We start from the raw sequence: 57671 nt of genomic DNA on the forward strand, positions 1-57671 counted from the left end.
GATCTGGATGACGTTGCCGGACAGGAAGCCCGGGGAGCCGACGGCGACACCCGTGGCGTCCGCGTCCGCGAAGGCCGGGGTGGCGGCACCCAGGGCCAGGATCAGGCCGGCGACTACGGCTGCGCTCTTCTTCATGAACTTTCCCTTCTGAGCGGTCATGTCCGTGATGGACGGCCGAAACCGCGCGAGCACGAATTCGACGGCTCGCACCACGACCGGCAGGCTGCAGAACGAGGAATAGACAGCGGAAGAAACTCCTGAACGCGTGCCGCGGGTCGATTCACTCCAACGCCCCCGGCGAATTGACGCCTATGCCGTAACGGGTCCGGGAAGGCCCGACGCACCGTCCCGCACACTCTTCAACCGGCAGGACGCCGGATGGTTGCGCCACGTCACCCGATCGCATGACGGGCTGTCATGGAATTAACGGGTCCGGCCGGAGGGGTCGGCCGACGGGTCCCGCGGGACCGGCAGAAGGGTCCGGCAGAAAGGTCCGGCGGAGGCGGTTCCGTACCGCACACCTCTTTCGGCCTCTTCCCACAATGGGCCGATCGAGTGAATAACAGCAACCGTAGGCGCGGTCGGCAGTTGAAGCAGGGCACTCCGGTGGACGGGGTGACTTCAGAAGGGAACTACCAAATGATCAAGAAGGTTCTGGCCACCGCCGCGGTCGCCGCCTCCATCGTGGGCGTCTCCGCCGCGGCCGCCGCGCCGGCCCTGGCCATCGGCAACGACAGCGGCACCACGTCCGCCAGCGGCAACGGTGCCTCGCAGTCGTTCGGCAACTCGGCCACGTTCGGCAACATGAGCCCGCAGATGGCGCTCATCCAGGGCTCGTTCAACAAGCCGTGCATCGCCCTGCCCGCGAAGCTCAACCTGCAGAACGTCATCGGCATCGTCAACGTCGGCCTGCAGGACATCCCGATCCTGTCCTCCCCGCAGAACCAGCAGTGCGTGGAGAACTCGACCCAGGCCAAGGGCGACGAGCCGCTCTCGCACATCCTGGACGACATCTCGGCCCTCTCCGGCAACGGCACGGGCAACCGCTGAGACGGACCCGTCGCACGGGTTTCTCGTCTCCCCGCCCGGGGACCGCGTCCCCGGGCATCGGCCGAACGGGTGTCGGCACGTAACGTCGCGCCGCCCCGTCCGGTTGATGATCACGCAGCTCCCCCCGGAGTCCGCATTTCGAAGGGAAAGAAAACATGAAGAAGCTGTGGGCAACGGCGGCTGTCGCCGCGTCCGCCGCCGGTCTCGTCGGCGCGGTCGCCCCCCAGGCCCTGGCGATCGGCGACGACCACGGCACCACGTCCGCGAGCGGCAACGGCGCCTCGTCGTCGTTCGGCAACTCGGCCACGTTCGGTGACATGAGCCCGCAGCTGTCGCTGGTCCAGGGCTCGCTGAACAAGCTCTGTGTCGGCCTGCCCGCGAAGGTCAACGCCCAGAACGTCCTCGCCATCCTGGCCAACGTCGGCCTGCAGGACATCCCCGTCCTGTCCTCCCCGCAGAACCAGCAGTGCGCGGAGAACTCGACCCAGGCCAAGGGCGACGAGCCGCTCTCGCACATCCTGGACGACATCTCGGCCCTGTCCGGCAACGGCGTCGGCAACCGCTGAGTCTGCGCTCCGCCGAACGGCGGGTCACCGGTACTCCGGTGGCCCGCCGTTCGCGTGTCTCCCGGCGCCCCCGGCCGTCCCGGCCGCGGCGCCGTCCGTCACGACACCACGTCCTTGCGGGCGAACCCCCGGAAGGCCAGGGCGAACAGCACCAGGGCGTAGGTGACGGAGATCGCGACGCCCTGGATCATGCCGGACCACTCGGGGTGCGGCTGGACCGCGTCGGCCCAGGCGTACTGCCAGTGCGCGGGCAGGAAGTCGCGCCAGTGACCGAGGGCGGTGACGGCGTCGAGGACATTGCCGACGATGGTCAGGCCGACCGCCCCGCCGACCGCGCCGAGCGCGGCGTCCGTCTTCGTGGACAGCCAGAACGCCAGCCCGGCGGTGACCAGCTGGGACACGAAGATGTACGCCACGACGACCAGCAGGCGTCCCGCCGCCGTGCCGGAGCCGAGCTGGCCGCCCGTGGGTATCTCCAGCGGGGCCCAGCCGTAGGCGGCGGTGCCGACGGCGAGGGCGACGACGGGCAGCAGCACCATCGCGGCCAGACTGAGGCCGAGCCCGACGACCAGCTTGGACCACAGCAGCCGGGCGCGCGGCACGGGTGCCGCCAGCAGATAGCGCAGCGAGGACCAGCCGGCCTCGGAGGCGACGGTGTCGCCGCAGAACAGGGCGACCGGGATGACGAGCAGGAAGCCCGCCGACACGAAGAGGTTGACGGCGGCGAAGTTGGCGCCGGACGCGGTGGCCGTGTCCATCAGGGTGACCTGGGTGTTCCGGCCGCCGGGCGCACCGCCGACGGCGAAGGCGACGAGCAGCACGAAGGGCAGCGCGGCGAGGATGCCGCCCATGACCAGGGTGCGGCGGCGCCTGAGCTGCCGGACCAGCTCGACCCGCAGGGGCAGGGTGCGGCCCGCGCGGTAGCCGGCGGCGGGCTCGGCGAGGGCGGAAGCCGGCTGCGCGCTCACGCGGAACCTCCGATCAGGGTGAGGAAGGCGTCCTCGAGACGGCGGTGCGGACCGACGGACGAGACGGGCACGTCGAGCCGCACCAGCTCGGCAACCAGGCGGACGGCGCTGCCGTCGGCGTCGAGCCGGACGAGGAGTCCGGTGTCGGCCCGCACGGCGGAGGCGACGCCGGGCAGCGCGGCCACCTTCTCGACGACCGGGTCCGCCACGGGTTCGGCGGTGCCGACGAGCAGGGTGTGCCCGGAGCCGGTGATCTCGGCGACCGGGCCCGCCTGGACGAGCCGGCCGCGGTCCATGACGACGAGGTGCGTGCAGGACTGCTCGACCTCGGCGAGCAGATGGCTGGAGACGATCACGGTACGGCCGGCCGCCGCGTAGCGGATCATCACCTCGCGCATCTCGCGGATCTGCGGCGGGTCGAGGCCGTTGGTGGGCTCGTCGAGGATGAGCAGGTCGGGCAGGCCGAGCATGGCCTGGGCGAGGGCGAGGCGCTGGCGCATGCCCTGGGAGTAGGTGCGCACCGCGCGGGCGAGCGCCTCGCCGAGGCCCGCGATCTCCAGGGCCTCGGCCAGCTGGGCGTCCTCGGCGGGGCGGCCGGTGGCCCGCCAGTACAGCTCGAGGTTCTCCAGGCCGGAGAGGTGGGGCAGGAAGCCCGCGCCCTCGACGAAGGCGCCGACCCGGGACAGCACGGGCGCGCCGGGGCGGACGGCGTGACCGAAGACGCGGATCTCGCCCGCGTCGGGGGTGATGAGACCCATCAGCATGCGCAGGGTGGTGGTCTTCCCCGCGCCGTTGGGGCCGAGCAGTCCGAGGACCTGGCCCTTCTCGACACGGAACGACACGTCCCGTACCGCGTACCGGTCCGAGGAGCGGGCGTAGCGCTTGCTGAGGCCGGTGATCTGGAGGGGGACCTCGGCGAGGTCCGGGTCGGGGGCGGGCGCGGTGGTGCGTACGCGGGCGGTGAGGAGGAGGACCAGGGCGGCCAGGGCGCCGGCCAGGGGCAGCCACCACACCCAGGAGGGCAGCGCGGCGGCGGCCGTGGTGACGCCGGGGGCGGTGGGCACCGTCAGATCACCCTTGAGGGTGACGGTGTACGTCGCCGGGGCGGCCGGTGAGGCGTAGCCGAGGTCGGTGGAGGCGAGGACCAGGCGGAGCCGGTGGCCCTTCTGGACCTGGTGGTCGATCGCCGGGAGGGTGACGGTGACGTCCTTGCCGGTGCGGGTGCCCTGGACGCGCAGCGGGGTGACGAGCTGGGCGGGCAGCACCTGCTGGGTGCCACCGGGGCCGACGTCGTAGACCTTGGCGAACAGGACGGTGTCGGCGCTGGTGGAGGTGAGGTGGACGGTGGCCGTCGGCGATCCGGTGATCTGGAGGTCGTTCGCGACCGGGGCCGAGTCGAATCTCGCGTACTGGCCGGGGAAGTCGAGGGAGACGCCGACGCCGAGGGAGGACAGCTGGGCGAGGCCGCCGGTGCCGCCGAGGCCGGGCAGGGCGGAGACGGCGGGCGGGGACGCCCCGGCGGGGTTGTCGATGTGCTGGGTGGTGCCGGTGAGGGCGATGGTGCGCCGTCCGCCGGAGCCGCCGGACAGGCCCGGGTAGGTGCCGGAGCTCGCGCCTCTCAGCTGGGCCGCGCCGTCGGTGGAGTCGATGCCTCCGGTGCGGGTGACGCGGAAGGCGGGGCCGGTGTCGGTGCCGCGGTCGTTCTTCAGGTAGCGGTCGAACCAGGTGCGCACGCGGCTCTCGACGCGGCTGTTCTCCAGGTCGCCGCCGTCGTGTCCGCCGGAGATCCAGTCGACGTCGACGGGGGCGCCGTTGGCCTTGATCGCCTTCTCGGCGGCGTCGGCCTGACCGAGCGGGAAGAGGGAGTCGGTCTGGCCCTGGACGAGGAGGGCGGGCACCTTGATGCGGCTCGCGACGGCGGACGGGGAGCGCGCCTCCAGCAGGGCGCGGGCCCGGGTGTCGGGGGTGCCGGACTCGGCGACCCGCTGGTACATGCGGCACAGCTCGGCCGTGAAGCGGTCGCAGCCGCCGCCGGAGTTGACGAAGATCCCGGCCCACAGCTTCTTGAAGACGCCGTTCGGGAACAGGGCGTCGGCGAGGTTCCAGTAGGTGATCGCCGGGGCGATGGCGTCGACCCGGTCGTCGTGGCCCGCGGCGAGCAGGGCGATCGCGCCGCCGTAGGAGGCTCCGGCGACGCCGACGCGCGGGTCGCCGGGCTTGTCGAGCCGGACCTCGGGGCGCCGGGCGAGCCAGTCGATGAGGCGGGAGACGTCGGCGACCTCGGCCGTGGGGTCGTTGAGGCCGATCTTCCCGGTGGATCCGCCGAAGCCGCGGGCCGACCAGGTCAGCACCGCGTATCCGTCGCGTGCGAGGTCCTCGGCCTGCTGCCGCACGTCGGCCTTGCTGCCGCCGAAGCCGTGCGCGAGCAGGACGGCGGGGCGGCGGCCGGTGGCGGCGGAGGTGAAGTACGAGGTGTCCAGACGCACTCCGTCGACGGCCATGACCCGGTCGGTGCGGTGCACCGCGGGTGCGGTGCCGGAGGCGGCGGCCGTCCAGGTGCCGGCCCCGGCGAGCACCGCGACGGCGGCCACGGCCGCGAACATCCGCCGGGGACCGCGCAGCAGCCCGCGCAGCGCGCGCGAACCGCGCGGGGCGCCCGGGGCGGGCGTCCTCATCGGTCCCTCCGGGACGGTCGAAGATCCATGCGTCAACGGTACGGCCCGCCACCGACAACGGCGGCAGCCCCTGGGCCGACCCCCGCCCCTCCCCGGGGAGTACGGCACCGCCGCGGCATACCGCGGCCGTGGTACGCGGGCCGTGGTAGGCGGGTCGTGGTGGACACCTTGTGATGGACACCTTGTGGTGAGCGGGCGGTGACGCGCGCGGACCGCGGACGGTGATCCGCGGGCCACGGCCGAGGGTGCCCGTCAGACGTGGATGTCCTCCTCCGGGACGGAGACCGGCCGGCGGGTGTCGCGGCGGGGACGCAGGCAGGACAACCGGTGAAGGACGGTGACGGCGGTGATGCCGCCGTCACCGGCAGGTGACCGGTCTCCTGCCGGCCGGGGACGTGGGCGAGGACGGCGATCGGGAAGACGGGCACCGCGTGGATCGGGCGGACGGGCGCCGCGTGCCCCGTGCCGCGGCGGCAGGGCCGCCCGCCCGGCGGACGGCCCTGTCCGGCGCTTGCGGGCGGTGCGGATCGTGCCCTGCGCCGGCCCGGTGTGCGCTCAGTGGTTGCGGGGGAAGCCCAGGTCCACCCCGGAGGGGGCGTCGGCGGGGTCGGGCCAGCGGGTGGTGACGACCTTGCCGCGGGTGTAGAAGTGCGTGCCGTCGTTGCCGTAGATGTGGTGGTCGCCGAAGAGGGAGTCCTTCCAGCCGCCGAAGGAGTGGTAGCCGACGGGGACGGGGATCGGCACGTTCACCCCGACCATGCCCGCCTCGATCTCCAGCTGGAAGCGGCGCGCCGCGCCGCCGTCCCGGGTGAAGATCGCGGTGCCGTTGCCGAACGGCGAGGCGTTGATGAGGGCGACGCCCTCGTCGTACGTGTCCGCGCGCAGCACGCACAGCACCGGGCCGAAGATCTCGTCCTGGTACGCCTTCGCGGTGACCGGCACCTTGTCGAGCAGCGAGATGCCGATCCAGTGGCCGTTCTCGAAGCCGTCCACGGTGAAGCCGGTGCCGTCCAGGACGACCTCGGCCCCCTCGGCGGCGGCGCCGGTGACGTAGGAGGCCACCTTGTCGCGGTGCACCCTGGTGATCAGGGGGCCCATCTCGGACGCGGGGTCGACGCCCGGACCGATCCTGATCTTCTCGGCGCGCTCGCGGATCTTCTCCACCAGCGTGTCCCCGATCGCGCCGACGGCGACGACCGCGGAGACGGCCATGCAGCGCTCGCCCGCGGAGCCGTAGGCGGCCGACACGGCGGCGTCGGCGGCGGCGTCCAGGTCGGCGTCGGGGAGGACCAGCATGTGGTTCTTGGCACCGCCCAGGGCCTGCACCCGCTTGCCGTGGGCGGAGGCCGTGGCGTGGATGTGGCGGGCGATCGGGGTCGAGCCGACGAAGGAGACGGCCTTGACGTCCGGGTGCTCCAGCAGCCGGTCGACGGCCGCCTTGTCGCCGTGCACGACGTTGAACACGCCGTCCGGCAGCCCGGCCTCCGCCAGCAGCTCGGCGAGCTTCATCGCCGCCGACGGGTCCTTCTCGCTCGGCTTGAGCACGAAGGTGTTGCCGCAGGCGATGGCCAGCGGGAACATCCACATCGGCACCATGGCGGGGAAGTTGAAGGGCGTGATGCCCGCGACGACACCGAGCGGCTGGCGGATCGAGGCCACGTCCACCCGGCTGGCGACCTGCGTCGACAGCTCGCCCTTCAGCTGCACGGTGATCCCGCAGGCCAGCTCGACGATCTCCAGACCGCGTGCCACCTCGCCGAGCGCGTCGGAGTGCACCTTGCCGTGCTCCGCGGTGATCAGCTCCGCGACGGCGTCCCGGTTGGCGTCCAGCAGCGCCCGGAACCGGAAGAGGATCTCGGTGCGCCGGGCCAGCGAGGTCTGGCCCCAGCTCGCGAAGGCATCCTTGGCCACCGCGACCGCCGCGTCCACCTCGGCCGCCGTCGCGAAGGCGACCTTCGTGGTCACCTCGCCGGTCGCCGGGTCGGTCACCGGCCCGTAGGTGCCGGAGGCGCCTTCGGCGGCCTTGCCGCCGATCCAGTGATGGACGATCTTCGTCATGCCCGGTAACTCCTTCACAGATGGCGGCGTCGGGTCGAGGCGTGCCGTTCGTACAGCTCGCGTGCCTTGACCGCGGACGCGCGGGTCGCGGTCGCGGCCACGGGAACATCCCACCAGGCCTGCGCCGGCGGCGCGCCCGACACTCTGTCTGCGGTTTCGGTCTCCACATAGACACATGTGGGCGTGTCGGCGGCCCGTGCCTCGGCGAGCGCCGTACGCAGCTCCCCGACCGTCGTGGCGCGCAGCACCCTCATCCCCAGGCTCGCCGCGTTGGCCGCCAGGTCCACGGGCAGCGGGGCGCCCGTGTACGTGCCGTCCGGGGCCGGGAAGCGGTACGCGGTGCCGAACCCCTCGCCGCCGACCGACTCCGACAGACCGCCGATCGAGGCGTACCCGTGGTTCTGGACCAGCAGCACCTTGATCGCGAGGCCCTCCTGCACGGCGGTCACCAGCTCCCCCGGCATCATCAGATACGTGCCGTCGCCCACCAGCGCCCACACCGGCCGGCCGGGCGCGGCGAGCTGCACGCCGAGGGCGGCGGGGATCTCGTAGCCCATGCAGGAGTAGCCGTACTCGACGTGGTACTGGTCGCGGGACCGGGTCCGCCACAGCTGGTGCAGATCGCCGGGGAGGGAGCCGGCCGCGTTGATCACGATGTCGCTCTCGTCGACCACCGCGTCCAGCGCGCCGAGCACCTGGGGCTGTCTCGGCGGCACGTCCTGCTCGTCCGCCTCGTAGCAGGCGTCGACGCGCTGTTCCCAGCGTTCCTTGTCCTCCGTGTACTCCGCGACGTACGGGGCGGTGACCCGGTGGCCGTGCAGTTCCAGTGCCTCGGTCAGCTCCTCCAGACCGCTGCGGGCGTCCGCGACCAGCGGGGTCCCGGCGAGCTTGTGGCCGTCGAAGGGGGCGATGTTGAGGTTGAGGAAGCGGACGTCCGGGTTCTCGAAGAGGGTGCCGGAGGCAGTGGTGAAGTCGGTGTAGCGGGTGCCCACACCGATCACCAGGTCGGCGGTGCGGGCGAGTTCGTCGGCGGTGGCGGTGCCGGTGTGGCCGACGCCGCCGACGTCCTGGGGGTGGTCCCAGCGCAGGGCGCCCTTGCCGGCCTGGGTGGCGGCGACCGGGATGCCGGTCGCCGCGGCGAACTCGGCGAGGGCGTCCTCGGCGCGGCTGTGGCGCACTCCGCCGCCCGCGATCACCAGCGGCCTGCGGGCGTCACGGACCGTTCTCACGGCCTCGGCGAGTTCGACCGGGTCGGCGCCGGGGCGGCGCACCGCCCAGACCCGGTCGGCGAAGAACTCCTCCGGCCAGTCGTACGCCTCCGCCTGCACGTCCTGCGGCAGCGCGAGCGTGACGGCGCCGGTCTCCACCGGGTCCGTGAGCACCCGTACGGCCTGCAACGCGGCCGGGATCAGCTGCTCGGGCCGGGTGACGCGGTCGAAGTACCGGGAGACGGGGCGCAGACAGTCGTTGACCGACACATCGCCCGCGTACGGCACCTCCAGCTGTTGCAGGACGGGGTCGGCGGGGCGGGTGGCGAAGACGTCGCCGGGCAGCAGGAGGACCGGGAGATGGCTGATCGTGGCGAGGGCGGCACCGGTGACGAGGTTGGTGGCGCCCGGGCCGACGGAGGTGGTGACCGCGTGCGCGGACAGCCGGTTGCACTGGCGGGCGTAGCCGACCGCCGCGTGCACCATCGCCTGCTCGTTGCGCCCCTGGTGATACGGCATCACGTCGGCGTGCTCCAGGAGCGCCTGGCCGACGCCCGCGACATTGCCATGGCCGAAAATGCCCCAGGTCGCGCCGATCAGCCGGCGCCGCACGCCGTCCCGTTCGGTGTACTGGGCGGCCAGGAACCGCACCAGCGCCTGCGCGACCGTGAGCCGCGGATTCACGGGTGTCCCCCGGTGTCCCGATGGACGTCCCGGCGGACGTTCCGGCGCGGGTGCCGGCCGGGCGCGGGGCCGGTGCGGGGGCCGGGGACCTCCGGCGCGGGGCCGTAGCGGGCGGGGAGTTGTCGCTCGCACTTCGCTCCTGCCAGGGCGAAGCGGCCTCCCGCGCCGGAGGCGTTCGGTGCCCGCAGCGCACGGAAGGCCTCTTCGCGGTCCACCTCGGACGCGAACATGACTTCCCTGGCCGGGAGTCGGGACTGTGCGCAGGCCACGGACCGGTCTGTGTGCACCGTACATTCACCGCGCGGCGGACGCGACGGTGACGGTACGCCGCCCCGGATCTCTCTCATGCGGCCCTCTCAGCAGTCCTGCGGGGCGTACTCCGCTCTCCCGGTGTTCTAGCCCCGACACGCGGCCCTGTCAATGTTTTGTCTGGACATATGGACGAGATCTTGACATCCGCTGTCCCGCTCCGGCCCCCACTCTTCCGCATCCGCCCCGGCGCGGCACCCGGCCCCGGCGGCCGGTGCCGCTGTCAACGCGCCACTCCCGGGAACCGTGCGGACCCATGTGCCACTCTTGTCACAAAAGCTACGCCTGTGTCACACCTGTCACATATACACGGGTCTGCGTCACACCCGCCCGACAGCCCCTTTCCAGGACGGGGACCCTCTCGTTCACCGGTCACAGGCCTGTGATGGCCGGCGCAGCGTCCGGTTCCCCACGACGACCCCCAGGTCGCCGCCGCGGCGCGCGCGGGGAGGTGTGTGCACCATGACGGACCAAAGGCTCTGGTCGTACAAGGAGATCGCCGCGCACATCCGGGTCCAGCCGGACACGGTCCGCTCCTACCGCAAACACGGTCTGCTCCCGCCGCCCGACCACGTCGAGGGCGGCAAGCCCTTCTGGTACGCCGACACCGTCCGGGCGTGGGTGGCCGCCCGGCCGGGGAACCGGGGGCGGAGGACGGGCTGACGCGCGCCCTGCCCCCGGGCTGCACGAGTCGGGGGCCACCGGGCGGGCCGGGACGGGAGCCGCCGGCCCCGGCCCCGGCCCCGGCTCGGGGCCGGGGCGGGGCCGGGGTTGTGGTCACCCCCGGGTCGCCGCCTTGTCCCGCTCCCGGTCGGGTTCCGGTGTGCGGGGCGGGGCGGCCTCGGTCAGGCCGAAGCGGGTGTGGAAGCGGCGCAGCGGGGCCGGGGCCCACCAGGTGGCCCGGCCGGTCAGGCGCATGATGGCGGGAACCAGGAGACTGCGGACCACCATGGCGTCCATCAGGACGGCCAGCGCGATGCCCAGGCCGAGCATCTTGGTGTTCGTGACCCGGGAGGTGCCGATCGCGACCATGACCACCGCCAGGATGACCGCCGCCGCGGTGATCAGGCCGCCCGTGCGTTGCAGTCCGTGCCGTACCGATCCGCGGTGGTCGCCGGTGTGGTCGTACTCCTCCTTGATACGGGAGAGCAGGAACACGCCGTAGTCCATGGAGAGGCCGAAGGCCACGCAGAACATGATGACCGGCAGGGTCGTCTCGATGGAGCCGGGGCTGGTGAAGCCCAGGAGGCCGGAGAGATGGCCGTCCTGGAAGACCCAGACGACCGCTCCGAACATCGCCGTCAGGCTGAGCGCGTTCAGCAGGACCGCCTGGAGGGGGATCACCACGCTTCCGGTGAGCAGGAAGACCAGCAGAAGGGTGACGATCGCGATGAAGGCCGCGGCCCAGGGCAGGTGCTCGGCTATCGCGTGCTTGGAGTCGACCAGGACCGCCGCCGTGCCGGTCACCTTCGTGTCGAAGGGGGTCCGCACGGCGCGCAGGTCGCCCACCAGGCGCTGGGCGGAGTCGCCGACCGCCTCGCCCTTGGGCAGCACCGAGAAGTAGGCCAGGTCGCCCTTCACCAGCGGGCCGTCGACCCGCGCCACCTCGGGCAGCGCGGCGATCCGCGTCCGGTAGTCGGCGTACTGGGCCGCTGTCGCCCTGCCTTCCGCGAGCACCTCGAGACCGCCGCCGGGGCTGCCGGGGAAGCCGTCCCTGATGTGCTGCTGCACGACATGGGACTCGGACGTGGACGGCAGCTGACGGTCGTCGGCGGTGCCGAACTTCACGCCCAGGAAGGGCAGGCCGAGCAGGATCAGCACGGCGGTGGTCGCCACGGCGAAGAACGGGGCCCGGCGCATCACGAGGTTCGCGGTGCGGGCCCAGGCCGTGCCCTCCTCGCCGGAGACGCGCCGTGGACGGCCCCTGCGCAGCAGCCGGCGCAGGTCGAGGGCGTCGACACGGTGGCCGAGCAGCACCAGGGCGGCCGGGAGCAGGATCAGCGCGGCCGCGGCGGCCAGCAGCACCACCGCTATGCCGGCGTAGGCGAAGGACCGCAGGAAGTACTGCGGGAAGAGCAGCATCGCGGCCAGTGACACGGCGACCGTGAGGGCGGAGAACAGGACCGTGCGTCCGGCGGTGCGCAAGGTCGTGCCGACGGCCGTGAGCGGGTCCGCGCCCGTGGCGAGTTCCTCGCGGAAGCGGCGGACGATGAACAGGGCGTAGTCGATGGAGAGGCCGAGGCCGAGGGCGGTGGTGAGGTTCAGCGCGAAGACTGAGACGTCGGTGAGTTCCGTGAGGCCGCGCAGGACGGCGTTCGTCCCGAGGATCGAGACGATGCCGATGCCGAGCGGCAGCAGGGCCGCGACCGCGCTGCCGAAGACCATCACCAGCAGCAGGAGGGTGACCGGCAGGGCGATCAGTTCGGCGCGGGTCAGGTCCTCCTTGATGATCGTCTGCATCTCGTACCGCACGGCGACCGGGCCGCCGAGCGTCACCTTCACCGGACCGTGCGCGCCCCGGTAGGAGGGCGCGAGACGCTGGAGCGTGTCGTCCGCCGCCTTCTCGTCGCCCGTGATGCGGGCGGCTATCAGCGCCTCGTGGCCGTCCTCGGCGCGCAGGGTGGGCGCGCCCGACCGCCAGTAGGAGCCGACGCCCTCGACGCCTTTCTCCGCCGCCAGCCGGGCGGTGATCCGCCGGGCCTCGGCGGCGACCGCCGGGGAGTCCACCGAGGCCCGGCCCGCGTCGACGAGGAGCAGCAGATTGGGCTGCGAGTCGGGGAACTCCCGCTCCAGTGCCCGGGTCGCGTAGGTGGAGTCGGCGGCCGGATCCTGCCAGCCGCCGCTGCCCATGCGGTCCGCGACACCGCTGCCCGCCAGTACGGCGAGGGCGGTGAGCACCAGGGCCACCAGCAGCGACAGCCGCGGGCGGGCGGTCACGAAGCGGGTCCAGCCCCCGGTCCGCGGCGGGCCGCCCGCCGGTCGCGGTGGCGTGTTGACTTCGGTCATCGTGCGGTGTCCCCTTCAGAGGTCATTGTCCTAGACTGACGAACACGAGTCGTCACTCGCGTTTTGCCCCGCCATCAGAATGCGAGCGACCACTCGCGTTTGTCAATCGCGTTCGGAGAGCTGGGGATAACGCGTGCCCGACACGACCGGGACCACCGGGAAAGCACAGGGGAAAGAGGAGCAGCCGCGCCGCCGGCAGGCACGCGGCGAACGGCGCATCGCCCAGCTGCTGGAGGCCGCCGCTGCGGTCTTCTGCACGAGCGGCTACACGGCGGCCAGCACCAACGCCATCGCCCGCGAGGCCGGGGTCTCACCGGGCACGCTGTACCAGTTCTTCCCGAACAAGGAGGCCATCGCGATCGAGCTGAGCGACCGGCTGCTGCACGAGATGCGGGAGACCTACAGCGAGGCCCTCGCCCCGATCGCCCCCGGGACCCCGGTGGAGGAGGCCGTCGCCGCCGCCGTCGACCGGTTCACGGCCTTCAACCGCCGCCACCCGGTGCTCTTCGCCCTGATGCACAGCCCCGAGATCCCGGGCCGGATGGCCCAGGACCACGACGCCCTGCACGCCGCGATGCTGGTACGGATCGAGGAGCTGCTGTCCTCACTGCTGGCGCCCGGCACGCCGCCCGCCGCCGTGGCCCGTACCGCCCACATGGTCCTCGGCTTCTACAAGGCCGGCCTCGAGCTCGTCCTCGCGCACGAAGGTGCCGAACAGGAGGCGTACGTCCAGGAGCTGAAGGACGCGCTCACCCGCTACCTGGACCCCCTCGTCACCTCCTGCGGACAGCCGGCCCACAGTTGAGGGAATACCCCCTAGGGGTATAGTGTTCGGTGAAGTGAGGTGAGGTCCGTCCGGCCGCACCCGCACCGCACGCACCGCACGCCTCGAAGAGGAGCACGACATGACCACGCAGACCGGCACCACCGGGGCCGTCACCACCGTCTACAAGGTGACCGGCATGAGCTGCGGGCACTGCGAGGGATCCGTCTCGGCGGAGATCTCCGCGCTCGACGGCGTCAGCTCGGTGAAGGCCGTCGCCTCGACCGGTGAGGTCACCGTCGTCTCCGCCGCCCCGCTCGACCTGGCCGCGGTGCGCGACGCCGTCGACGAGGCCGGCTTCGAACTCGCCGGCACCGTCTGACCCGCCGGGCACCCCGCGCCGGGCCGGCCCCTTCCGCGCCCGCCGTTCCTTCCTGCGTCCGGCGGGTGCCTCACCCCTGTTCCTCCGACCGGGCGGTCCCGACCGCGCCGGTCCGACCGGGCGGCATCCACCGCGTCGGTTTTCCGACCGGGCCGCACCGACCAGCTCATACTGGATCCGTACGGCCCGGTCCGTCGTTTGGAGTACGGACATGACGAGCACCAGTACGGACACCGCTCCGGGCCGCGCGGCCGGCGTCCCGCCGGGCACCCCCGACGGCGCGGCCGACGGCGCGGCCCCGGCTGCCGGCACGTCCGATGTGGAACTGCTCATCGGCGGGATGACCTGCGCGTCCTGCGCGGCCCGCGTCGAGAAGAAGCTCAACCGGATGGACGGCGTCACCGCCACGGTGAACTACGCCACCGAGAAGGCGAAGGTCACCTATCCGGCCGGTGTCCGGGTCGCCGATCTGATCGCCACCGTCGTGCGGACGGGGTACACCGCGGAGGAGCCCCCGCCGCCCGCGCCCCCGGAGCCCGCGGCGGGCGCACAGAGCGCGTCGGTCGCGGACCGGGAGGACGACCGCGACGCCGAGACGGCCGGTCTGCGGCAGCGGCTGACCGTCTCCGCCCTCCTCGCCCTGCCCGTCGTGCTGCTGGCGATGGTCCCCTCCCTCCAGTTCGACAACTGGCAGTGGCTCTCCCTGACCCTGGCCGCGCCCGTCGTCGTCTGGGGCGGCTGGCCCTTCCACCGCGCGGCGGCCGTCAACGCACGGCACGGCGCGGCCACCATGGACACCCTCGTGTCGGTCGGCACGCTCGCGGCGTTCACCTGGTCGCTGTGGGCGCTGTTCTTCGGTGACGCGGGCATGCCGGGCATGCGGCACGGCTTCGACCTCACCGTCTCCCGTACGGACGGCGCCTCGACGATCTATCTGGAGGTCGCCTCCGGCGTCGTCGCCTTCATCCTCCTCGGCCGCTGGCTGGAGGCCCGCTCCAAGCGCCGGGCGGGCGCGGCCCTGCGGGCGCTGCTGGAGCTGGGCGCGAAGGACGTGGCGGTGCTGCGCGACGGCCGTGAGGTGCGTGTCCCGGTGTCCGCGCTGGCGGTCGGCGACCGGTTCGTCGTACGGCCCGGCGAGAAGATCGCGACCGACGGCACCGTGACCGAGGGCACCTCGGCCGTCGACGCGTCGATGCTGACCGGCGAGTCGGTACCGGTCGACGTCACCGTCGGCGACTCCGTCACCGGCGCGACCGTCAACGCCGGGGGACGGCTGGTCGTCGAGGCCGGGCGGGTCGGCGCGGACACCCAGCTGGCGCGGATGGCACGGCTGGTGGAGGACGCGCAGAACGGCAAGGCGGAGGTGCAGCGGCTGGCCGACCGGGTCTCGGCGGTGTTCGTTCCGGTGGTCGTCCTGATCGCGCTCGGCACGTTCGGGGTGTGGCTGGGGGTCACCGGCGACACGGTCGCCGCGTTCACCGCCGCCGTCGCCGTCCTGATCATCGCCTGCCCCTGCGCGCTGGGCCTGGCCACACCGACGGCGCTGCTGGTCGGGACCGGCCGCGGGGCGCAGCTCGGCGTGCTGATCAAGGGCCCCGAGGTGCTGGAGTCCACGCGGCGGGTCGACACGGTCGTGCTGGACAAGACGGGCACGGTCACCACCGGCCGGATGGCCCTCCAGGAGGTGTACGCCGCCGACGGCACCGACGAGAAGGAGGTGCTGCGGTTGGCGGGCGCCCTGGAACACGCCTCGGAGCACCCCGTCGCGCGCGCGGTCGCCGCGGGCGCGCAGGAGCGGGTCGGGGACCTGCCGGCCGTCGAGGACTTCCAGAACGTCCCCGGGCGGGGCGTACGCGGGCGCGTGGCGGGCCGCGAGGTGGCCGTGGGGCGCCTCTACGACACCCTGCCGCCCGAGCTGGCCCTGGCCAGGGACGAGGCCGAGCAAAACGGCCGTACGGCCGTGACGGTCGGCTGGGACGGTACGGCGCGGGGTGTGGTCACGGTGGCCGACGCGGTCCGGGAGACCAGCGCCGAGGCGGTACGCGGGCTGCGGGCCCTCGGCCTCACACCGGTGCTGCTGACCGGCGACAACCGGACCGTGGCCGAGGCGGTGGCCCGCTCGGTCGGGATCGACCGGGCGGACGTGATCGCCGAGGTGCTGCCCGAGGACAAGGTCGCCGTCGTACGGCGGCTGCAGGGCGAGGGCCGTACGGTCGCCATGGTCGGCGACGGCGTGAACGACGCGGCCGCCCTCGCCACGGCCGACCTGGGTCTCGCCATGGGCACCGGTACGGACGCGGCGATCGAGGCGAGCGACCTGACCCTGGTGCGCGGCGATCTGCGGGCGGCGGCGGACGCCATCCGGCTGTCCCGGCGCACCCTGGCCGTCATCAAGGGCAATCTGGTGTGGGCCTTCGGCTACAACGTGGCGGCGCTCCCGCTGGCCGCGGCGGGGCTGCTCAACCCGATGATCGCCGGAGCGGCCATGGCCTTCTCGTCGGTGTTCGTGGTGACCAACAGCCTGCGGTTGCGACGTTTCCGCTGAGCTACTGACGGGTACGCACAGAATTCGCGAGGTTACCGGCAGTTACTGCGATTTTCGGCATCTCAGATATATGAGTCCCCCTAGAGTCCGGCGCACACCTCACATAAGCTCTTCACAAGGCTCGCGCATCATCCATAGGCTTGGGCCACGCTCGCTGCATCCGGTCTCCCGCGCATCTGACGGGGATGTCTCAGGAGACCCGGATCACAGTGATGTGAACGTAACCACCGAAGGGGTTCGAAGGTCTAAGTTGGCGATGTCAGGAAGCGTCTTGGGGGGCGCCGACTGGCATCTGGGGATGTCTTGGGGGACCTCCTCAGAGATGCGTTGCCGGGGCACGTACTTCGGGAAGCTTTGAGCGGCCCTCCCGAGCGTGCGGTGTCCCGGCAGATCGCAGCCGTGCCGCGTCATGCGGTACCGCACCACCGAGGGACGGAGCAGGCCCAGGTCTGCTCCGCTCGTACAGCGAATTCAGGCGCTGTCCTCACCAAGCGCCCGGCCGGATCCCGTGGGGGGAATCCGCACCGGGACATGGGAAGGCGCCCTGGACGTCGGCCCGTGGGGGGACCGCCGCCAGGGCGCCTTCTGCTTTGCTCTTTCCGGAGCCCGGTTCGCCGCCTGGGCCCTGCCGCCCCGGAGCCCGGTTCGCCTCGGGGCCCGGGGACCGGTGAGACGGTTCGGACCGGCCCGCGGAGCGGTGCTCCGGGCCGGTCCGTCAGTCGGTGCCGGAGGTCTAACGCTCCTCGACCGGGATGAAGTCGCGCTCCACGACGCCCGTGTAGATCTGGCGCGGGCGGCCGATGCGGGAGCCCGGCTCCTTGATCATCTCGTGCCACTGGGCGATCCAGCCCGGCAGCCGGCCGAGGGCGAACAGGACCGTGAACATCTCGGTCGGGAAGCCCATGGCCCGGTAGATCAGACCGGTGTAGAAGTCGACGTTCGGGTAGAGGCTGCGCGCGACGAAGTACTCGTCGTTGAGCGCGTACTCCTCCAGCTTGAGCGCGATGTCCAGCAGCTCGTCGCTCTTGCCCAGGGCCGACAGGACATCGTGCGCGGCGGCCTTGATGATCTTGGCGCGGGGGTCGAAGTTCTTGTAGACCCGGTGGCCGAAGCCCATCAGGCGGACGCCGTCCTCCTTGTTCTTCACCTTGCGGATGAAGGACTCCACGTCGCCGCCGGACGCCTGGATGCCCTCGAGCATCTCCAGGACGGACTGGTTGGCGCCGCCGTGCAGAGGACCCCAGAGGGCGGAGATGCCGGCCGAGATCGAGGCGAACATGTTGGCCTGCGAGGAGCCGACCAGCCGGACCGTGGAGGTGGAACAGTTCTGCTCGTGGTCCGCGTGCAGGATGAGCAGCTTCTCCAGCGCGGAGACGACGACCGGGTCGAGCACGAACTCCTGGGCGGGGACCGAGAAGGTCATGCGCAGGAAGTTCTCGACGTAGCCGAGGTCGTTGTGCGGGTAGACGAACGGGTGACCGACCGACTTCTTGTACGCGTACGCCGCGATCGTCGGCAGCTTCGCGAGCAGCCGGATCGTGGAGAGGTTGCGCTGCTTCTCGTCGAACGGGTTGTGGCTGTCCTGGTAGAACGTCGAGAGCGCCGAGACCACCGACGACAGCATGGCCATCGGGTGCGCGTCGCGCGGGAAGCCCCGGTAGAAGTTCTTGACGTCCTCGTGCAGCATCGTGTGCTGCGTGATCTCGTTCTTGAAGGTGGTGAGCTCGTCGACGGTGGGCAGCTCACCGTTGATCAGCAGGTAGGCCACCTCCAGGAACGAGGAGTGCTCGGCCAGCTGTTCGATCGGGTAGCCCCGGTACCGGAGGATGCCCCCCTCGCCGTCGAGGTAGGTGATCGCCGATTTGTACGCGGCCGTGTTGCCGTAGCCGCTGTCCAGCGTCACCAGACCGGTCTGTGCGCGGAGCTTGCCGATGTCCAAGCCCTTGTCGCCGACGGTGGAGCCGATCACCGGGTAGGTGTACTCGCCGTCGCCGTACCGCACTACTACAGAGTTGTCGCTCACGTCTTCCCTCACCGACGTAGTCCCTCATCTTCGAGGTGCCCTGACTGTCTCTACCATCCCCCAGTTGGCTCAGGAGAGTGCACTCGGGGTCGGCCATTGGACCTGTAGACGGCACTCAGTGCCGCTAACCTGCTCATCCTGCCCGGTCGGCAGCTTGTCGGGAAGAGCACTGTGACGTTCGCGACTCATTTGATCGATCATTTGTTACGTTGCGACTTGACGTGGGACCCGTCCGAGGTGCTGAGCCTGAAGTCCAGTGCCGTACAACGCCGTCCGGCCGACACCGTGCGTACCGCCTGTCCGATCGCCTTGCGTGATCCGACGAGGACGACCAGGCGCTTGGCCCGCGTGACGGCCGTATACAACAGGTTCCGCTGGAGCATCATCCATGCCCCGGTGGTGACGGGGATCACCACGGCGGGATATTCACTGCCCTGGGAGCGGTGAATGGTGACCGCGTAGGCGTGCGCCAGTTCGTCCAGTTCGTCGAAGTCGTACGGAACCTCCTCGTCCTCGTCCGTCAGCACCGTCAGACGCTGGTCCACCGGGTCGAGCGAGGTGACCACGCCCACCGTGCCGTTGAATACTCCGTTCTCCCCTTTCTCGTAATTGTTGCGAATCTGGGTGACCTTGTCTCCGACCCGGAAGACCCGTCCTCCGAACCGCTTCTCCGGAAGGTCCGGCCGGCCGGGTGTGATGGCCTGCTGGAGCAGCCCGTTGAGGGTGCCCGCGCCCGCCGGACCGCGGTGCATCGGCGCCAGCACCTGGACGTCCCGGCGCGGATCGAGCCCGAACCTCTGCGGGATGCGCCGCGCCGCCACGTCCACGGTGAGCCGCCCCGCCTCGTCCGTGTCGTCCTCGACGAACAGGAAGAAGTCCTTCATGCCGTCGGTGACGGGGTGCTGACCTGCGTTGATGCGGTGGGCGTTGGTGACCACCCCGGACTGCTGCGCCTGCCGGAACACCCGGGTGAGCCGCACGGCCGGGACGGGACCGCCGTCGGCCAGCAGATCCCGCAGCACCTCGCCCGCGCCGACGCTGGGCAGCTGGTCCACGTCCCCGACGAACAGCAGATGGGCGCCCGGCGGAACGGCCTTCACCAGTTTGTTCGCCAGCAGCAGATCCAGCATGGACGCCTCGTCCACGACCACCAGGTCCGCGTCCAGCGGCCGGTCCCGGTCGTAGGCCGCGTCCCCGCCCGGCCTCAGTTCCAGCAGCCGGTGCACGGTGGACGCCTCCGCCCCGGTCAGCTCGGCCAGCCGCTTGGCGGCGCGGCCGGTCGGCGCGGCGAGCACCACCTTGGCCTTCTTCGCACGCGCCAGCTCCACGATCGAGCGCACGGTGAACGACTTGCCGCAGCCCGGACCGCCGGTCAGCACGGCGACCTTCCGGCTCAGCGCCAGCCGCACGGCCGCCTCCTGCTCCGGCGCGAGCTCCACCCCCGTACGCTCCTTCAGCCACGCCAGCGCCTTGTCCCACGCCACGTCCCGGAACGCCGGCATCCGGTCCTCGTCGGTTCCCAGCAGCCGCAGCAGCTGCGCGGACAGGGACAGTTCGGCCCGGTGGAACGGCACCAGGTACACCGCCGTGACCGGCTCCCCGCCGTCCTGCCCCGGCACCTTCTCCCGTACGACACCGGGGTCCTCGCCGTCCTGAGGGGGCGCCGCCAGCTCGGCGAGGCACTCGATGACAAGACCGGTGTCGACCTGGAGCAGCTTGACCGCGTCCGCGATCAGCCGTTCCTCGGGGAGGAAGCAGTTGCCCTGGTCGGCGGACTGCGACAGCGCGTACTGCAGGCCCGCCTTGACGCGCTCCGGGCTGTCGTGCGGGATGCCCACCGACTGCGCGATGCGGTCGGCGGTGAGGAACCCGATGCCCCACACGTCGGAGGCGAGCCGGTAGGGCTGGTTCTTCACCACCGAGATCGACGCGTCGCCGTACTTCTTGTAGATCCGCACCGCGATCGACGTGGACACCTCGACCGTCTGGAGGAAGAGCATGACCTCCTTGATCGCCTTCTGTTCCTCCCAGGCGTCGGCGATCTTCCTGGTGCGCTTGGGGCCGAGCCCCGGCACCTCGATCAGGCGCTTCGGCTCCTCCTCGATGATCCGCAGGGTGTCCACCCCGAAGTGCTGCGTGATGCGGTCGGCGAAGACCGGGCCGATGCCCTTGACCAGGCCGGAGCCCAGATAGCGGCGCATGCCCTGGACGGTGGCGGGCAGCACGGTGGTGTAGTTCTCGCAGTGGAACTGCTTGCCGTACTGCGGGTGCGAGCCCCAGCGGCCCTCCATCCGCAGCGACTCGCCGACCTGCGCGCCGAGCAGCGCGCCGACCACGGTGAGCAGATCGCCGGCGCCCCGGCCGGTGTCGACCCGGGCGACCGTGTAGCCGTTGTCCTCGTTGGCGTAGGTGATGCGTTCGAGGACGCCTTCGAGGACGGCCGCCCGCGGCCCGTCGCCGCCGGTGCCTCCGGCCTGCCCGCCTCCCCGCCGCCCCGTGCCACCGGTCTCCGCACTCCCCGCCCCGCCCGTGCCACCGGTCTCCGCGTTCCCCGCCCGGCCGGTGCCGTCGGTGCGCCTGCTCCCCGCCTGATTGGACATGGTCCGACGCTACCGCCGAGGTACGACATCACGATCCGGTCTCAGGGTCTTGCCGACCGCGGCCCGGCTGCCGACCCACAGGGGCAGAATCGCGGGATCCGTCGCGCAGCGCGCGCGGCGGGCGCCGCGGTCCGTCCGGGAAGCCGGGACGTCCGGGCGCGGGTGCGCCGGGGGCCGGGGATCCGGGAGAGTCCGGGGAGTGCGGGAAGTCAGGGGAGTCCATTGATGTACGACTACGACCTCCTGGTCGTGGGATCGGCCAACGCCGACCTGGTGATCGCCGTGGAACGGCGGCCGGGGCCCGGCGAGACGGTGCTCGGGTCCGGCCTGGCCGTGCACCCCGGCGGCAAGGGGGCCAACCAGGCGGTCGCCGCCGCCCGGCTGGGCGGCCGTACGGCCCTGCTGGCGCGGCTCGGCCACGACCCGTACGGGCGGCTGCTGCTCGACTCGCTGCGGACGTCCGGCGTGGACACGGTGGGCGTACTCGTCGGGGGCGCGCCGACCGGGGTGGCGCTGATCACCGTCGACCCGTCGGGGGACAACAGCATCGTCGTCGCGCCGGGCGCGAACGCCCTGCTGACCCCGGACGACGTCCGGGCGGCGGCGAGCCTGTTCCACGCCTCGCGGGTGGTGTCGGCGCAGCTGGAGATCCCGCTGGAGACGGTGGTGGAGGTGGTGCGGAGCCTGCCGCCGGACACCCGGTTCGTCCTGAACCCCTCGCCGCCCAGACCGCTGCCGCCGGAGGTGCTCGCGGTCTGCGACCCGCTGATCGTCAACGAACACGAGGCGAAGGTCGTTCTGGGGGACTCCTGTGTGAGCGCGGAACCTTCGGACTGGGCACGGCTGCTGCTGGCCAAGGGCCCGCGCTCGGTGGTGGTGACGCTGGGCGCGGAGGGCGCCCTGGTGGCGTCGGGTGGCGGCACCGTGCGGGTGCCGCCCGTGGAGGTGCGGGCCGTGGACACCACGGGTGCGGGCGACGCGTTCACCGCGGCGCTGGCCTGGCAGTTGGGCACCGGTGCGTCCCTCGGGGAGGCGGCCGCCTACGCGGCCCGGGTGGGAGCGGCGGCGGTGACCCGGCAGGGGGCGCAGGAGTCGTTCCCCACGGAGGCGGAGGTGGCGGCGTTGTGAAGGAACGGGTGTCACTGGCTCGCTGACAGACCCTCAAGAAAGATTCACAGCAGGGCTGTCGCATGCTTCGAGGGGGCCCGATCCATCGACCAGGCCCCCTCGGTTTTCCCCTCCGTGTCAGAACCCCCGCGATCCCCCCGGATCCCCCCAGAAGTCCTGATGCCACGTACGACACACACGGAGACGGAAGGGTTGCACGCTTTCCCAAGATTCTTTCCGCGGTCTTCCCGGCCTTGCCCGTTCCTCCGGCCGTCACCCGGCCGCATGACGCAGGAACCGCTCCACGGTCTCCGCGAGCACCTCCCGCCCGTCCCGTTCCCACAGCCCCTCGTTGAACAGTTCGACCTCGACGGGCCCGGTGTAACCGGCCGCCGCCACGTACGCCGACCACTGGCGCAGGTCGATCGCCCCGTCGCCCAGCTGCCCCCGGCCGTTGAGGACGCCCGCGGGCAACGGCGTCGTCCAGTCGGCGAGTTGGAAGGCGTGGATACGGCCGCCGGCGCCCGCCCGCGCGATCTGCCGCGGCGCGGTGTCGTCCCACCAGATGTGGTAGGTGTCCACGGTCACCCCGACCTGCCGCGCGGGGAAGCGTTCGGCGAGGTCGAGGGCCTGGGCGAGCGTGGAGACCACGCAGCGGTCGGCGGCGTACATCGGGTGCAGGGGCTCGATGGCGAGGCGTACGCCGTGCGACTCGGCGTAGGGGCCGAGTGCGGCGAGGGCGTCGGCGATGCGCTCGCGTGCCCCGTGCAAGTCCCGGGAGCCGGGCGGCAGTCCGCCGGAGACAAGGACGAGGGTGCCGGTGCCGAGGACGGCGGCCTCGTCGACGGCGCGCCGGTTGTCGGCGAGGGCGGCGGCGCGGGCGTCCGGGTCGACGGCGGTGAGGAAGCCGCCCCGGCACAGCGTGGTCACGGTCAGCCCGGCGTCGCGCACCAGCTTCGCGGCGGCCCGGACGCCGTAGGCCTGGACGGGTTCGCGCCACAGGCCGACGCCGGGTACGCCCGACGCGGCGCAGGCGTCGGTCAGTTCGGGAAGGGACAGCTGCCTGACGGTCATCTGGTTGAGGGAGAGGCGCGAGAGGTCGAGGTCGGTCACCGGGTCACCCCGTGGAGTGCGAGGAAGGTCCGCATCCGGTCCGCGGCGAGCTTCGGGTCCGGGAACAGGCCCAGTCCGTCGGCGAGTTCGTAGGCGCGGGCGAGGTGCGGGAGGGAACGGGCCGACTGGAGGCCGCCGATCATGGTGAAGTGGCTCTGGTGGCCCGCGAGCCAGGCGAGGAAGACCACGCCCGTCTTGTAGAAGCGGGTCGGTGCCCGGAAGAGATGCCGGGACAACTCCACTGTCGGATCGAGGAGTCGCCGGAAGCCTTCGGTGTCTCCGGTGTCGAGCACCCGTACCGCCTCGGCGGCGAGCGGGGCGAGGGGATCGAAGATGCCGAGGAGGGCGTGGCTGAAGCCGCGCTCGTCGCCCGCGATCAGCTCGGGGTAGTGGAAGTCGTCGCCGGTGTAGCAGCGCACGCCGTGCGGGAGGCGGCGGCGCAGCTCGGTCTCGCGCCCGGCGTCGAGGAGGGAGATCTTGACGCCGTCGACCTTGTCGGGGTGGGCGGCGATGATCTCCAGGAAGGTGTCGGTGGCCGCGTCCAGGCCGGCCGACCCCCAGTAGCCGGTGAGGGCGGGGTCGAACATCGGGCCGAGCCAGTGCAGGATCACGGGCTCGGCGGCCTGGCGCAGGAGGTGGCCGTAGACCTCGTGGTAGTCGTCGGGCCCGGTGGCGGCCGACGCGAGGGCGCGGGAGGCCATGAGGACGGCCTGGGCGCCCGACTCCTCGACGAGGGCGAGCTGTTCCTCGTAGGCGGCGCGGATGTCCGTGAGCGTGCCGCCGGTGGGCCGCCCGGCCGCGCCTCTGCCGGGCTGTCCGGCCGCGCCCGCGGTGAGCTGGTCGGTGCCGACTCCGCACGCGATCCGCCCGCCGACCGCCCGCGCCTCGGCGGCGGACCGCCGGATCAGCTCCGCCGCGCCCGCCCAGTCGAGCCCCGCCCCCCGCTGGGCGGTGTCCATCGCCTCGGCCACGCCCAGCCCGTGGGACCACAGATGGCGGCGGAAGGCGAGGGTGGCGTCCCAGTCGACGGCGGCGGGCGAGCCGGGCGACACGTCGGCGAACGGGTCGGCGACGACGTGCGCCGCCGCGAGGACCGTACGGGAGGTGAGGGGCGTACCCGGCCGGACGGCGAGGGGCTCGGCGCACGGCTCGTGGGCGCGCAGCGCACCCCCGGGGCCGGGGAGCCACAGGGCCGGTGCCGCCGTCACAGTGCCACCTCGGGTACGGCGATACGGCGTCCCTCGGCCGCCGACCTCAGTCCCAGCTCGGCGAGTTGGACGCCACGGGCCCCGGCGAGCAGGTCCCAGTGGTACGGGGTGCCGGCGTGGACGTGCTTGAGGAACAGCTCCCACTGGGCCTTGAAGCCGTTGTCGAACAGGGTGTTGTCGGGGACCTCCTGCCACTGGTCGCGAAAGACCTCGCCGGCGGGCACGTCCGGGTCCCACACCGCCCTGGGGGTGGTGGAGCGGTGCTGGACACGGCAGGTGCGCAGTCCGGCGACGGCGGAGCCCTCGGTGCCGTCCACCTGGAACTCGACGAGTTCGTCGCGGTTCACCCGTACGGCCCAGGAGGAGTTGATCTGGGCGACCGCGCCGCCGTCCAGTTCGAAGATGCCGTAGGCGGCGTCGTCGGCGGTCGCGTCGTAGGGCTTGCCGTTCTCGTCCCAGCGCTGCGGGAGGTGGGTGGCGGTGAGGGCCTGGACGGAGGTGACGCGGCCGAAGAGTTCGTGCAGGACGTACTCCCAGTGCGGGAACATGTCGACGACGATGCCGCCGCCGTCCTCGGCGCGGTAGTTCCACGACGGGCGCTGCGCCTGCTGCCAGTCGCCCTCGAAGACCCAGTAGCCGAACTCGCCGCGCACGGAGAGGATCCGGCCGAAGAAGCCGCCGTCGACGAGCCGCTTCAGCTTGCGCAGGCCCGGCAGGAAGATCTTGTCCTGGACGACGCCGTGCCGTACGCCCCTGGCGTGCGCGAGCCGGGCCAGCGCGAGGGCGCCGTCGAAGCCGGTGGCGGTGGGTTTCTCGGTGTAGACGTGCTTGCCGGCCTCGATGGCCCTGGTGATCGCCTCCTGGCGGGCGGAGGTGACCTGGGCGTCGAAGTAGATGTCGACCGACGGGTCGGCGAGGACCGCGTCGAGGTCGGTGGACCAGTGCTCCAGGCCGTGCCGTTCGGCGAGCGCGCGCAGGGCGTGTTCGCGTCGGCCGACCAGGACCGGTTCCGGCCACAGCACGGTGCCGTCACCCAGATCGAGGCCGCCCTGGTCGCGCAGGGCGAGGATCGACCGGACGAGGTGCTGGCGGTGGCCCATACGGCCGGTCACGCCGTTCATCGCGATACGCACCGTTTTGCGCGTCACTTTATTCCCTTCGCGGGTGCGGCAAGGTCAAGCGGGCTCGGGCAGGGTCGAACACGGCTGGGCAAGGTGGAACACGGCTGGGCGAGGTCGGGCGGGATCAAGGGATCCCCTGACGCAGCAAGCGCTTTCTACCTGATGAGAAGCTAGCCTCTGATCAGCGATCCGGACAAGACCGTGACCGGTTCGAGTTGTTCGAGGGGACGAACGGCGACGGGGTGCGGCCGTAGGGTCGGGTGAGGCGCACCGGACCGGGCACGGAACCGGGACCGCCGGACGGCCTGTCTACGAGGGCGTACGGCGGCGCACCGGGACCGGTGTGCCGCGACACAACGGAATACGACGACATGCGCGACCGGAGGACGGCGAGATGACGGTGACCCTGGCGGATGTGGCGGCCCGCGCCCAGGTCTCCCCCGCGACGGTGTCGCGCGTGCTGAACGGCAACTACCCGGTGGCGACGTCGACCCGCGAGCGCGTGCTGCGCGCCGTGGACGAACTGGACTACGTCCTGAACGGCCCGGCGAGTTCCCTGGCGGCGGCGACCTCCGACCTGGTCGGCATCCTGGTCAACGACATCGCCGACCCGTTCTTCGGGATCATGGCGAGCGCGATCCAGTCGGAGATCGGCGGCCCCGGCGGCCGGGCGGGCGGGGAGCGCCTGGCAGTGGTCTGCAACACCGGCGGCTCCCCGGAGCGCGAACTGACGTACCTCACGCTGTTGCAGCGGCAGCGCGCGGCGGCCGTGGTGCTGACCGGCGGCGCGGTGGAGGACGAGCCGCACGCGGCGGCGGTGGCGGCGAAGCTGCGCAAGCTGACGGCGGCCGGGACCCGGGTGGTCCTGTGCGGACGCCCACCGGCACCCGGCACCGACGCGGTCGCGCTGGCCTTCGACAACCGCGGCGGGGCCCGTCAGCTCACCGGGCACCTCATCGGCCTGGGCCATCGTCGCCTCGGCTACATCGCGGGCCCGGAGGAGCGTACGACCACCCGGCACCGCCTGGAGGGCCACCGGGACGCCCTGGTGGCGCACGACGTCGAGGAGGACCCCCGCTGGACGGTCCACGGCCGCTACGACCGCCGCTCCGGCTACGAGGCCGCCCTGGAACTCCTGCGGCGCGACCCGTCCCTGACGGCGGTGGTGGCCGCGAACGACTCCGTCGCGCTGGGCGCGTGCGCGGCCCTCCGGGAGTCGGGGCGGCGCATCCCGGACGACGTCTCGGTGGCCGGCTTCGACGACCTGCCGTTCAGCGTGGACACGGTGCCGTCCCTGACGACGGTACGGCTGCCGCTGGCGGAGGCGGGAGCCCGCGCGGGCCGCATCGCGATGGGCCGCGAGGAGCCGCCGCCCGGGGGGATCGCGACGGTACGGGGGGAACTGATGGTACGGGGGTCGGTGGGGGCGCCGCGGGGGTGACCCCGGAGGCGGGTCTCCGGGGGGGCGAGCCCGGAAGCCGGCCCGGTGGCGGCCCCGAGGCCCGGCCCGGGTCTCGTACCGGAAGACCCGTGCCACGGCCGGAAGACCGGTGCCACGGCCGGGCGACCGGCGGCCCGGCCTGGCGGGCCCTTCCTCCGGCACGGATGTCCGTCGCGGACGCGGTGGCCCGGCGCGTCCCGGGGGTGACGACTGGACCCGCGCGGGGACCCGGGTGACAGTAGAGGGCATGAAGCTGGCGTTCTCCACCCTCGGTGTCCCCGGTCTGCCGATCCCGGAAGTGGTCCGGCTGGCGGCGGCCAACGGTTTCCACGGCGTGGAGCTCCGCGCCCATCCGGAGGAGCCGGTGAACCCGGCCACCGGCGCCGCCGGGCGCGCGAACGCGGTGGCCGCGTTCGCGTCGGCCGGCATCGAGATCATCTGCGCGGCCGGCTACACGAAGATCGCCGCCCCGGGTGACGACGCACTCGTCCTGGCCGAGCTCCGCGCCCTGATCGACCTGGCGAAGGACCTGAACGCGCCCTTCGCCCGCGTGTTCCCCGGCGGCGACCCCGACCGCCCCGACGAGTCGGACGCGATCGCCGCCCGCCGCCTGGGCACGGCCGCGGAGTACGCCGCGGAGGCAGGCGTACGCATCCTGCTGGAGACCCACGACTCGCACCGCACCGGCGCCGCGGCGATCCGGATCCTCGGCCCGGTCGGCCACGGCAGCGCCGGAGCGGTCTGGGACGTGATGCACACCTGGCTGGGCGGCGAACAGCCCTCGGAGAGCTACGCCGCCCTCGCCCCCCACCTCGGCTACGTCCAGGTCAAGGACATCGCCTCCCCGGACGACACGACCCCCCTCCCCCTCGGCAAGGGCATCCTCCCCCTCTCCGACTGCGTGGAACTCCTCTCCCGCCACAACTGGGACGGCTGGCTGTGCTGGGAGTACGAGAAACGCTGGTACGACGGCATCCCCCCGCTCCAGGACCTCCTCCCCGAGGCCCACACCCACCTGAGCCGCCTGCTCACCGAGTCGGCCTGACGCCACGCGGTCACGCGACCGTTCGTTGACGAACCGGACGGCCTCGCTGAGTTCGCGTCTGCGCGCAGGACCGCACCGGTGGCACTCACACGGCGGCCATCCCGGGACCATGAGAAGCGGGAGGTAGTCCGCGGACCGCACATCCTTCACCTCCTCCCAGGTTCGGCCACCGTCATGTGACACTCGCATGGTCATCAGCACGCGGTCGGGAGTCTCGTCGCTCATACCGCCACCTCCGCGCAGCGGACGCAGTCGGGTTCGGCAAGCAGATCGCCGACCACGTCGCGACGGACATCGCGTCCGGCGAGCTGACGGGAAGGGTTCCATCGGAGCTGGAACTGCGCCGGGAGTACTCGGCCGGGGCATCGACGGTCCAGCGATCACTGGCTGTCCTGCGCGAACGCGGGCTGATCTACACGGTCCCCGGACGCGGATCCTTCGTGAGGCATCCGGATGACGACGCGGGGGCGTCGGCGACGGGCGGCGCGTGACAGGCGGTCCGCCGGCCGGCACGGGCCGAGCGCATCCACGAGCGCATCGTGGAGCAAGCAGACGTGCCCAGCCTCGGGTGGTACGTCCGGGGCGGTCGCGGTCGCGGTCGCGCAAAGATCGCGTGAAGATCGCTGTCGGCGGCGTCAAGAGCGCGCGAAGATCCGGGGGACGTTCCGGCGGGGGCGTTGGCTGGCGGTCGTGTCCATATCGTTCAAGCGGCTCGTCGTGGGACCGCCCCTCAGCAGTGACCGCCTGGGTGAGCAGATGCTGTCCAAGCGGATCGCCCTGCCGGTCTTCGCCAGTGACCCGTTGTCGTCCGTCGCGTACGCCACCCAGGAGATCCTGCTGGTGCTGACCCTGGGCGGTCTGGCGTATCTGCACCTCGCGCCGTGGGTCGCGGCCGCCGTGGTGGTGCTGCTGGCCGTGGTGGTGCTGTCCTACCGGCAGGTGGTGCACGCCTATCCCTCCGGCGGCGGCTCCTACGAGGTGGCGTCGCGCAATCTCGGCGCGTGGGCGGGGCTGGTGGTGGCCTCGGCCCTGATGGTGGACTACGTCATGACGGTGGCCGTGTCGGTGGCCGCCGGGGTGGACAACATCATCTCCGCGGCGCCGGCGCTCGAGCCCTACCGGGTCCTGGTGAACCTGGCCTTCGTGGCGCTGCTGACCGCGATGAACCTGCGCGGGGTGCGGGAGTCCGGCCGGCTGTTCGCGGTGCCGACGTACCTGTTCGTCGTGGGCGTGCTGGCGATGATCGCCGTCGGGCTGCTGCAGACGGCGTTCGGGCATCCTCCGGTGGCCGAGAGCGCCGACTGGCAGGTCCGCGCCGCGGCGGGCCACGTGGGGCTCACCGGGCTGGCCCTGATGCTGCTGGCACTGCGGGCGTTCTCCTCCGGCTGTACGGCGCTGACCGGTGCGGAGGCCATCTCCAACGGCGTTCCGGCCTTCCGGCCCCCCAGGTCGCGCAACGCCGCCACCACGCTCACGGTGATGGGCGGACTGTCGATCACCATGTTCGCCGGTATCACCGCGCTCGCCATGATCAGCCATGTGCACTACGTGGACAACACCTGCCGGGTGGCCGGCTTCCCGGGGAACTGCGCGAGCGGCACCCAGCGCACGGTGATCGCGCAGATCGCCGCGGCGGTGTTCGGCGGCACGCACTCGGTGATGTTCTTCTTCATCCAGGCCACGACCGCGCTGATCCTGATCCTGGCGGCCAACACCGCCTTCAACGGCTTCCCCCTGCTGGCGGCGATCCTCGCCGAGCACCGCTACCTGCCCCGGCAGCTGCACACCCGCGGGGACCGGCTGGCGTTCTCCAACGGCATCATCATCCTGGCCGTGGTCGCCGGAACCCTGATCTACGCCTTCGAGGGGTCGGTGACCCGGCTGATCCAGCTCTACATCCTCGGCGTGTTCACCTCCTTCACGCTCTCCCAGGCGGGCATGGTCCGGCACTGGAACCGTGAACTGGCGCACACGGCCGACCCGGGACGGCGCAGGCACATCCACCGCTCCCGGGTGATCAACGCGGTGGGGGCCTGCCTGACCGCGCTGGTGCTGGTGGTGGTCCTGGTCACCAAGTTCAGCCACGGCGCGTACCTGGTGGTGATCGCCATGCCGGTGCTGTACGCGATGATGCACGGCATCCGCCGCCACTACGACCGGGTGGCCCGCGAGCTGCGCCCGCGGCCGGGCGGCATCGTGCTGCCCAGCCGCACCCACGCGGTCGTGCTGGTCTCGAAGGTGCACCAGCCCACCCTGCGCGCGCTGGGCTACGCCAAGGCGACCCGCCCGGACTCCCTGACCGCGCTGACCGTCAAGATCAGCGACGAGGAGGTGGACGTGCTGCGGAGCGAGTGGGACGAGCGGGAGATCCCGGTTCCACTGACGGTCATGGCCTCGCCCTACCGCGACATCACCGGATCGGTGCTGTCGTACATCGCCCGGCTGCACGGCGAGCACCCGCAGGACCTGATCGCCGTCTACATCCCGGAGTACGTGGTCGGCCACTGGTGGGAGCAGCTGCTGCACAACCAGTCCGCGCTGCGCCTCAAGGCCCGGCTGCTGTTCCAGCGCGGGGTGATGGTGATCAGCGTGCCGTGGCAGCTCGACTCCAGCGACCGGGCGGCCGCACGGCGGCCGTATCCCGCCCCGGGCGGTACGACCGCCCCGGCCGCCGCGGCGGGTACGGCCACCCCGTCCGCCTCGGTGGGCACGACAGGCACCGGGCCGGAGGTCGGCTAGCGTCGCGTACATGAAGGGCTTGGAAGTGTTCCGGCATGTCGGGCGGGGCCGCGGGGGCGCGGCCCGCCGGCTGGCCGCGGCCGGTACCGGTACGGCCGGCCTGGCCTGCCTCACCGCGGCCCTGGTACCGGTACGGAACTCGCTGTCGCTGGCGAGTGTCGTGCTGATCTACCTCACCGCGGTCGTCATCGTGGCCGCCGCGGGCGGCCTGCGCCTGGCGCTGGCGGCGGCGGTGGCCTCCGATGTGCTGGTCAACTTCTTCTTCGTACCGCCCTTCCACACCCTGACGGTCGAGCGGCGCGACGCGCTCATCACGCTGGCCGTCTACGTGGTGGTCGCCACCACCGTCAGCGTCGCGGTCGACCTGGCGGCCCGGCAGCGGGAGGCGGCCGTCCGCAGCGGTGTCGAGGCCGCCCTGCTGGCCCGCATCACCGAGGCGCCGCTGGAGGAACGGCCGCTGAGAAAGGTGCTGCGGCAGGTCCGGGACACGTTCGGTATGACCGGCGCCGCGCTGCTGGAACGCGACGACGGCGGCGAGCACCCGGTCGCTGTCGTCGGTGAGCCGCCGTCGGCCGATCCGGCACTGTCCGCACCGGCCGGGGAGCGTCTGCGGCTGGTGGCCGACGGGCCGGCCGTCCTGGCCCCCGATCAGCGCTTCCTCACCCTGCTGGCCACCGCCGCCGCCCGCGCGCTGCAGGCCGAGCGGCTGACCGAGCAGGCGGCCCGGGCGCGGGAGCTGGCCGAGATCGACAAGATGCGGGCCGCGCTGCTGGCCGCGGTCGGCCACGACCTGCGCACCCCGCTCGCCGGGATCAAGGCCTGTGTGTCCAGCCTGCGGGAGCCCGACCTGGACCTCACCGCCGCCCAGCAGGCGGAGCTCCTGGCCACCGTGGACGCCTCCGCCGACAAGATGTACGACCTGGTCGAGAACCTCCTCGCGCTCAGCCGTCTGCAGGCCGGCGCCCTCAGTGTCCATCTCCGGGCCGGCGCACTCGACGAGATCACCGCCTCCGCCCTCCTGCACACCCCGCCGCCGCCGGGACGTACCGTCGAAGTCGACGTCCCCGACGATCTGCCGCCCGCCTGGGTCGACCCAGGCCTGCTGGAACGCGTCATCGCCAACCTGGTGGCCAACGCGCTGGAGGCCGGACCGCCCGACCGGCCCGTCCTCGTGCGCGCCCGCGTACTCGCCTGCCCGGAAGGAGACGTGATCCGTCTGCGGATCACCGACCACGGTCCCGGTATCCCCGCCGACCAGCGGGAACGTATCTTCGCGCCGTTCCAGCGGCTGGACGACCGCACCACGCATCACGGCCTCGGCCTGGGCCTGGCCATCGCCCGCGGCTTCACCGACGCGATGAACGGCACCCTCACCCCCACCGACACCCCCGGCGGAGGCCTCACCATGACCCTCGTCCTCCCCACCGCGCCATGAGCCGCATCCTCGTCGTCGACGACGACCCCCATCTGCTGCGCGCCCTGACCATCGCGCTGACGGCCCGCGGCCACCGGACCACCGCCGTACCGGACGCCACCGCCGCCCTGCGGGCCGCGGCCACCCACGCGCCGGACCTCGCCGTCATCGACCTCGGCCTGCCCGACATGGACGGCATCAACATCATCGAGAGCCTCCGCGGCTGGTCCACCGCCCCGATCATCGTCCTGTCCGCCCGCCATGACGAGACCGCCAAGATCAACGCCCTGGACGCCGGTGCCGACGACTACGTCACCAAACCCTTCGGCATGGGGGAATTCCTCGCCCGTATCCGCGCCGCCCTGCGCCGCGCCGCCCCCGCCGAGGAACAGCCCGTCGTCACCACGGCCGCCTTCACCGTGGACCTGGCCGCCAAGCGCGTCACCACCGCGGCCGGCGAGACCCGCCTCACCCCCACCGAATGGCACCTGCTGGAGATCCTGGTCCGCAACCCCGGACGCCTGGTCACCCAGCGCCAGCTCCTCCAGGAGGTCTGGGGGCCGCGCTACGAGAAGGAGACCAACTACCTGCGCGTCCACCTCGCCAACCTCCGCCGCAAGCTCGAGCCGGTGCCTTCCCGCCCGCACCACCTCATCACCGAACCGGGCATCGGCTACCGCTTCGTCCCCGGCAACCCCGACGACCCCGGCACCCCTGGAACGCGCGACGGCTGACGCCGTTCCGGGCCGGGCGTCGCCCGGTCCGACCGTGCGGAACCAGCGGTGATTTCCGCATGGTTGGATGAGGCAACGCCGACCTTTCCGTCCCGGAGGGCCCCGTGCTCGATCTTCAGCGGCTTCGTGCCCTGCACGCCGTCTCCGTCCACGGGACCGTCGGTGCCGCCGCCACCGCGCTCGGGTACACCTCCTCCGCCGTGTCCCAGCAGATCGCCAAGCTGGAGCGGGAGACGCGGACCGTGCTGCTGGAGCGGGAGGGACGCGGGGTCCGGCTCACCGACGAGGCCCGGCAACTCGTTTCCGTCGCGCAGGAGTTGCTGACCATCGTGGAGCGGGCCGAGACCGCGATCGAGGAACGGCGCGGGGTGCCCGCCGGGCGGCTGACGGTGGCCGCGTTCGCCTCCGCCGCGCGCGGGCTGCTGCCCGGTGTGCTCGCCGATCTCGCCGTACGGCATCCCGCGCTCGACGCCCGCCTCAGCGAGGTCGACCCGCATCTGTCCGTCGACCTGGTGGCCAGGGGCGCCGTCGATCTCGCCGTCGCCCACGACTGGGACATCGCCCCGCTGCCCGCCCCGCCCGGCGTCGAACAGACCCCGATCGGGGAGGACCTGTGCGATCTGCTGGTCCCTCGGGGACACCGGTTCGCGGGGCGCACGGACGTCCGGCGCGAGGAACTGGGCGGGGAGCGGTGGATCTGCCAGCCGCCGGGGCGGGTGTGCAACGAGTGGCTGATGCGGACGCTGCGCGCGGCGGGGCACGAGCCGGACGTGGTCCACCAGGCCGACGAGAACCCGACCCTGGTCGCCCTGGTCGCCGCCGGGCTCGGCATCTCCCTCATCCCCCGGCTGGGTCGCGGCCCCGTACCTCCGGGTGTCGTCGAGGTCGGCCTCGACCCCGTACCCGTACGGCGGCTGTACGCCGTCTGGCGGACCGGGGCCACCCGCCGCCCCGCGATCGCCGAGACCGTCCGGACCCTGCGCGAGCACGGCCGCGGGCTCCGCGGCGGTACGGCGTGACGGCGGCCCGCCGTCACCGGCGCGCCCCTCCCGAGCACCGATGACGGCTCCCGCACTCCGGTCGCCGCCGATGTCCGTTCCCGCGCGTTCCCTTGACCGGCAGAAACCTTCCGGATATTGCTGACGTCTCGGAAGTTTCCTTCAGCGACGTCAGTACCATCCGGAAGGAGCGCACGTGCCGGTCACCGGAAGCCAGAGCCGAGCCCCCCAGCCCTCCCCCTCCCGACGCACCCTCCTCACCGCCTCCGCCGCCGCCCTCACGACGGGCGGGGCCACCGCCACCACCGCCCGCGCCGCCGTACGGGCACCGCGCGACGACGCCTCGCTCCGGGCGCTCGTCTCCCGCATGACCCTGGAGGAGAAGGCCGGCCAGCTCTTCGTGACGCGGGTCTACGGCGCCTCCGCGACCGACCCCGACCAGGCCAGCATCGACGCCAACCTGAATGAGTTCGGCGTCCGCACCGCCGCGGAGCTGATCGCGAAGTACCGGGTGGGCGGCATCATCTACTTCACCTGGGCCCACAACACGCAGGACCCGCACCAGATCACCGCCCTGTCCAACGGCATCCAGCGGGCGTCCCTGGCCCAGCCCCGCGGTCTGCCGGTGCTGATCGCCACCGACCAGGAGCACGGCATCGTCTGCCGCGTCGGCAGGCCCGCCACGCTCTTCCCCGGTGCGATGGCGATCGGTGCCGGCGACTCCCTCGAGGACGCCCGCGCCCTGGGGCGGGTCTCCGGCGCCGAACTGCGGGCGATGGGCATCCGCCAGGACTACTCCCCCGACGCCGACGTCAACGTCGATCCGGCCAACCCCGTCATCGGCGTCCGTTCCTTCGGTGCCGACCCGGACGCGGTGGCGCGGCTGGTGGCAGCCGAGGTGACGGGGTATCAGGCGTCCGGGGTGGCCGCCACCGCCAAGCACTTCCCGGGGCACGGCGACACCGCCGTGGACAGCCACTACGGCTTCCCCGTCATCACGCACAGCCGCGAACTCTGGGAGAAGCTGGACGCCGTGCCCTTCCGGGCCGCGATCGCCGCCGGTATCGACTCCGTCATGACCGCGCACATCATGGTCCCGGCCCTCGACGACTCCGGCGACCCCGCCACCCTCTCCCGTCCCGTCCTCACCGGCATCCTGCGCGAGGAACTCGGCTACGACGGGGTCGTGGTGACCGACTCCCTCGGCATGGAGGGCGTCCGCTCCAAGTACGGTGACGACCGCGTACCCGTGCTCGCCCTCAAGGCGGGCGTGGACCAGCTCCTCAACCCGCCGTCCCTGGACGTCGCCTGGAACGCCGTCCTCGCGGCCGTGCGTGGCGGCGAGCTGACCGAGGCCCGCCTCGACGAGTCGCTGCTGCGGATCCTGCGGCTGAAGGCGAAGCTGGGGCTGCTCGACGAGCCGTACGCCGACCCGGCCCGCACGGACCGCGTCGTCGGCACCCGCGCGCACCTCGCCCTCGCCGACCGCATCGCCGACCGCACGACGACCCTGCTGGTCAACCGGGGCGGGCTGCTGCCGCTGTCCCGCCGCAAGCACCGCAGGCTGCTGGTCGTCGGCGCCGATCCCGCCTCACCGTCCGGTACCACCGGCCCGCCGACCACTGTCCTCGCCGCCGCGTTCACCGGCCTCGGTTTCACCGCCACCGCCCTGTCCACGGGTACCTCGCCCTCGGCCGACACCGTCGCCCGGGCGGTCGCCGCGGCGGGCGACGCGGACGCCGTCGTCGTCGCGACGTACAACGTCACGGCGGGCAGCGCGCAGCAGACGCTCGTCGGGCAACTCGTCGCGACCGGGAGGCCGGTGGTCGCCCTCGCGATCAGGAATCCCTACGACGTGGCCCAACTGCCCTCCGCCCAGGCCGTTCTGGCCTCCTACTCCTGGACCGACGTCGAACTGGGCGCCGCGGCGCGGGTGGTCGCGGGACGGGTCCGTCCGCGCGGCAGACTCCCCGTGGACGTCCTCCGGGCCGACGATCCCACCCAGGTGCTGTACCCGATCGGGTACGGGCTGTCGTACTAGGCGCCGCGGCGGACCGTACGGCACCCTCGGCGCCCGCCGGACGGCGCACGTCCTCCGGTGGGCGTCAGCACAGGATCCATCCCGAGCTGACCGACCGCCGTCCCACCTGCCCCTTCACCCATACGCACCGGTGCCCCGCGTGCACGGTGACCGGGCCGGCGAGGTACGCGTAACGGCCCTTGTCGACGACCGGACGGTTGCCGCGGGCCTGCACGCTCACCATCATCGTCTGCCGGACGCCGGGGTGGTCGGGGACGGTGAGGGCGCAGACGTAGCCGTTGTGCTGCCGGTAGACGTGCACGGTGCCGGTGGCGAAGGGGAGGGTTCTGACCTCGCGTCCCGCGCAGGTCAGAACGGTCGCCGACGCGTTCACCGCGGCGGTCGCCGGTGCGGTCGCGGTCGCCGCCTGTGCGGCGGCCGGTGCGGCGAGCGCGAGCACCCACGCCCCGGCGAGCACGGCCGCGCCGCGCCCCGGCCTCCTGCCCGTCCCGCCCCGTGTCGCACCCCGTGTCGCACCACTGTCCACTGCCGTCCCCTCCCGTATACGACCATGAACCTTCCATGCGCGTACTGATGTACGGACGCATGGCGTAGGCCCATCGGTTGCGCGGGGAAGGGGAACTGACGGAGCGTCAGTGGGTCGCGCCGACCGGTTCCTCCGGTTCCGCCGCGCCGATGAAGGTGCGCCACAGGCGGGCGTACCGTCCGTCGAGAGCGAGGAGTTCGTCGTGGGTGCCGTCCTCGGTGACCCGGCCGTGGTCCATCACCACCACCCGGTCGGCGCGCGCGGCGGTGGTCAGCCGGTGGGCGACGACGAGCGTCGTACGGCGGCCCGCGAGCCGGTCCGTCGCCTGGTTGACCTGGGCCTCGGTGGCCAGGTCGAGGGCGGCGGTCGCCTCGTCGAGGAGCAGGACGTCCGGGTCGACCAGTTCCGCGCGGGCGAGGGCGATCAGCTGACGCTGGCCCGCGGAGAGGTTGCGGCCGCGCTCGGCGACCTCGTGGAGGTAGCCGCCGTCGAGCGTGGCGATCATCTCGTGGGCGCCGACCGCGCGCGCCGCGGCCTCCACCTCGGCGTCGGTGGCGTCGGGGCGGCCGTAGGCGATGGCGTCGCGGACGGTGCCCTGGAAGAGGTACGCCTCCTGCGGGACGACGCCGAGCCGGTGCCGGTAGGTGGTGAGGTCGAGGTCGCGCAGATCGGTGCCGTCGACGGTGACCCGGCCGGCGGTGGGGTCGTAGAAGCGGGCGACCAGCTTGACGAGCGTGGACTTGCCCGCGCCGGTCTCGCCGACGAAGGCGACCGTCTGGCCCGCGGGGATGCGCAGGTCGATGCCCTCGAGCGCGGCCTCGGCGGCGCCCTCTCCGTCACCGGTGTAGGTGAAGCGCACGTCCTCGAAGGCGATCTCGCCGCGCAGAACGGCCAGTTCGGAGGGCACCGCCGGGGACTTGGTGGACGTCGGCTCGCGCAGCAGCTCCTGGATGCGGCCCAGGGAGACGGTCGCCTGCTGGTAGCCGTCAAAGACCTGGGAGAGCTGCTGGACGGGGGCGAAGAACAGGTCGATGTAGAGCAGGTAGGCGACCAGCGCGCCGGTGGTGAGGGTGGCGGCCTCCACCCGTCCCGCGCCGGCGATCAGTACCGACGCCGCCGCGACCGACGACAGGAACTGCACGAAGGGGAAGTAGACGGAGATCAGCCACTGGCCGCGGATCCGGGCCTGGCGGTAGTCGGCGCTGCGCTCGGCGAACCGCCGTCCGCCGTCCCGCTCGCGCCGGAACGCCTGCACGATCCTGAGGCCGGCGACCGATTCCTGAAGGTCGGCGTTGACCACCGAGACCCGCTCGCGCGCCAGCTCGTACGCCTTCACACTCGCCCGGCGGAAGTAGTACGTGGCGATGATCAGCGGCGGCAGGGTGGCGAAGACGACCAGCGCCAGCTGTACGTCGATGACCAGCAGGGCGAGCATGATGCCGAAGAAGGTGACGACGGAGACGAAGGCCGTGACCAGGCCGGTCTGGAGGAATGTCGACAAAGCGTCCACATCGGTGGTCATCCTCGTCATGATCCGGCCGGTCAGCTCGCGCTCGTAGTAGTCGAGGCCGAGGCGCTGGAGCTGGGCGAAGATCTTCAGGCGCAGCGCGTAGAGCACGCGTTCGCCGGTACGGCCGGTCATCACGGTCTCGCCGATCTGCGCCGCCCACTGCACCAGCACCGCGAGCAGCGCCAGCAGGGCGGCCGCCCAGACCGCGCCGAGGGCGGCCTTGGTGACGCCCTGGTCGATGCCGTGCCGGATCATGACCGGCAGCAGCAGCCCCATGCCGGCGTCCACGGCGACGAGGGCGAGGCTGATCAGGAGCGGGCGGCCGAAGCCTCGCAGCAGCCTGCGCAGACCGTACGACTCCTCGGCGCGGACGGCGTGCGCCTCGTCGACGCCGGGGGTGTCGTCGGCCGGGGGCAGGGCGGCGACCTTGGCCAGCAGCTCGGGGGTGGCCGGGGTGCCGGCGAGGGCGGGGTCCTTCGGCTCGCGGTCGCCGGTCCACAGGCGGGGGGTGACCCCGCGCTCCGCGTCGAACTCGGCGTCCAGCTCGTCGCGTACGGAGGTGTCCTCGGCGGGCGCGGCGGGGAGGACGTGGCCCGGGGAGACGGCGCCGAGTTCGTCGGGGTCGGTCAGCAGGCGGCGGTAGAGGGCCGAGCGGGACTGGAGCTCCTCGTGGGTGCCGACGTCGGCGAGGCGGCCCCGGTCCAGGACGGCGATGCGGTCGGCGAGGCCGAGGGTGGAGCGGCGGTGGGCGATGAGGAGGGTGGTGCGGCCCCGCATGACGTGCCCCAGGGCCTCGTGGATCTCGTGCTCGACCCGGGCGTCCACGGCGGAGGTGGCGTCGTCGAGGACCAGCAGCCTCGGGTCGGTGAGGAGGGCGCGGGCGAGCGCGATGCGCTGGCGCTGGCCGCCGGAGAGGGTGAGGCCGTGCTCGCCGACCTTCGTGCCGTAGCCCTCGGGCAGCTCGGTGATGAACCGGTCGGCCTGCGCGGCGCGGGCGGCTTCCTCGATCTGCTCGTCGGTGGCGTCGGGGCGGCCGTAGGCGATGTTGGCGCGGACGGTGTCGGAGAAGAGGAACGAGTCCTCCGGGACCAGGCCGATCGCGGCGCGCAGCGAGTCGAGGGTCAGCTCGCGGACGTCGTGCCCGCCGACCAGGACGGCGCCGTGGGTGACGTCGTAGAAGCGCGGCAGGAGGAGGGAGACGGTGGACTTGCCGGATCCGGACGAGCCGACGACGGCGAGGGTCTCCCCGGGTTGTATCTCGAAGCTCAGCCCGCGCAGCACGGGCCGTTCGCTGGCGTACCCGAAGGACACGTCGTCGAACTCGACGGTCGCCGGGGCGTCGGCGGGCAGGTCGAGGGTGCCGTCGGTCATGGTCGGCTCGGTGTCGATCAGCTCCAGGACGCGCTCGGTCCCGGCGCGGGCCTGCTGCCCGACGGTGAGGACGACGGCGAGCATCCGCACCGGGCCGACGAGCTGGGCGAGGTAGGTGGAGAAGGCGACGAAGGTGCCGAGGGTGATGTGCCCGCGGACGGCGAGCCAGCCGCCGAGGGCCAGCATGGCGACCTGGCCGAGCGCGGGGACGGCCTGGAGGGCGGGGGTGTAGCGGGCGTTCAGCCGGATGGTCCGCATCCGCCCGGCGAACAGCCGCCGCCCGACCTCCCGCAGCTTGCCGGTCTCCTGGTCCTCCTGCCCGAAGCCCTTCACCACGCGTACGCCGGTGACGGCGCCGTCGACCACGCCGGCCACGGCGGCGGCCTGCGCCTGCGCGTACCAGGTGGCCGGGTGCAGCCGGGAGCGGCTGCGGCTCGCGATCCAGCCGAGCGCGGGCGCGACGGCGAGGGCGACCAGGGTCAGCGGCAGGGACAGCCAGGCCATGATGACGAGGGAGATCAGGAAGAGGAGCACGTTGCCGATGGTCATCGGCAGCATGAAGAGCAGCCCCTGGATCAGCTGGAGGTCGCTGGTCGCCCGCCCGACGACCTGCCCGGTGGACAGCTCGTCCTGACGGCGCCCGTCGAGGCGGGTGATCGCGTCGTACATGCCGGTGCGCAGGTCGTGCTGCACGTCGAGGGCGAGGCGGCCGCCGTAGAAGCGGCGGACGTAGGTACAGGCGTAGACGAGGGCGGCGGCGCCGACCAGGGCGCCCGCCCAGGGGGCCATGGCGCGGGTGCGGCTGCCGATGACGTCGTCGATGATCACCTTGGTGATCAGGGGCACGACGGCCATCACGGCCATACCGGCGAGGGAGGAACCGAGGGCGAGGATCACGTCGCCGGGGTGCCGCCAGGCGTATCCGGCCAGCCGTTTCGCCCAGCCTCGCGGTTCGTCGTGCTGCGCCGTCACGCCGGTGCCTTCCGTCCGGGGGCCTGCTCTACCGGAAGGCACCAACGTCGGTGGCGTGGGATTTCATCCCGCCGCAACAAAACGCTCCGCGGGTCTGTCCGCGGGTCTACCGGGGGGCTGTGACCCGGAGGGAGTAGAAGCGGGTCGTCTGGGCCGGGTTCTGGTTGTCGTCGCTGACCAGGAGGACGTCGAAGGTGTTGCCGTGGCGGCCGGTGACGGTCATGCCCTCGATGTTGTCGAGGAGCGGGTTGGGCTGGGGCTGCTTGGCGGTGGCGCCGAGGGACGGGCAGTCGGCGATGTCGGCCAGCAGGGTCTTCTTGACCAGGCGGACCTCCGGCCCGCCGGTGAGGTTCTCGACGCCGCTGGTGTCCGTGGCGCGGCGCGGGTCGGCGAGGTAGAGGCGGACGGTGTTGCCGACGCCGGAGGTGAAGCCGCGTTCCAGGACCAGGAGGCGGCCGTCGGGCAGCGCCTGGACCTCGGGGACGCCGAGGCCGGTGTCGGTGCGGTAGGCGTACTGCGCGGCGAGCCTGAAGCGGCCGCTCCCGGGACCGTGCGTGCGGTGCCAGGTCTGGAAGCGGACGATGCCGGTGCTGTCGCCGGAGATCGCGTACTCCATGGACGCCAGCAGGGTGTGCCCGCCGGGCAGCATGGTCAGGCCCTCGAAGGTCTGGTTGGCCGTGGCCCGCCCGGCCGGGGCGACGAACAGCGAGGACGGGACCGGGAGCCGGTCGAGGATCGTGCCGTCGCGGGAGTAGCGGCGTACGGAGGGTTCGGTCTCGGAGCTGATCAGCCGGGTGCCGTCCCGGTCGACGACCAGGCCCTCCGAGTCGAGCGCGGCGCCGTTCTCGTCGGCGAGCGGGACGACGGAGCGGGGCCGGAGGGTGCCGGCGTCCAGGGTGAAGAGGGAGGAGCGGTCCTCCAGCGCGGCGATCGAGCCGTCGGTGTCGACGGCGAGCGCGGAGAAGTTGCCGACGAAGGTCCCGTCGTACGTCGTCTTGTCGAGCGCGTCGGAGAAGCGGTCGAGGGAGACGTACGGCGAGCAGGCGTCGACCTGCGCGGTGCCCGTGGCGGTGCCCGCGGCGGCGGGCGGGGTGGCGGCGGTGGCGGGCCCGGCGGCGGTCGTCAGGACGGCCGCCGCCAGGCCGGCGGTGACGGTGGCGAGTACGGTTCTCAGGCGCATGGGCGACACCGTAGGGCGGATCGGTGACGCGGGGGAGGACGCCTCGTGACGGAACCGGGGGCGTCGGAGGATCAGCGGGAGCAGCCGGGCGAGCCGGGTGAGTCGGGTGGGCCGGGTCAGCCGGACGTGCTCGACGAGCCGGATGCCGCCAGGTCCCGGTGGATCACCTTGGCGACGCCCTGGATGGTGCTGATGCCGTAGCTCATGGTGCTGTTGCCGTGGGTGAGCACGGTGATCATGTAGTCGTGGCCGCCGCCCTTGAAGGTGCCCACGCTGTGCACCCGCCAGCCGTGCGTGCTGCGCTGCAGCCAGCCGTTCTTGACGTGCACGGAGACGGTGGAGGGCGCGCCGTAGGGGGTGCCCCAGCGCTGTGACGGGACGACCTGCCCCATCAGCTTCTGGATGTAGGCGCGGGAGCTGTCGCTGAGGACGGAGTTGGCGGCCGTGATCAGCTTGAGCAGCTTCTGCTCGTCGGTGACGGTGATCTGGGTGAGGCCCCAGTAGTTGTCGGCACCGGGGACGGTCTGGGTCATGGCGGCGGCGGCGAGGAAGCCCTTGATCTTCGTCATGCCGAGCTGCTTCCACAGGGTGGAGGTCGCCGCGTTGTCCGACTGGGTGATCATCGCCTGGGCGAGGGTGGTCTCGCGGCTGGTGAGGGAGCGGTTGTGCTTCTTCGCGTCCCACAGGAGGGCGGCGAGGACGGTCACCTTCACCACGCTGGCGGAGTCGTAGGCGCTGGAGGCGCGCAGGGTGCAGGTCGTCTTCGTCGAGCGGTCGTAGAGGCCCACGGCGACGGTGCCGGAGCGGGTGGCGAGGGCCGCCGTGATGTCCTTCTTCAGCTTGGCGGCGAGGGTCGTGCTCGTGCCGGAGGTACAGCTGACGGTCGGCGTGGCCGCGGCGGCGGGCGTGGCGGCCACGGCGGGCACGAGCACCGCGGCACCGAGGCCCACCGCCACGGTTCTGCCGCGCCAGGACGATATGTGCTGAGTCATGGATGACCCGTCTCTCTAGGGCGGTAAGGCCGCGGGGATACGGCCTCGCAGACATGACTCGCTCGAAGAGACGACGGTTGTACATGAGTCCGAGGGACGGGCGCCCTCCGCCAGGACTGCCCTCCCGGCCAGGATTTACGTTCCGAAGATGTGATCCACAGCCGGCACCCAGGCTCGTCACAGTGGGCGCCCAACGACCCCCGTCACGGTGCCATGGTGACCTCTGCCACCGATCCACTCCCCCACACCCCCGCGTCCGCCGACTGGCCGCCGCCCGCCGGGCCCGCCGCCGCGCCGCCGGAGCGTGCGCCGCGCTGGTCGTTGCCCGCGCTGATCGCGATCCTCGTCCTCGCGGCGGGGCTGTACGCCTGGAATCTGTCGGGCTCCGGTCTCAACAGCTTCTACAGCGGCGCCGTGCTCAGCGGCACGCAGAGCTGGAAGGCCTGGTTCTTCGGGTCGCTGGACGCCGGGAACTTCCTCACCGTCGACAAGCCGCCGCTCGCGCTCATGGTCATGGGCCTGTCCTGCCGCGTCTTCGGCTTCGGGACCTGGCAGATGATGGCGCCGATGATCGTCGCCGCGCTCGCCACGATCTGGATCCTGCACTCCTCCGTGAAGCGGGTCTGGGGCCACGGCGCGGCGACGGTCGCCGCGCTGGTGCTGGCACTGACCCCGATCACCGTCGCCATCAACCGCGACAACAACCCCGACACCCTGCTGGTGCTCCTGATGGTGGGCGCCGCCGCCCTCGGGCTGCGCGCCGTCACGAGCGGCCGGCTCCTGCCGCTCGTCGGGTCGGCGGTCTGCTTCGGCCTCGCCTTCAACACCAAGATGCTCCAGGGCTACATCGCCCTGCCCGCCGTCGCCGGCGTGTATCTGTACGCGGCCCGTCCCGCCCTCGTGAAGCGGATCGTCAACCTGCTGATCGCCGGGGTCGCGCTCGCCGTCAGCAGCTTCTGGTGGGCGGCGGCCGTGTCCCTGGTGCCCGCCGACGACCGGCCGTACATCGGCGGCTCCACGGACGGCACCGCCTGGGACCTGATCATGGGCTACAACGGCCTCGGCCGCGTCTTCGGTGGCGAGGGCAACGGCGGGGGCGGCGGGAACGGGGGCGGCGGAGGCGCCTCCTTCGCCGGGACCGCGGGCCTCGGCCGCATGTTCAACGACGTCCTCGGCGGCCAGATCTCCTGGCTGCTGCCCTTCTCCGCGATCGCCCTGGCCGGCGGCCTCGTCCTGTGCGGCCGCGCCCCGCGCACCGACCTCACCCGCGCCGCGCTGCTGCTGTGGGGCGGCTGGACCCTGCTGCACTTCCTCACGTTCAGCATGGCGGAAGGCACCATGCACCCCTACTACACCACCGCCCTGGCCCCCGGGATCGCCGCCCTGTGCGGAGGCGGCGGCGCCATGCTCCTCGGCGCGCTGCGGGGCGACCGGCGCTGGGTGTGGGTGCTGCCCGCCGCGCTCGGCGTCACCGGGCTGTGGGCGATCGTGCTGCTGCGCCGCGCCTCCGGCTGGAACAGCTGGCTGTGGCCGGTGGTCGGCCTGCTGACCGCCCTCGCGATCACCGGGCTGATCCTCTTCCGCTCCGGCGGTACGCGGATCCGGCTGCTCACCGCCTCCGTGGCCGCCGCGGTCGTCGCCGCGGTCGCGGGTCCGGCGGCGTACGCCTGGTCGGTGCCGTCCGGATCGGGCGGCGGCATGGGCGGGACGAACCCCACGGCGGGCCCCTCCACCGGCAACGGCTTCGGCGGCGGCCCGGGCGGCGGCGGCAACCGCGGCGGCTTCCCCGGCGGCGGCTCCATGGAGGCGCCGGGCGGTCAGAACCAGGCCGGCGGTGCCCCGCAGGCGGGCGGCGAGCTGCCGGGCGGCGGCGAGATGCCCGGCGGCACCGGCGGGGAGATGCCGGGGGCGCAGGGCGGACAGCAGTACGGCCGGCTGCCCGGCGGCGACGCCGAGGCGGGCGGCGGTACGGCCCCCGGCGGTGAGAGCGGCTCCGGAGGCGCGCCCTCCGGCATGACCGGCGGTCCCGGCGGAGGCATGGGCGGCGGAGGCGGCATGGGCGGGGCGAGCAGCGAGCTCGTCTCGTACCTGAAGAAGCACCGGGACGGCGCCACGTGGCTGCTCGCGGTGTCCAACTCGCAGAGCGCCGCCCAGATCGAGCTGAGCACCAGGATCCCGGTCATCTCCATGTGGGGCTTCACCGGCTCCGACAACGCCATGACGGTGGCCAAGCTGAAGGAACTGGTGAAGAAGGGCGAGCTGCACTACATCCAGCTCGGCGGAGGCATGGGCGGCGGAGGCGGCATGGGCGGCGGCAACAGCGTCAGCTCGGCGGTCACGGCGTGGGTGCAGAAGCACGCGACGGCGGTGAAGGAGAGCGCGTACAGCAAGAGCACATCGTCATCATCGTCGTCGGGTTCGAAGTCGTCGTCCTCCCAGAACCAGAGCAGCCAGTCCGCCCTCTACCGTCTGGACCCGTCCGACGTCAGCTGACACCACCTGCGACGGCCCCCGCCGATCCGGTCGGGGGCCGTCGTCGTGTGGCGGGCGTCCCAGCGCCCGGAACACCCGGGACCCGCCCCCGTGGGCTGCCTCACAATGGGTTCATGCCGATACCCGGGACACCCAGCCGCGCCGAGCTCGTCGACCACCTTGTGAAGACCCGTATCGCGGGCGATGTCGCCACACCTCGCGAGAACAACCTCAACCACTACCGCAGGCTGGCCAACGGCGAACGGAACTTCTGGCTCGGGCTCGAACTCGGTGACCGGTGGAACGACGAGCAGGACGTGCTCGCGGTGATGGCGGAGCGGGTCGGGGTGAACGACGACCCCGCGTTCCGGTACGGGCAGGACACCATCGACCCGGAGCTGACGGTGGACGCCCTGGAGCGGATGGCGGGGCGGCTGCGGAAGGCGGCCGAGGGCGGGCAGCGGGTACTGCTCGCGACCGGTCACCCGGGCGGGCTGCTCGATGTGCACCACGCCACCGCCGTCGCGCTGCGCGCCGCGGGCTGCGAGGTCGTCGTCATCCCGGAGGGGTTGCAGACGGAGGAGGGGTACGTCAGACAGTTCGCCGACATCGCCGTGCTCGAGCACGGGGCGAGCCTCTGGCACACCCACTCCGGCGAGCCGATGCACCAGATCCTCACCGCGCTGGAGCGTGCGGGACGCCCGCTGCCCGACCTCGTCGTCGCCGACCACGGCTGGGCGGGGCGGGCCGCCCAGCACGGCATCGACTCCGTGGGGTACGCCGACTGCAACGACCCGGCCCTCTTCCTCGCCGAGTCCGAGGGCACCCTCCAGGTCGCCGTACCGCTCGACGACCATGTCGTCAGCCCGCGGTACTACGACCCGATGACCGCCTATCTGCTGTCCGAGGCGGGACTCACCGGGCAAGGGGACCGGGAGGACCAAGGAGACCAAAGGGACCGAGAGGACCAGGAAGCCTAGCGGGGGACGCGGACCACGCCCTCCTGGATCACCGACACCGCCAGCCGGCCGTCCTGCGTGTAGATCCGAGCCTGGCCCAGGCCCCGGCCGCCGTACGCCGACGGGGACTCCTGGTCGTAGAGCAGCCACTCGTCGGCGCGGAACGGGCGGTGGAACCACATCGCGTGGTCCAGGGAGGCGCCGACCACGTCGCCCACCGCCCAGCCGCCCCGGCCGTGGGCCAGCAGCACCGAGTCGAGCAGCGTCATGTCGGAGACGTACGTGGCGAGCACGACGTGCAGCAGGGGGTCGTCGGCGAGCTTGCCGTTGGTGCGGAACCAGACCTGCGAGTGCGGTTCGCGAGGTTCGCCGAAGCGGCCGTACGGCGGCTCGTCGACGTAGCGCAGGTCGACCGCCTCGCGGGTCTGGAGGAGGCGTGCCACCACGCCGGGGGCGAGGTGGCCGTAGCCGCGCAGGCGTTCCTGGGAGGTCGGGAGGGTCTCGGGGTCCGGGGCGGACGGCGCGGGGGCCTGGTGGTCGAGGCCGTCCTCGTACGTCTGGAAGGACGCCGAGAGCCCGAAGACCGGCTTGCCGTGCTGGACGGCGACGACCCGGCGGGTGGTGAAGGAGCGGCCGTCGCGCAGCCGGTCCACGGTGTAGACGATGGGCGCGCCGGGGTCGCCGGGACGCAGGAAGTACGCGTGCAGGGAGTGCGCGGGCCGGTCCGCCGGGACCGTACGCCCGGCGGCGGTCATCGCCTGCGCGGCGACCTGGCCGCCGAAGACCCGCGGGACCATGGCGGAGCGGGACTGCCCGCGGAAGATGTTCTCCTCGATCTGCTCCAGGTCGAGCAGATCGAGGAGATCCTGTAGTGCCTGGCTCATGGCGTCCGTTGTATCGGTCGGACCGCTGCCGCTGGTTGCGGGCGGCTTACAGGCCCATGTCCTGCTGGTCCTGCTGGTTCCTCTACAGGCCCATGTCCTTCGCGATGATCGTCTTCATGATCTCGCTGGTGCCGCCGTAGATCCGGTTGACGCGGTTGTCGGCGTACAGGCGGGCGATCGGGTACTCGTTCATGAAGCCGTAGCCGCCGTGCAGCTGGAGGCAGCGGTCGATGACGCGGTGCGCGACCTCGGTGCAGAACAGCTTGGCGCTGGCGGCCTCGGCGGGCGTCAGCTCGTTCGCGTCCAGGGCCTCCAGGGCGCGGTCGGCGACCGCCTCGGCGGCGTCCACCTCGGCCTGGCAGGCGGCGAGCTCGAACTTGGTGTTCTGGAAGTGCGCGACCGGCTGGCCGAAGACGGTGCGCTCCTTGACGTACTCCTTGGTGAACCGCACGGCCGCCTTGGCCTGCGCGTAGGCGCCGTAGGCGATGCCCCAGCGCTCGGAGGCGAGGTTGTGGCCGAGGTAGGAGAAGCCCTTGTTCTCCTCGCCGAGCAGGTCCTCCACCGGGACCTTCACGTCGACGAACGCCAGCTCGGCGGTGTCGGAGGTCTTCAGGCCGAGCTTGTCGAGCTTGCGGCCGACGGAGTAGCCCTCGGACTTGGTGTCCACGGCGAACAGGGATATGCCGTGCCGGCGGTCCTCGGCGGTGGGCGCGGCGGTGCGGGCGCAGACGATGACGCGGTCGGCGTGCACGCCGCCGGTGATGAAGGTCTTGGCGCCGTTGAGGACGTAGTGCGTGCCGTCCTCGGAGAGCCGGGCGGTGGTCTTCATGCCCGCGAGGTCGGAGCCGGTGCCCGGCTCGGTCATCGCGAGGGCCCACATCTCCTCGCCGGAGACGAACTTGGGCAGATAGCGCTTCTTCTGCTCCTCGGTGGCGAGCATCTTGATGTACGGCAGGCCGAGCAGCACATGCACTCCGGAGCCGCCGAAGTGGACGCCCGCGCGGGCGGTCTCCTCGTAGATGATCGCCTCGAACTTGTACGAGTCGATGCCGGCGCCGCCGTGCTCCTCGTCGACGCGGATGCCGAAGACACCCAGCTCGGCGAGCTTGTGGTAGAAGTCGCGGGGGGCCTGGCCGGCCGCGAACCACTCGTCGTAGACGGGGACGACCTCGGCCTCGATGAAGGCCCGCAGGGTCTCCCGGAACGCCTCGTGATCCTCGTTGAACACCGTACGGCGCACGCCGCCACCTCCACAGAACCGTGCATGTCTAAGCGCTTGCTCAGAGCAACGGTACCGGCGGGTAGGGACGGGCGTCCAGAGTGTCCGGGGGCGGGATGCCGTAACGCTCGTCACGCGGACGGGTGAGGGCACGGAGGGACGCACGGGCGGGTCCGCGGGGGCGCAAGGCGCCGGAATCAGGGCGCCCCGGCCGCCTCGAAGGCGCCGCGCGCCATCTGGTGCAGCAGCCGGGCGGTGACCGCGCGCCCCGGCAGCGCGCCCGGCCGGGCCAGGTGCGGGGTGGAGTTGAGCAGGCCGAACACCGCGTGCACGGCGGCGCGGGCGGCGGGCTCGGTCAGTTCCGGGTGCAGCTCGCGCACCACCTCCACCCACAGTTCGACGTACTGCCGCTGGAGCTGGCGCACCAGCTTGCGGTCGCTGTCGCGCAGGCGGTCCAGCTCGCGGTCGTGCAGGGTGATGAGGGGACGGTCGTCCAGGGCGAAGTCGATGTGGCCCTCGATGAGCGAGTCGAGGACCGCGCCGGGACCGGCGGAGTTGTCCGCCTCCGCCAGCCGGCGGCGCGCGCCGGTCAGCAGCCGGCCGCTGATGCCGACCAGCAGTTCGGCGAGCATCGCGTCCTTGCCGGGGAAGTGCCGGTAGAGGCCGGGGCCGCTGATGCCGACCGCGGCGCCTATCTCGTCGACCCCGACACCGTGGAAGCCGCGCTCGGCGAAGAGGCGGGCGGCCTCCTTGAGGATCTGTTCACGGCGGGTCGCGGCGTCGGTTCTGGTGACCATGGGAGTAATTCTAGACAGAAGCGGTTAGCGGTCGTTAACCTGAAGGCCGATGGTTAACGCTCATTAACACCTGGTGAGGGGACCGCGGGATGCAGGAGGCACCGGAGCTGACGAGTGATGGGGGTGCCCCCGCGCGAGATCGTTCGAGCGTGGGGGAGGACCCCGCCTCGGAGGCCTGGCGGGCCAACGAGCGGGCGCACCGCGCGCTGGCCGGGGAGCTGCGCGGCAAGCTGGCCGCGGCCCGCCTCGGCGGCGGCGAGCGGGCGCGGGCCCGGCACACCGCGCGCGGCAAGCTGCTGCCGCGCGAGCGGGTGGACGCACTGCTCGACCCGGGTTCGCCGTTCCTGGAGCTGGCGCCGCTGGCGGCCGACGGGATGTACGACGGCCAGGCACCGGCGGCCGGGCTGATCGCCGGGATCGGACGGGTCGCCGGGCGCGAGTGCGTGATCGTCGCCAACGACGCCACGGTCAAGGGCGGCACGTACTACCCGATGACCGTGAAGAAGCATCTGCGCGCCCAGGAGGTGGCCCTGGAGAACCGGCTGCCGTGCCTGTACCTCGTCGACTCGGGCGGCGCGTTCCTGCCGATGCAGGACGAGGTGTTCCCGGACCGGGAGCACTTCGGGCGGATCTTCTACAACCAGGCCCGGATGTCCGGCGCCGGCATCCCGCAGATCGCCGCCGTCCTCGGCTCCTGCACGGCGGGCGGGGCGTACGTCCCGGCGATGAGCGACGAGGCGGTCATCGTGCGCGGCCAGGGCACCATCTTCCTCGGCGGGCCGCCGCTGGTGAAGGCCGCCACCGGTGAGGTGGTCACGGCGGAGGAACTGGGCGGCGGCGAGGTCCACGCGCGGGTGTCGGGCGTCACCGACCACCTGGCGGAGGACGACGCGCACGCGCTGCGGATCGTCCGGACCGCCGTCGCCACGCTTCCCGCGCGCGGGCCGCTGCCGTGGGAGGTGACGGCGTCCGTCGAGCCGAAGGTCGATCCGTACGGCCTGTACGGCGCGGTGCCGGTCGACCCGCGCACCCCCTACGACGTACGGGAGATCATCGCGCGGGTGGTGGACGGCTCGCGGTTCGCCGAGTTCAAGGCGGAGTTCGGGCAGACCCTCGTCACCGGCTTCGCCCGCGTCCACGGGCATCCGGTCGGGATCGTCGCCAACAACGGCATCCTGTTCTCCGAATCCGCCCAGAAGGGCGCCCACTTCGTCGAGCTGTGCGACCAGCGCGGCATCCCGCTGGTGTTCCTGCAGAACATCTCCGGCTTCATGGTCGGCCGGGACTACGAGGCGGGCGGCATCGCCAAGCACGGCGCCAAGATGGTGACCGCGGTGGCCTGCACCCGGGTGCCGAAGCTGACGGTGGTGGTCGGCGGGTCGTACGGGGCGGGCAACTACTCGATGTGCGGCCGGGCCTATTCGCCCCGGTTCCTGTGGATGTGGCCGGGCGCCAAGATCTCGGTGATGGGCGGCGAGCAGGCCGCGTCCGTCCTCGCGACCGTGAAACGGGACCAGCTGGAGGCGCGCGGGGAGAGCTGGCCGGCCGAGGAGGAGGAAGCCTTCAAGGCGCCGGTGCGCGCGCAGTACGAGCGCCAGGGCAACGCCTACTACGCCACGGCGCGCCTGTGGGACGACGGGGTGATCGACCCCCTGGAGACCCGCCGGGTGCTGGGTCTGGCCCTGACCGCCTGTGCCAACGCGCCGCTGGGAGAGCCCCGGTTCGGCGTCTTCCGGATGTGAACGCTGCGATGAGGGGACCCATGTTCGAGACGGTGCTGGTCGCCAACCGGGGCGAGATCGCGGTGCGGGTGATCCGTACGCTGCGGGCCATGGGGGTGCGCTCGGTGGCGGTGTACTCCGACGCCGACGCGGACGCCCGGCACGTACGGGAGGCCGACACGGCGGTGCGGATCGGGCCCGCGGCGGCCGCGGAGAGCTATCTGTCGGCGGAACGGATCATCGCGGCCGCCGTCCGCACGGGCGCGCGGGCGGTGCACCCGGGGTACGGCTTCCTCGCCGAGAACGCCGCCTTCGCGCGGACCTGCGAGGAGGCGGGGCTCGTCTTCATCGGGCCGCCTGCCTCGGCGATCGCGCTGATGGGCGACAAGATCCGGGCGAAGGAGACGGTGCGGGCGGCGGGCGTCCCGGTGGTGCCGGGGTCCCGGGGCAGCGGCCTGACGGATGCCCAACTGGCTTCCGCCGCGGCCGGCATCGGTGTCCCGGTGCTGCTGAAGCCGTCGGCGGGCGGCGGCGGCAAGGGCATGCGGCTGGTGCGGGACCCGGCGGTGCTGGAGGAGGAGATCGCGGCGGCCCGCCGGGAGGCCCGCGCGTCCTTCGGGGACGACACGCTGCTGGTCGAGCGGTGGGTGGACCGGCCCCGCCACATCGAGATCCAGGTCCTGGCCGACGGCCACGGCAACGTCGTCCACCTCGGCGAACGCGAGTGCTCGCTCCAGCGGCGGCACCAGAAGCTCGTCGAGGAGGCGCCCAGTGTGCTGCTGGACGGGCCGACCCGGGCCGCGATGGGCGAGGCGGCGGTGCAGGCGGCGCGCTCCTGCGGGTACCGGGGCGCGGGCACGGTGGAGTTCATCGTGCCGGGCGGCGACCCGTCGTCGTACTTCTTCATGGAGATGAACACCCGCCTCCAGGTGGAGCACCCGGTCACCGAGTTCGTGACGGGCCTCGACCTGGTGGAGTGGCAGCTGCGGATCGCGGCGGGCGAGCGGCTGCCGTACGGGCAGGACGACATCACCCTCGCCGGGCACGCCGTGGAGGCCCGGATCTGCGCCGAGACGGTGTCGGTGCGCGAGGGCGCGCGCGGCTTCCTGCCGTCCGGCGGCACGGTGCTGCGGCTGCGCGAACCCTCGGGGGACGGCGTGCGCACCGACTCCGGGCTCAGCGAGGGCACGGAGGTGGGCAGCCGCTACGACCCGATGCTGGCCAAGGTCATCGCGTACGGCCCCGACCGGGCGACGGCACTGCGCAGGCTCCGGGCGGCCCTCGCCGGGACGGTGACGCTGGGCGTGCCGACCAACGCCGGGTTCCTGCGGCGGCTGCTGGCGCATCCGGCGGTGGTGGCGGGGGACCTGGACACCGGGCTGGTGGAGCGGGAACTGGACGGGCTGGTCCAGGACGACGTCCCGCCGGAGGTCTACGCGGCGGCGGCCCTGCTGCGCCACGGGTCCCTCCGCCCGCCGCCGTCCGTCTCCGGCTGGGCGGACCCGTTCGCGGCGGCGGACGGCTGGCGGCTGGGCGGCGAGGCGGCGTGGACGGCGTACCACGTACGGGTGACGGGCCACGAGCCGGTGGTGATACGGGTCCGGACCACGGGCGGGGGCGACGGCGGTACGGAGCTGCTCCTGCCGGGAGCGGAGACCCCCGTGCCCGCCCGCCTCATGCCCGGGGACCCGCTCACCGTCGAACTGGACGGTGTGACACACGCCTTCACGGCCCTGACCGGTACCGCCGGCGAGGACGGGGTATGGCTGGCCCGGGACGGCGACGCCTGGCACGTCCGCGCCCACGACCCGGTCGCCGCGAGCCTGGACCGGGCCGCGCACGCGGGCGCCGACTCGCTGACGGCGCCGATGCCCGGCACGGTGACGGTGGTGAAGGTGGCGGTGGGCGACGACGTGGTCGCGGGCCAGAGCCTGCTGGTGGTGGAGGCGATGAAGATGGAGCACGTCATCTCCGCCCCGCACGCGGGCACGGTCACCGGACTCGACGTCACCCCGGGCACGGCGGTCGCCATGGACCAGGTGCTGGCGGTGATCGCGCCGCACGAGGAGGAAGCGGTGGACACGGACGGAGGCGAACGCGCATGACCCGACCCCCCGGACTCCCGATGACCGTCCCGGCGCCGGACCTGCCCGCACGGGTGCGGATCCACGAGGTGGGCGCGCGGGACGGCCTGCAGAACGAGAAGGCGACCGTACCGACACAGGTGAAGGCGGACTTCGTCCGCCGCCTGGCCGACGCGGGCCTGACGACGATCGAGGCGACGAGCTTCGTCCACCCGAAGTGGGTGCCGCAACTGGCCGACGCGGAGGACCTGTTCGACCTCGTCAAGGGCGCCCTGCCCGGGATACACCTGCCGGTGCTGGTCCCCAACGGCCGCGGTCTGGACCGGGCCCTGGCGCTCGGCGCGGACCGGGTCGCCGTGTTCGCCAGCGCCACGGAGTCCTTCGCGAAGGCCAACCTCAACCGCACCGTGGACGAGTCCCTCGCGGTGTTCGACCCGGTGGTGCGGCGGGCGAAGGAGGCGGGAGCGCATGTCCGCGGCTATGTCTCGATGTGCTTCGGCGACCCGTGGGAGGGTCCGGTCCCGCTCCACCAGGTGGCCCGGGTCTGCACGGCGCTGCGGGACATGGGCTGCGACGAGCTGAGCCTGGGCGACACGATCGGCGTGGCGACGCCGGGCCACGTACGCGCGCTCCTCACCCTCCTGAACGAGGAAGGCGTGCCGACGGACGCCCTGGGTGTGCACTTCCACGACACGTACGGCCAGGCGCTGGCGAACACGTACGCGGCCCTGGAGCACGGCGTGAGCACGGTCGACGCCTCCGCCGGCGGCCTGGGCGGCTGCCCGTACGCGAAGTCGGCCACCGGCAACCTCGCCACGGAGGACCTGGTCTGGATGCTGCACGGCCTGGGCATCGAGACCGGCGTCGACCTGGACCGCCTCACCGCGACCAGCGTGTGGATGGCGGCCCACCTCGACCGCCCCAGCCCGTCCCGCACCGTCCGCGCCCTCTCCCCGGCTCTCTCCCACCAGGAGCAGTGATCACCATGGACTTCCGCCTCTCCCCCGAACTGGAGGAACTCCGCCGCACGGTGGAGGAGTTCGCGCACGACGTGGTGGCCCCGAAGATCGGCGACCTCTACGAGCGCCACGAGTTCCCCTACGAGATCGTGCGCGAGATGGGCCGGATGGGCCTGTTCGGCCTGCCGTTCCCGGAGGAGTACGGCGGCATGGGCGGCGACTACCTGGCGCTGGGCGTGGCCCTGGAGGAACTGGCGAGGGTCGACTCGTCGGTGGCCATCACCCTGGAGGCGGGAGTCTCGCTGGGAGCGATGCCGATCCACCTGTTCGGCACACCGGCCCAGAAACAGGAGTGGCTCCCCCGCCTCTGCACGGGCGAGATCCTGGGCGCCTTCGGCCTGACGGAACCGGACGGCGGCTCCGACGCGGGAGCCACCCGCACCACGGCCCGCCTGGACCCGGCCACCGGCGAATGGGTGATCAACGGCACCAAGTGCTTCATCACCAACTCGGGCACGGACATCACGGGCCTGGTGACGGTGACGGCGGTGACGGACCGCAGGCCGGACGGCAGGCCGGTGATCTCGTCGATCATCGTGCCGTCGGGCACCCCCGGCTTCACGGTGGCGGCGCCGTACTCCAAGGTCGGTTGGAACGCCTCGGACACCAGGGAACTGTCCTTCGCGGACGTCCGGGTCCCCGCGGCCAACCTGCTCGGCGAACAGGGCCGCGGCTACGCCCAGTTCCTGCGCATCCTGGACGAGGGCCGGGTCGCCATAGCGGCACTGGCGACGGGGCTGGCACAGGGCTGCGTGGACGAGTCGGTCAAGTACGCCAAGGAACGCCACGCGTTCGGCCGCCCGATCGGCGCGAACCAGGCGATCCAGTTCAAGATCGCGGACATGGAGATGAAGGCCCACACCTCCCGCCTGGCCTGGCGCGACGCGGCGGCCCGCCTGGTCTCCGGAGCCCCCTTCAAGAAGGAGGCGGCCCTGGCCAAGCTCCATTCCTCCACGGTCGCGGTGGACAACGCCCGCGACGCCACCCAGATCCACGGCGGCTACGGCTTCATGAACGAGTACCCGGTGGCCCGGATGTGGCGCGACTCCAAGATCCTGGAGATCGGCGAGGGCACCAGCGAGGTCCAGCGGATGCTGATCGCCCGGGAGTTGGGACTGGCGGGGTAACGGGAGACGGGGCAGGAGACGGTCCGGAGGCGGCGGGGTGTCGTCGCCTCCGGGTTCGGTGGGGGTGGTGGTCAGCGGGGCAGAAGGGCGAAGATCCCCCAGCCCAGGTGTTCGCGTTCGTATCTGACGTAGCGGACGGGGTCCGTCGTGAGTTCGGCTCTCAGTTCGGGGGCCAGTTCGTCGTCGGGGTGGCGGTCGAGCCAGCGGCGGACGTTGAGCCACTGGGCGGCCCGGTAGCGGTCCCAGCTGTCCTGGTCGGCGAGCACCATCTCGACGACGTCGTGGCCGAGTTCGCCGAACTGCTCGATCAGTGCGGGCAGCGTGCGGAAGTCGTCCCGGCTGCGGGCGTGGCACGCCTCGACGGTGACCTGGTCCGGGGGCTCCCGGCGCCAGTACGGCTCGCCGATCAGCAGCATGCCGCCCGGGCGGAGGCTGCGGCGCAGCAGGTCGATCGTGCCGGGCACTCCGTCGCCGATCCAGGTGGCGCCGACGCACGCGGCGAGGTCGACGGGTTCGTCCGCGACATGGCCGGACGCGTCGCCGTGCACGAAGTCCACCCGGTCGGCGACGCCGAGTTCGGCCGCCCGGGCCCGGGCCTTGGCCGTGAAGTCGCTGCTGAGGTCGACGCCGGTCCCGGTGATGCCGTGGTCGCGGGCCCAGGTGCACAGCATCTCGCCCGATCCGCTGGCGAGGTCGAGCACCCGCGTGCCGGGCGTCAGGCGCAGAGCCTGCCCCAGGACGGCCAGTTTCTCGCCGGTGAACGGGTTGTGGATACGGTGACTGCTCTCGCGGATGGTGAAGCTACGTGGAATGTCCACGGGTGAGGTTCCTTACGTCCGAGGGGGTCATGCCGTGCACGGGGAACGGCCGGCTGCTGCCGTCCGTCACTGCCTGGACCGCCATCAGACGCACCTCTTCCGGCCGCGCGGAACTCGGACGCGGCGACGGTAGGCCGCGCGGGTGGCCGTGTCCAACGGTTTTCGCCCCGTGCCGGACGGCCGCGAGGGCTTGGCGGGACCGCGGGTGTCCCAGGGAACGCCCTATACGTGGGGGCGCGGAGTGCGAGATCCCCTGGACATCAATTGAGGTTAGGCTAACCTATCTTCCAATTGTCCGGTGGGCCGTCCGCCCTGGTCGAAAGCAGTCATGCTCATGTCCCTCGCTCGTGCCAGCCATCTCACCCGACGCGGCGTCCTCGCCGCCGGCGGTGCCCTCGGTCTCGGGGCCGTGCTCGCGGCCTGCGGTGATGACGACGATGCCGAAAGCAGCGGTGCGGGCAAGGGGAGTTCGGCCGCCGCGTCCGGGCCCTGGTCCTTCAAGGACGACCGCGGCCAGACCGCGAAGACCGGCAAGGCCCCGGCAAACATCGTCGCCTTCGTCGGGGTGGCCGCCGCGCTCCACGACTACGGCGTCGGGGTCAAGGGCGTCTTCGGGCCGACGACCACCAAGGACGGCAAGGCCGATGTGCAGGCCGGGGACATGGACGTCACCAAGGTGACCGTGCTCGGCAACGAGTGGGGGCAGTTCAACATCGAGAAGTACGCGGCGCTCGCCCCCGACGTGCTGATATCCACGATGTTCGACAGCGCCGGGACGCTCTGGTACGTGCCGGAGGAGTCCAAGAAGAAGATCCTCGCCGTCGGGGCGCCGAGCGTCGGGATCTCCGTCTACAACCGGCAGCTGACCGCACCGTTGCAGCGGATGCTCGACCTCGCCGAGTCGCTCGGCGGCGACGTCGCTTCCGATGCCGTCGCCCAGGCCAAGAAGCGCTTCGAGGACGCCTCCGCCAGGCTGCGCGCCGCCGTCAAGGCCAACCCCGGGATCCGGGTCATGGCCGGTTCCGCCAGCCAGGACCTGTTCTACGTCTCCGGGTCCAACCTCTCCATCGACCTCGAGTACTACAAGGCCCTCGGCGTCACCTTCATCGAGCCCCCGGAGAAGGCCAAGGCCGAGGGCGGCGGCTGGTACGAGTCGCTGAGCTGGGAGAACGTCGACAAGTACCAGGCCGACGTCATCATGATGGACAACCGCACCTCGGCCGTCCAGCCCGCCGACATCACCGAGGCCACCTGGAAGAAGCTGCCCGCCGTCAAGGCAGGCCAGGTCATCGCCCGCAACCCCGAGCCGATCCTGTCCTACGACAAGTGCGCCCCCCTCGTCGAAGCCCTCGCCACCGCCGTCGAGAAGGCGAAGAAGGTCGGGTGAGCCGCGCCGACCGCCGCACCCAGCAAGGACTTTGAGCGGCAGTCACGCGCAGCGGAGTGATCGCCGTCACGGGAGGGGCAGGTTTGGCCAAGATTAACTTAGGCTAGCCTTACCTAAGTTGAGCCCGCAGGCTCCGCCCCTCCCGCCCCGCACGGACCGTCCCCACCGGAGGACCCCCACATGCGCTCGCACCTGCTCAATGACCTCACCGCGGAGCACTACCGGCGCTCCGTGACCGAAGGAGTCGAGCGGGTGGCGGCACGACTCGCCACCACCGAAAGGCCGTTCACCGGCGTCACCGTGGACGGCCTCGCGCCCCGCATCGACCGCGTCGACCTCGACCGCCCCCTCCACGACACCACCGCCGCACTCGACGAACTCGAGGACGTCTACCTCCGCGACGCCGTCTATTTCCACCACCCCCGCTACCTCGCCCACCTCAACTGCCCGGTCGTCATCCCGGCGGTGCTCGGCGAGGCCGTGCTCTCCGCGGTCAACTCCTCCCTCGACACCTGGGACCAGTCCGCCGGCGGCACCCTCATCGAGCGCAGGCTCATCGACTGGACGGCCGCCCGGATCGGCCTCGGGGCCGCCGCCGACGGCGTGTTCACCTCCGGCGGCACCCAGTCCAACCTCCAGGCCCTGCTGCTGGCCCGCGAGGAGGCCAAGGCCGGATCCCTGGCCACGCTGCGCGTCTTCACCTCCGAGGTCAGCCACTTCAGTGTGCGGAAGGCCGCCAAACTGCTCGGGCTGAGCCCCGACTCCGTGGTCACCGTGCCCGTCGACCACGACAAACGGATGCAGACCGTCGCCCTCGCCCATGAGCTGGAGCGCT

General features: G+C 72.3%; 42 protein-coding genes and 1 pseudogene (2 of these 43 running past the window's edge). 23 read left to right on the plus strand and 20 right to left on the minus strand.

Features of this window, described 5'->3' with window-relative positions:
* Window positions 1-159: the 5' portion of a chaplin gene (locus ABZ862_RS11565; RefSeq protein ID WP_360955878.1), read on the minus strand. It extends 105 nt beyond the left edge of the window; only the first 159 of its 264 coding nucleotides appear in the window; it begins with the start codon at window positions 157-159; the stop codon falls past the left edge of the window.
* Between the two features lie 480 nt (window positions 160-639).
* Between ABZ862_RS11565 and ABZ862_RS11570 the strand changes: the two genes are divergently transcribed.
* A complete protein-coding gene (locus tag ABZ862_RS11570; protein ID WP_360955880.1) occupies window positions 640-1050 on the plus strand; it encodes a rodlin in 411 nt (136 codons plus the stop codon).
* A 155-nt stretch (window positions 1051-1205) separates the two neighbouring features.
* On the plus strand, window positions 1206-1616 hold the full coding sequence (locus ABZ862_RS11575) for a rodlin (protein WP_360955882.1): 411 nt from the start codon (window positions 1206-1208) through the stop codon (window positions 1614-1616).
* A 98-nt stretch (window positions 1617-1714) separates the two neighbouring features.
* On the opposite strand, the gene ABZ862_RS11580 is transcribed toward ABZ862_RS11575, so the two are convergent.
* The 5 genes and pseudogenes from ABZ862_RS11580 to ABZ862_RS11600 all read right to left on the minus strand — a co-directional run.
* Window positions 1715-2584, minus strand: a complete 870-nt coding sequence (locus ABZ862_RS11580) for an ABC transporter permease (protein WP_360955884.1) — start codon at window positions 2582-2584, stop codon at window positions 1715-1717.
* Complete coding sequence (locus tag ABZ862_RS11585) at window positions 2581-5187, minus strand: CocE/NonD family hydrolase (RefSeq protein WP_360956101.1); 2607 nt, start codon at window positions 5185-5187, stop codon at window positions 2581-2583. Before ABZ862_RS11585 ends, ABZ862_RS11580 begins: the two co-directional genes overlap by 4 nt.
* A gap of 627 nt (window positions 5188-5814) precedes the next feature.
* Window positions 5815-7317, minus strand: coding sequence for a CoA-acylating methylmalonate-semialdehyde dehydrogenase (gene mmsA, locus ABZ862_RS11590; RefSeq protein WP_360955886.1), 1503 nt, complete (start codon window positions 7315-7317; stop codon window positions 5815-5817).
* A gap of 14 nt (window positions 7318-7331) precedes the next feature.
* On the minus strand, window positions 7332-9209 hold the full coding sequence (iolD, locus tag ABZ862_RS11595) for a 3D-(3,5/4)-trihydroxycyclohexane-1,2-dione acylhydrolase (decyclizing) (protein ID WP_360955888.1): 1878 nt from the start codon (window positions 9207-9209) through the stop codon (window positions 7332-7334).
* 83 nt (window positions 9210-9292) lie between these two features.
* Window positions 9293-9394 (minus strand): annotated as a pseudogene (locus ABZ862_RS11600) (5-deoxy-glucuronate isomerase); the annotation flags it as partial.
* A 586-nt stretch (window positions 9395-9980) separates the two neighbouring features.
* On the opposite strand from ABZ862_RS11600, the gene ABZ862_RS11605 reads away from it, so the two are divergent.
* On the plus strand, window positions 9981-10181 hold the full coding sequence (locus tag ABZ862_RS11605; protein WP_360955890.1) for a MerR family transcriptional regulator: 201 nt from the start codon (window positions 9981-9983) through the stop codon (window positions 10179-10181).
* 114 nt (window positions 10182-10295) lie between these two features.
* Here ABZ862_RS11605 and ABZ862_RS11610 read toward each other — a convergent pair whose 3' ends face one another.
* Window positions 10296-12524, minus strand: a complete 2229-nt coding sequence (locus ABZ862_RS11610) for an MMPL family transporter (RefSeq protein ID WP_360955892.1) — start codon at window positions 12522-12524, stop codon at window positions 10296-10298.
* Between the two features lie 133 nt (window positions 12525-12657).
* Between ABZ862_RS11610 and ABZ862_RS11615 the strand changes: the two genes are divergently transcribed.
* The 3 genes from ABZ862_RS11615 (at window position 12658) to ABZ862_RS11625 (ending at window position 16214) form a co-directional block, all read left to right on the plus strand.
* Complete coding sequence (locus ABZ862_RS11615) at window positions 12658-13329, plus strand: TetR/AcrR family transcriptional regulator (protein WP_360955894.1); 672 nt, start codon at window positions 12658-12660, stop codon at window positions 13327-13329.
* A gap of 100 nt (window positions 13330-13429) precedes the next feature.
* Window positions 13430-13669 carry a cation transporter gene (locus ABZ862_RS11620; protein ID WP_360955896.1) on the plus strand — a complete coding sequence of 80 codons (240 nt, stop codon included), beginning with the start codon at window positions 13430-13432 and terminating at the stop codon, window positions 13667-13669.
* A 211-nt stretch (window positions 13670-13880) separates the two neighbouring features.
* Entirely contained in the window at window positions 13881-16214 is a 2334-nt protein-coding gene (locus ABZ862_RS11625) for a heavy metal translocating P-type ATPase (protein WP_360955898.1), read from the plus strand.
* Between the two features lie 733 nt (window positions 16215-16947).
* Here ABZ862_RS11625 and ABZ862_RS11630 read toward each other — a convergent pair.
* Together ABZ862_RS11630 and ABZ862_RS11635 are read right to left on the minus strand one after the other, a co-directional pair.
* Complete coding sequence (locus tag ABZ862_RS11630; RefSeq protein WP_360955900.1) at window positions 16948-18237, minus strand: citrate synthase; 1290 nt, start codon at window positions 18235-18237, stop codon at window positions 16948-16950.
* A gap of 197 nt (window positions 18238-18434) precedes the next feature.
* Window positions 18435-20837 (minus strand): ATP-dependent RecD-like DNA helicase, encoded by a 2403-nt coding sequence (locus ABZ862_RS11635; RefSeq protein WP_360955902.1) that lies wholly within the window; start codon window positions 20835-20837, stop codon window positions 18435-18437.
* A 225-nt stretch (window positions 20838-21062) separates the two neighbouring features.
* Here ABZ862_RS11635 and ABZ862_RS11640 point away from each other — a divergent pair, with 225 nt between their 5' ends.
* Window positions 21063-21965 (plus strand): ribokinase, encoded by a 903-nt coding sequence (locus ABZ862_RS11640; RefSeq protein ID WP_360955904.1) that lies wholly within the window; start codon window positions 21063-21065, stop codon window positions 21963-21965.
* A gap of 252 nt (window positions 21966-22217) precedes the next feature.
* On the opposite strand, the gene ABZ862_RS11645 is transcribed toward ABZ862_RS11640, so the two are convergent.
* From ABZ862_RS11645 to ABZ862_RS11655, 3 genes are read right to left on the minus strand one after another with little or no spacing between them, the layout of a single operon-like run.
* A complete protein-coding gene (locus tag ABZ862_RS11645) occupies window positions 22218-23057 on the minus strand; it encodes a sugar phosphate isomerase/epimerase family protein (protein WP_360955906.1) in 840 nt (279 codons plus the stop codon).
* Window positions 23054-24265 (minus strand): dihydrodipicolinate synthase family protein, encoded by a 1212-nt coding sequence (locus ABZ862_RS11650; protein WP_360955908.1) that lies wholly within the window; start codon window positions 24263-24265, stop codon window positions 23054-23056. The genes ABZ862_RS11645 and ABZ862_RS11650 overlap by 4 nt, the downstream gene beginning before the upstream one ends.
* Entirely contained in the window at window positions 24262-25413 is a 1152-nt protein-coding gene (locus ABZ862_RS11655) for a Gfo/Idh/MocA family oxidoreductase (RefSeq protein ID WP_360955910.1), read from the minus strand. Before ABZ862_RS11655 ends, ABZ862_RS11650 begins: the two co-directional genes overlap by 4 nt.
* A gap of 367 nt (window positions 25414-25780) precedes the next feature.
* Between ABZ862_RS11655 and ABZ862_RS11660 the strand changes: the two genes are divergently transcribed.
* The 8 genes from ABZ862_RS11660 to ABZ862_RS11695 all read left to right on the plus strand — a co-directional run bounded on the left by ABZ862_RS11660 (window position 25781) and on the right by ABZ862_RS11695 (window position 35798).
* Complete coding sequence (locus tag ABZ862_RS11660) at window positions 25781-26827, plus strand: LacI family DNA-binding transcriptional regulator (RefSeq protein ID WP_360955912.1); 1047 nt, start codon at window positions 25781-25783, stop codon at window positions 26825-26827.
* Between the two features lie 247 nt (window positions 26828-27074).
* On the plus strand, window positions 27075-27872 hold the full coding sequence (locus tag ABZ862_RS11665) for a sugar phosphate isomerase/epimerase family protein (protein WP_360955915.1): 798 nt from the start codon (window positions 27075-27077) through the stop codon (window positions 27870-27872).
* A 176-nt stretch (window positions 27873-28048) separates the two neighbouring features.
* A complete protein-coding gene (locus ABZ862_RS11670; protein WP_360955917.1) occupies window positions 28049-28363 on the plus strand; it encodes a winged helix-turn-helix domain-containing protein in 315 nt (104 codons plus the stop codon).
* Between the two features lie 199 nt (window positions 28364-28562).
* Complete coding sequence (locus ABZ862_RS11675) at window positions 28563-30611, plus strand: APC family permease (protein ID WP_360955919.1); 2049 nt, start codon at window positions 28563-28565, stop codon at window positions 30609-30611.
* A gap of 10 nt (window positions 30612-30621) precedes the next feature.
* Complete coding sequence (locus tag ABZ862_RS11680) at window positions 30622-32046, plus strand: ATP-binding protein (RefSeq protein WP_360955921.1); 1425 nt, start codon at window positions 30622-30624, stop codon at window positions 32044-32046.
* Entirely contained in the window at window positions 32043-32759 is a 717-nt protein-coding gene (locus ABZ862_RS11685; RefSeq protein WP_360955923.1) for a response regulator, read from the plus strand. Before ABZ862_RS11680 ends, ABZ862_RS11685 begins: the two co-directional genes overlap by 4 nt.
* Window positions 32760-32863: 104 nt before the next feature.
* Window positions 32864-33778, plus strand: a complete 915-nt coding sequence (locus ABZ862_RS11690) for a LysR family transcriptional regulator (protein ID WP_360955925.1) — start codon at window positions 32864-32866, stop codon at window positions 33776-33778.
* A 175-nt stretch (window positions 33779-33953) separates the two neighbouring features.
* Window positions 33954-35798: a glycoside hydrolase family 3 N-terminal domain-containing protein gene (locus tag ABZ862_RS11695; RefSeq protein WP_360955927.1), complete on the plus strand. Its 1845-nt coding sequence runs from the start codon at window positions 33954-33956 to the stop codon at window positions 35796-35798.
* Between the two features lie 64 nt (window positions 35799-35862).
* Here the strand turns inward: ABZ862_RS11695 and ABZ862_RS11700 are convergent, their stop codons facing one another.
* The 4 genes from ABZ862_RS11700 to ABZ862_RS11715 all read right to left on the minus strand — a co-directional run bounded on the left by ABZ862_RS11700 (window position 35863) and on the right by ABZ862_RS11715 (window position 42349).
* Window positions 35863-36255, minus strand: coding sequence for a hypothetical protein (locus ABZ862_RS11700; protein ID WP_360955929.1), 393 nt, complete (start codon window positions 36253-36255; stop codon window positions 35863-35865).
* Window positions 36256-36430: 175 nt separating this feature from the next.
* Complete coding sequence (locus tag ABZ862_RS11705) at window positions 36431-40177, minus strand: ABC transporter ATP-binding protein (RefSeq protein ID WP_360955931.1); 3747 nt, start codon at window positions 40175-40177, stop codon at window positions 36431-36433.
* A 106-nt stretch (window positions 40178-40283) separates the two neighbouring features.
* Window positions 40284-41357: an esterase-like activity of phytase family protein gene (locus tag ABZ862_RS11710; RefSeq protein WP_360955933.1), complete on the minus strand. Its 1074-nt coding sequence runs from the start codon at window positions 41355-41357 to the stop codon at window positions 40284-40286.
* 116 nt (window positions 41358-41473) lie between these two features.
* The gene (locus ABZ862_RS11715) at window positions 41474-42349 is read right to left on the minus strand and encodes a serine hydrolase (RefSeq protein ID WP_360955935.1); all 876 of its coding nucleotides are present in this window, start codon (window positions 42347-42349) and stop codon (window positions 41474-41476) included.
* A gap of 216 nt (window positions 42350-42565) precedes the next feature.
* Here ABZ862_RS11715 and ABZ862_RS11720 point away from each other — a divergent pair, with 216 nt between their 5' ends.
* Window positions 42566-44842 carry a glycosyltransferase family 39 protein gene (locus ABZ862_RS11720; protein WP_360955937.1) on the plus strand — a complete coding sequence of 759 codons (2277 nt, stop codon included), beginning with the start codon at window positions 42566-42568 and terminating at the stop codon, window positions 44840-44842.
* 113 nt (window positions 44843-44955) lie between these two features.
* Window positions 44956-45801 carry a phosphatase gene (locus ABZ862_RS11725; RefSeq protein ID WP_360955939.1) on the plus strand — a complete coding sequence of 282 codons (846 nt, stop codon included), beginning with the start codon at window positions 44956-44958 and terminating at the stop codon, window positions 45799-45801.
* Here ABZ862_RS11725 and ABZ862_RS11730 read toward each other — a convergent pair.
* The 3 genes from ABZ862_RS11730 to ABZ862_RS11740 form a co-directional block, all read right to left on the minus strand.
* Window positions 45798-46664: an acyl-CoA thioesterase II gene (locus ABZ862_RS11730; protein ID WP_360955941.1), complete on the minus strand. Its 867-nt coding sequence runs from the start codon at window positions 46662-46664 to the stop codon at window positions 45798-45800. The two genes, ABZ862_RS11725 and ABZ862_RS11730, sit on opposite strands and share 4 nt — an antisense overlap.
* Before the next feature lie 82 nt (window positions 46665-46746).
* Entirely contained in the window at window positions 46747-47904 is a 1158-nt protein-coding gene (locus ABZ862_RS11735) for an acyl-CoA dehydrogenase family protein (RefSeq protein WP_360955943.1), read from the minus strand.
* A gap of 176 nt (window positions 47905-48080) precedes the next feature.
* Window positions 48081-48680, minus strand: a complete 600-nt coding sequence (locus tag ABZ862_RS11740; protein ID WP_360955945.1) for a TetR/AcrR family transcriptional regulator — start codon at window positions 48678-48680, stop codon at window positions 48081-48083.
* Window positions 48681-48829: 149 nt separating this feature from the next.
* On the opposite strand from ABZ862_RS11740, the gene ABZ862_RS11745 reads away from it, so the two are divergent.
* The 4 genes from ABZ862_RS11745 to ABZ862_RS11760 are packed head-to-tail and all read left to right on the plus strand — an operon-like array spanning window position 48830 to window position 54631.
* A complete protein-coding gene (locus ABZ862_RS11745; RefSeq protein WP_360955947.1) occupies window positions 48830-50422 on the plus strand; it encodes a carboxyl transferase domain-containing protein in 1593 nt (530 codons plus the stop codon).
* Between the two features lie 20 nt (window positions 50423-50442).
* Window positions 50443-52506 carry a biotin carboxylase N-terminal domain-containing protein gene (locus ABZ862_RS11750; RefSeq protein ID WP_360955949.1) on the plus strand — a complete coding sequence of 688 codons (2064 nt, stop codon included), beginning with the start codon at window positions 50443-50445 and terminating at the stop codon, window positions 52504-52506.
* Window positions 52503-53465, plus strand: a complete 963-nt coding sequence (locus ABZ862_RS11755) for a hydroxymethylglutaryl-CoA lyase (RefSeq protein ID WP_360955951.1) — start codon at window positions 52503-52505, stop codon at window positions 53463-53465. Before ABZ862_RS11750 ends, ABZ862_RS11755 begins: the two co-directional genes overlap by 4 nt.
* A 5-nt stretch (window positions 53466-53470) precedes the next feature.
* Window positions 53471-54631, plus strand: a complete 1161-nt coding sequence (locus ABZ862_RS11760; protein WP_360955953.1) for an acyl-CoA dehydrogenase family protein — start codon at window positions 53471-53473, stop codon at window positions 54629-54631.
* Between the two features lie 71 nt (window positions 54632-54702).
* On the opposite strand, the gene ABZ862_RS11765 is transcribed toward ABZ862_RS11760, so the two are convergent.
* Window positions 54703-55449: a class I SAM-dependent methyltransferase gene (locus tag ABZ862_RS11765; RefSeq protein WP_360955955.1), complete on the minus strand. Its 747-nt coding sequence runs from the start codon at window positions 55447-55449 to the stop codon at window positions 54703-54705.
* 334 nt (window positions 55450-55783) lie between these two features.
* On the opposite strand from ABZ862_RS11765, the gene ABZ862_RS11770 reads away from it, so the two are divergent.
* Window positions 55784-56836 carry an ABC transporter substrate-binding protein gene (locus ABZ862_RS11770; protein WP_360955957.1) on the plus strand — a complete coding sequence of 351 codons (1053 nt, stop codon included), beginning with the start codon at window positions 55784-55786 and terminating at the stop codon, window positions 56834-56836.
* Between the two features lie 180 nt (window positions 56837-57016).
* Window positions 57017-57671, plus strand: the beginning of a protein-coding gene (desA, locus tag ABZ862_RS11775; RefSeq protein WP_360955959.1) for a lysine decarboxylase DesA. 803 nt of this gene lie beyond the right edge of the window; the window shows 655 of its 1458 coding nt (coding positions 1-655); the start codon lies at window positions 57017-57019; its stop codon lies off the right edge, out of view.

The organism is Streptomyces sp. NPDC047000, from assembly GCF_040644295.1.
GTDB lineage: Bacteria > Actinomycetota > Actinomycetes > Streptomycetales > Streptomycetaceae > Streptomyces.

Excerpts from the sequence above, each read along its gene's own strand:
- ABZ862_RS11570 (WP_360955880.1), top strand. The coding sequence starts at position 640 with ATGATCAAGAAGGTTCTGGCCACCGCCGCGGTCGCCGCCTCCATCGTG.
- ABZ862_RS11575 (WP_360955882.1), top strand. The coding sequence starts at position 1,206 with ATGAAGAAGCTGTGGGCAACGGCGGCTGTCGCCGCGTCCGCCGCCGGT.
- ABZ862_RS11585 (WP_360956101.1), bottom strand. The coding sequence starts at position 5,187 with ATGTTCGCGGCCGTGGCCGCCGTCGCGGTGCTCGCCGGGGCCGGCACC.
- mmsA (WP_360955886.1), bottom strand. The coding sequence starts at position 7,317 with ATGACGAAGATCGTCCATCACTGGATCGGCGGCAAGGCCGCCGAAGGC.
- ABZ862_RS11605 (WP_360955890.1), top strand. The coding sequence starts at position 9,981 with ATGACGGACCAAAGGCTCTGGTCGTACAAGGAGATCGCCGCGCACATC.
- ABZ862_RS11610 (WP_360955892.1), bottom strand. The coding sequence starts at position 12,524 with ATGACCGAAGTCAACACGCCACCGCGACCGGCGGGCGGCCCGCCGCGG.
- ABZ862_RS11620 (WP_360955896.1), top strand. The coding sequence starts at position 13,430 with ATGACCACGCAGACCGGCACCACCGGGGCCGTCACCACCGTCTACAAG.
- ABZ862_RS11625 (WP_360955898.1), top strand. The coding sequence starts at position 13,881 with ATGACGAGCACCAGTACGGACACCGCTCCGGGCCGCGCGGCCGGCGTC.
- ABZ862_RS11635 (WP_360955902.1), bottom strand. The coding sequence starts at position 20,837 with ATGTCCAATCAGGCGGGGAGCAGGCGCACCGACGGCACCGGCCGGGCG.
- ABZ862_RS11640 (WP_360955904.1), top strand. The coding sequence starts at position 21,063 with ATGTACGACTACGACCTCCTGGTCGTGGGATCGGCCAACGCCGACCTG.
- ABZ862_RS11660 (WP_360955912.1), top strand. The coding sequence starts at position 25,781 with ATGACGGTGACCCTGGCGGATGTGGCGGCCCGCGCCCAGGTCTCCCCC.
- ABZ862_RS11665 (WP_360955915.1), top strand. The coding sequence starts at position 27,075 with ATGAAGCTGGCGTTCTCCACCCTCGGTGTCCCCGGTCTGCCGATCCCG.
- ABZ862_RS11680 (WP_360955921.1), top strand. The coding sequence starts at position 30,622 with ATGAAGGGCTTGGAAGTGTTCCGGCATGTCGGGCGGGGCCGCGGGGGC.
- ABZ862_RS11685 (WP_360955923.1), top strand. The coding sequence starts at position 32,043 with ATGAGCCGCATCCTCGTCGTCGACGACGACCCCCATCTGCTGCGCGCC.
- ABZ862_RS11710 (WP_360955933.1), bottom strand. The coding sequence starts at position 41,357 with ATGCGCCTGAGAACCGTACTCGCCACCGTCACCGCCGGCCTGGCGGCG.
- ABZ862_RS11715 (WP_360955935.1), bottom strand. The coding sequence starts at position 42,349 with ATGACTCAGCACATATCGTCCTGGCGCGGCAGAACCGTGGCGGTGGGC.
- ABZ862_RS11725 (WP_360955939.1), top strand. The coding sequence starts at position 44,956 with ATGCCGATACCCGGGACACCCAGCCGCGCCGAGCTCGTCGACCACCTT.
- ABZ862_RS11730 (WP_360955941.1), bottom strand. The coding sequence starts at position 46,664 with ATGAGCCAGGCACTACAGGATCTCCTCGATCTGCTCGACCTGGAGCAG.
- ABZ862_RS11740 (WP_360955945.1), bottom strand. The coding sequence starts at position 48,680 with ATGGTCACCAGAACCGACGCCGCGACCCGCCGTGAACAGATCCTCAAG.
- ABZ862_RS11750 (WP_360955949.1), top strand. The coding sequence starts at position 50,443 with ATGTTCGAGACGGTGCTGGTCGCCAACCGGGGCGAGATCGCGGTGCGG.
- ABZ862_RS11755 (WP_360955951.1), top strand. The coding sequence starts at position 52,503 with ATGACCCGACCCCCCGGACTCCCGATGACCGTCCCGGCGCCGGACCTG.
- ABZ862_RS11760 (WP_360955953.1), top strand. The coding sequence starts at position 53,471 with ATGGACTTCCGCCTCTCCCCCGAACTGGAGGAACTCCGCCGCACGGTG.
- ABZ862_RS11770 (WP_360955957.1), top strand. The coding sequence starts at position 55,784 with ATGTCCCTCGCTCGTGCCAGCCATCTCACCCGACGCGGCGTCCTCGCC.